The sequence below is a fragment of the Simplicispira piscis genome (assembly GCF_054783455.1).
In genome coordinates, this window is the sequence record NZ_BAAGQN010000010.1 from 120,653 (window position 1) to 173,685 (window position 53,033).

The following is a 53,033-nucleotide window of genomic DNA, read 5'->3' on the forward strand; positions in this document are numbered from 1 at the left end:
CTGCTGATTCTCGATGAGCCCACCACCGGCGTCGATCCGCTGGCCCGCGCGCAGTTCTGGGACCTGATCGAGGGCATCCGCCAGCAGCGCCCCGGCATGAGCGTGGTGGTGGCCACCGCCTACATGGACGAGGCGCAGCGCTTTGACTGGCTCGTCGCGATGGACGAGGGACGCATCCTGGCGCAGGGCACGCCCGGCGGCCTGCTGGAGCGCACGGGCGCCGCGGATCTGGAAGCCGCCTTCATTGGCCTGCTGCCCGAGGAGCGGCGGCGCGGGCACCGGGCGGTCGACATTCCGCCCTTGACCGACGCCCAGGCGCAGGAGGTGGCCATCGAGGCGCAGGGCCTGACCATGCGGTTTGGCGATTTCACCGCAGTCGATGCAGTCAGCCTGCGCATCCGCCGGGGCGAGATTTTTGGTTTTTTGGGGTCGAACGGCTGCGGCAAGACCACCACCATGAAGATGCTCACGGGCCTGCTGCCCGCCACCGAGGGCAGTGCGCTGCTGTTCGGCCATGCGGTGGACCCCAAGGACATCGCCACGCGCCAGCGCGTGGGCTACATGTCGCAGGGTTTCTCTCTCTATGGCGAACTGACGGTGGAGCAGAACCTGCTGCTGCACGCGCGCCTGTTCCATGTGCCCGAGGCGCAAGTCGCGGGCCGCGCCGCCGAGATGGCGCAGCGCTTTGGCCTGCAGGACTCTCTGGATCTGTTGCCCGAGAAACTGCCGCTCGGCCACCGCCAGCGCCTCTCGCTCGCCGTCGCCATGGTGCACAAGCCCGAGCTGCTGATCCTCGACGAACCGACCTCGGGCGTCGACCCGATCGCGCGCGACAACTTCTGGCGCCTCATGATCGAGCTCTCGCGCCGCGATGGGGTGACCATCTTCATCTCGACCCATTTCATGAACGAGGCGGCGCGCTGCGACCGTATTTCGCTCATGCACGCGGGCCGGGTGCTTGCCAGCGATACGCCGCAGGCCATTGTGGCGGCGCACGCAGCGCAGACGCTGGAACAGGCCTTTATCGATTGCCTGGTGCAGGCCGGCGGCGGCGCGGCGGACGCGCCCGAAGCCGCGCAGGACCCGCGCGCCACCACCGCTGCGCCGCCCCGCGAGCCCGCCTGGCGGCGCAGCCTGCGGCGCCTCTACAGCTATGCCTGGCGCGAGTCGCTGGAGTTGCAGCGCGACCCGGTGCGCGGCGCGCTGGCGCTGCTGGGCTCGTTGCTGCTGATGTTTGTGATGGGCTACGGCATCAGCATGGATGTCGAAGACCTGCGCTTTGCCGTACTCGACCGCGACCAGACCGCGCTGAGCCGCGACTATGCGCTGCAGCTTGCGGGCTCGCGCTACTTCAGCGAGCAGCCGCCTTTGCGGGACGATGCCGACATGGACCAGCGCCTGCGCAGCGGCAAAATTTCGCTGGCGCTGGAAATCCCCAGCGGCTTTGCCCGCCATGCGGAGCGCGGCGAGCAGGCCGAGATCGCCGCCTGGATCGATGGTGCCATGCCGCAGCGCGCGGAAACCGTGGCCGGCTATGTGCAGGGCATGCACCAGTACTGGCTGGTGCAGACGATTGCAGCGCGCACCGGCGCAGCGCCCGTGGGCAACGTGAACGTGGAAACTCGGTTTCGTTACAACCCCGACGTCAAGAGCCTGCCGGCCATGGTGCCAGCGGTCATCCCCATCCTGCTGCTCATGCTGCCGGCCATGTTGACCGCGCTGGCCGTGGTGCGCGAGAAGGAGCTGGGCTCGATCATCAATCTCTACGTCACACCGACCACGCGCACCGAGTTTCTGCTGGGCAAGCAGTTGCCCTATCTCGCGCTGTCCATGCTCAATTTCGCCATGATGCTGCTGCTGGCCGTGACCGTGTTTGGCGTGCCTGTCACCGGCAGCCTGGCCACGCTCACACTGGCGACGCTGCTGTTTGCCATCAGCGCCACCGGGCTGGGCTTGCTGGCGTCTGCCCTGGTGCGCAGCCAGTTGGCGGCCATGTTCTTCACCATGATCGGCACCATGCTGCCTGCCATCCAGTTCGGCGGCCTGATCAACCCGGTGTCGTCGCTGGAGGGTGCGGGGCGCTGGATCGGCGAGATTTATCCGGCCAGCCACATGTTCACCATCAGCCGGGGGGTGTTCAACAAGGCGCTGGGGTTTCACGACCTGGCCGCCTCGTTCTGGCCGCTGACCGTGGCGCCGGTGGTGATTTTGGGCGTGGCGGTGCTGCTGCTGCGCAAGCAGGAAAAGTGAGCATGCGCCGCCTGCTGCACCACCTGACCAACATCCGCCTGCTGGGCGTCAAGGAGCTATGGAGCCTGTGGCGCGACCCGATGATGTTGATCCTGATTGTCTACACCTTCACCGTGGCGATCTACACCGCGGGAACGGCCATGCCTGAAACGCTGCACCACACGCCGATGGCCATCGTGGACGAGGACGATTCGGCCCTGTCGGCGCGTATTTTCAGTGCGTTTTACCCGCCTGCGTTCAATGCGCCGGTGCGCATCACCAATGCCCAGGTCGATCCGGCGCTGGATGCAGGCCATTACACGCTGGTGCTGGTCATTCCGCCGAACCTGCAGCGCGATGTGCTGGCCGGGCGCTCGCCCACTGTGCAGCTCAATGTGGATGCCACGCGCATGAGCCAGGCGTTTGCAGGCAGTGGCCTGGCCCAGCAGATCGTGGCGGGCGAGGTGGGTGAGTTCGTGCAGCGCAACCGGGGCACGCAGGCTCCCCCGGTAGAGCTGGTGACGCGCATGCGCTTTAACCCCACGCTCTCGAATGTGTGGTTTGGTTCTCTGATGGAACTGGTCTCGCAGGTCACCATGCTCTCGATCATTCTGACCGGCGCGGCGCTGATTCGCGAGCGCGAGCATGGCACCGTCGAGCACCTCTTGGTCATGCCGGTGACGCCCACCGAAATCATGCTGGCCAAGGTGTGGGCCATGGGGTTGGTGGTGGTGGTGGCAACGCTGCTGTCCCTGCACGGCGTTGTGCTGGGGCTGCTGCGGGTGCCGGTGGAGGGCTCGCTGTGGCTGTTCTTTGCTGGCGTGGTGCTGCACCTGTTTGCCACCACGTCGCTGGGCATCTTCATGGCGACGCTGGCACGCAACATGCCGCAGTTCGGCCTGCTGGTCATGCTGGTGATGCTGCCGCTGCAAATGCTCTCGGGCGGCATGACGCCGCGCGAGAGCATGCCCGAGTGGGTGCAAGCGGTGATGTCGCTCGCACCCACCACGCATTTCACCGAACTGGGCCAGGCCATTTTGTTTCGCGGGGCGGGCCTGGCGGTGGTGTGGCCATCCTTCGTGGCGCTGCTGCTGATTGGCGCAGTGATGTTTGCCCTGTCGCTGCGCCGTTTCCGCCAGGCGATTGCACAGATGGGCTGAGGTTGGCCTGGCCGGTGGGCGTTGGAAAATTTAAGTAAAAATGGTCGCTAAGGCAATGGATACGGGCGCTGGCAGCTATCAATTCAGTAGTTGAGGCGGTCGGGGTGCAGTTCTTGCAGGATGGTGGTGGCGATCTCTTCGATGGATTTGGTGGTGGTGGACTGCCAGCGAATGCCCGAGCGGCGCATCATGGACTCCGCTTCCTGCACCTCCATGCGGCAGTTCTCCAGGCTGGCGTAGCGCGACCCGAGGCGGCGTTCGCTGCGAATCTCGGACAGTCGCTCGGCGCTGATCGTCAGGCCGAAGATTTTTTTGCGGTGTGGCACCAAAGCCGGGGGGAGTTGGCGGCGGTCGAAGTCTTCGGGGATGAGCGGGTAGTTGGCGGCCTTCAGCCCATGCTGCATGGCCAGGTACAGGCTGGTGGGGGTTTTGCCGCTGCGGCTGACGCCGACCAGGATCACGTCGGCATCTTCCAGGTTCTTGTGGCTCTGGCCGTCGTCGTGCGCCAGGCTGTAGTTGATGGCTTCGATGCGGTCGTGGTATTCCTTGCTGCGGCTGATGTCCGAGAAGCGCCCCACGCGGTGGTGCGACTTGACGCCCAGCTCCACCTCCAGCGGGTGCACAAAGGTGCCAAACATGTCCAGCAGCTTGCCCTTGCAGCCTTCCTGGATCACTTTGAGCACCTCCATGTTCACCAGGGTGGTGAAAACAATGCTCTTGCGCCCTTCGATCTCGGCCGTGTGATTGATCTGGCGCACGGCTTGGTGCGCCTTGTCCACGGTGTCGATAAAGGGCAGGCGCACCCGGCGCGGCACCAATTCGAACTGGGCCAGGATGGCGTTGCCAAAGGTTTCGGCGGTGATGCCGGTGCCGTCAGAGACAAAAAACACGGTGCGCGAATGCATGAGGGGCCTTTTTAGAAGCGTCAGCCCTTTGCCAGAAGCGCGGGCCTACAATTGTGAACATTATCCGAATTCTCACCATGCGCGCCGTCGGTCTACAACCACAACGACAAAGCCGAGCCCCGCGCCTGGACGCTCGCCCATTGCTCCTCCAGGGCGTGGGCGCAGACCCGGTTTCAACTTCTGGAGCTTTCCCATGTCTGCATTGTTCAACGCGACCGCCTTGGTCGTACCGTTTGAAAACCTGAGAATGACCGACGTCGAGTCGGTGGGCGGCAAAAACGCCTCCCTCGGCGAGATGATCTCGCAGCTGCCGCAGGGCGTGCGTGTGCCTACCGGTTTTGCCACCACGGCCCATGCGTTTCGCCAGTTTCTGGCGCATGACGGCCTGGCCGATCGCATCAGCCAGAAGCTCGCCAGCCTCGATACCGAGGATGTGCGCGCGCTGGCCCAGGTGGGCGCAGAGATCCGCGCCATGGTCGAGGCCCAGCCTTTTCCGGCCGATCTGGAGCAGGCCATTCGGGACGAGTTTGCCCGCTTCTCTGCCGACAACCCCCACGCCAGTTTCGCCGTGCGTTCGTCCGCCACGGCCGAAGATCTGCCCGACGCCTCGTTTGCGGGCCAGCAGGAAACCTTTTTGAATGTGCATGGCATCGAAGAGGTGCTGCACAAGATGAAAGAGGTGTTTGCCAGCCTCTACAACGACCGCGCCATCAGCTACCGCGTGCACAAGGGTTTTGCGCACGATGTGGTGGCGCTGTCGGCGGGCGTGCAGCGCATGGTGCGCTCCGACCTGGGCGCGGCAGGGGTCATGTTCACCATCGACACCGAATCGGGCTTTGAGGACGTGGTTTTCATCACCAGCAGCTACGGCCTGGGCGAGACAGTGGTGCAAGGCGCTGTGAACCCGGATGAGTTTTATGTGCACAAGCCCATGCTCAAAGCGGGCAAGCAGGCCGTGATCCGGCGCAACCTGGGCTCCAAGCTGATCCAGATGGTGTTCACCACGCCCGAAGAAAAAGCCGAAGGCGCGCTCAAAGGCAAGCTCATCAAAACCACCGACGTGCCGGCCGAGCAGCGCAACCGCTATTCGCTCACCGACGCCGACGTGCAGCAACTGGCGCACTACGCGCTGGTCATCGAGCAGCACTACGGCCGCCCGATGGACATCGAATGGGGCAAGGACGGCGAAGACGGCCTGCTCTACATCCTGCAGGCGCGCCCCGAAACCGTGAAGAGCCAGGTCCAGGGCCAGGCCGAACTGCGCTACAAGCTCAAGGGCACGGGCCCGGTGCTCGCCGAAGGCCGCGCCATTGGCCAGAAAATCGGCACCGGTCCGGTGCGCCTGGTGCACAACATTTCCGAGATGGACAAGGTGCAGCCCGGTGACGTGCTCGTGACCGACATGACCGACCCGAACTGGGAGCCGGTGATGAAGCGCGCCAGCGCCATCGTCACCAACCGGGGCGGGCGCACCTGCCACGCCGCCATCATTGCGCGCGAGCTGGGCATTCCGGCCGTGGTGGGCTGCGGCAACGCCACCGACAAGCTGGTGGACGGCACCCTGGTCACCGTGAGCTGCGCCGAGGGCGATACCGGCCACATCTACGACGGCCTGCTGGAGACCGAAGTCACCGAGGTACAGCGCGGCACCATGCCGTCCATTGCCACCAAGATCATGATGAACGTGGGCAACCCGCAGTTGGCGTTTGACTTTTGCCAGTTGCCCAACGAAGGCGTGGGCCTGGCGCGGCTCGAGTTCATCATCAACAACAACATTGGCGTGCACCCCAAGGCCATTCTTGATTATCCGAACATCGATTCGGACCTGAAGAAAGCCGTGGAATCCGTGGCGCGCGGCCACGCCAGCCCCCGTGCCTTCTATGTGGACAAAGTGGCCGAGGGCGTGGCCACCATTGCCGCGGCCTTCTGGCCCAAGCCGGTCATCGTGCGCCTGTCGGACTTCAAGAGCAACGAGTACCGCAAGCTTATCGGCGGCAGCCGCTACGAGCCAGAGGAAGAGAACCCCATGCTGGGCTTCCGCGGCGCGGCGCGTTATGTGAGCGTGGAGTTTGGCGAGGCCTTCGCCATGGAATGCGAGGCCTTGAAGCGCGTGCGCAACGACATGGGCCTGACCAACGTGCAGGTCATGGTGCCCTTTGTGCGCACGCTGGGCCAGGCCGAGCGGGTCACGCAACTGCTGGCGCAGCATGGCTTGAAACGCGGTGAGAACGAGCTCAAGCTCATCATGATGTGCGAGATCCCGAGCAACGCCATCCTGGCCGAGCAGTTCCTCGCCTTCTTCGACGGTTTCTCCATCGGCTCGAACGACCTGACCCAGCTTACCCTGGGCCTGGACCGTGATTCGGGCCTGGAGCTGCTGGCACGCGACTTCGATGAACGCGACCCCGCTGTCGAGGCCTTGATCCACATGGCCATCAAGGCTTGCCTTGCCCAGGGCAAATACATCGGCATTTGCGGCCAGGGCCCCAGCGACCACCCCGACTTTGCCCAGTGGCTGGCCAAGGAGGGCATCACGTCCATCTCGCTCAACCCCGACAGCGTGATTGCCACCTGGCAGCAGCTGGCGCGCTGAGCCAGGCCAGACCCCCTGCGCACGGTGCCCGCAGCAAACCCCATGATGCAGCCGCCACCACCTTCCCACGAGGCTGAGCTGGCGGGCCCGTTCCCGCCCGATCTGCACGATGTGCGGCATCTGCAGCTCAAAGGGGGGTTGCTGCTGCTGTGGGTGCTGGTGTCGTTTGTGGCCATGTACTTTGCGCGCGACCTGGAGACCATCGTGGTGGGCGGCTGGCCTTTGGGCTTCTGGATCGCGGCACAGGGCGCCGTGCTGGTGTTCATGGCCATTGTCGTGGTCTATTGCTGGGCCATGAACCGCTTTGAGCGACAGGACGCGGCCCAGGCCGATCTGCCGTCGGCATCTCCGCCACCACCACCCCGTCATGGCTGAAAACGGCGCGGCGGACGGCGACAAGGCCTATCTCTGGCGGCTGCACCGCATCCTCGGTGCTTACGTGCTCGGGGTTCTGGGATTTTTGGCGCTCATGACCTGGGCCGAAAGTCGGGGCCTGTCGCGCCACTGGATCGGGCCCATCTTCCTGTTCCTCTCCGTCATGGTGTACGCCGGTATAGGGGTTTATGGCCGCACCACCGACGCCGAGGAATACTACGTGGCCGGGCGGCGCATTCCGCCCATGTACAACGGCATGGCGGCCGCTGCCGACTGGATGAGCGCGGCTTCGTTCATCAGCCTCTCGGGGGCCTTGTACCTGCAGGGCTTTTCGGGCACGCCGGGCCACGCCGGGGGGCTGGCCTACCTGCTGGGCTGGACGGGCGGGTTTTGTCTGGTGGCGATTCTGGTGGCGCCCCACCTGCGGGCCATGGGGCTGTACACCGTGCCTGATTTTTTCCAGGTGCGCTTTGGCGGGCGCTGGCCCCGGGTGATTGCCGCGCTGGCCGCCGTGGTGTGTTCGTTCACTTATGTGGTGGCGCAAATCTACGGCGTGGGCCTGATTGCTTCGCGCCTGACCGGGGTGCAGTTCGAGATCGGCATCATGCTCGGCCTGGGCGGGGTGCTGCTCTGCTCCTTTCTGGGGGGCATGCGTGCCATTACCTGGACACAAGTGGCGCAGTATGTGGTGCTGCTGCTGGCTTTTCTGATTCCAGTGTCGTGGCTGGCCTACAAGCAGCTGGGCAACCCCGTGGCGCCCCTGGTCTATGGCACGCAGATCAGCAAGATCGCCGATATGGAGGCCCAACTGCTGGCATCGCCTGCCGAATACGAGGTGGTGGCTGCGTACCTGGCGCGGGCGCGTGATTACGAAGCACGCCTGGAGAACGTTGAGGCCGCACTGGAAGACGAACGCATCGCCATCCGCGAAAAAATCCGCGTACTGCGCGCCAAGAATGCTGATGTCGGCCTGATCGTTGCCGCCAGCCGCGAACTGGCGGCCCTGCCACGCGACGCCACGGCGGCGCGTGAGCGCTGGACAAAGCTGATGCAGGAGAACTACGAGCGTGCGCAGCCCCTGGGCGGTCTGCCGCGGCACAGCCATGCGTATGCGGGCTACCCCGACGGCACGCCGGAGGAGCAGATAGCATTCACCGATTCGCGGCGCAATTTTTTGGCGCTCATGTTCTGCCTGATGGTGGGCACTGCCGGGCTGCCGCATCTGCTCATGCGTTACTACACTTCGCCCACGGTGGCGGGGGCACGTGCCTCGGTGGCCTGGTCGCTGTTCTTCATTGCCTTGCTGTACCTCAGTGCCCCGGCCCTTGCCGTTCTGGTCAAGTTTGAAGTCATGAACAACCTGGTGGGCAGCCATTTCGACGCCTTGCCGAACTGGATAGCGCAGTGGGCGCGGGTCGATGCCTCGCTGCTGTCGATTGAAGACATGAATGGCGATGGCCTTGTGCAGTTTGGCGAAATCCACCTGGGCGCCGACCTCATCATGCTGGCCACGCCGGAGCTGGGCGGTTTGCCTTATGTGGTGTCGGGCCTGGTGGCAGCCGGGGGGCTGGCGGCTGCCTTGTCCACCGCCGATGGCCTGTTGCTCACCATCAGCAATGCGCTGGTGCGCGACCTGTACTTTCAGGCCAAGCCGCGCAACGCCTCGCCCGAGCAGCGCGTGATACTGACCAAGTTCACGCTGCTGGCCGTGGCGCTGGCGGCAGCGTTTGTGGCCGCACTCAAGCCGTCGGACATTTTGCCGCTGGTGTCGGCCTCGTTCTCGCTGGCGGCATCGGCGTTTGTGCCGGTGATGGTGCTGGGTATCTTCTGGCGCGGCACCACGCGCCAGGGCGCTGTGGCCGGGATGCTGTGTGGTCTTGGGTTGGCTGCGTACTACATGCTCTCGCACGTGCCCAGCCTGCGCGCCACCCTGCCGCACGGGTTGCTGGCCGATGGCCTGTGGTTTGGCATTCAGCCCATTTCAGCGGGGGTGTTTGGTGTGCCGGCAGGGCTGGTGTCGGCCGTGCTGGTGAGCTGGCTGACCCGGCCACCACCACTGCGGCCCCCGGTGCGCTTAGAGATGTAGGCGACAGGCCCAGGCGATGGGCCTGCCGTTGTGCGGTACCCGCAGCCCTTGAAGCCGGCGTGGCCGAAGTCAGTGACCGCCGCGCAAGGGCCGCCAGCAATCCTCGGTACGGGCGCTGGCGGTGTCCCCCTTCCCGCATCGCGCAGCGAGGCGAGAGAAGGGGAAGGCGCGAAGCGCCGCAGGGGGGTATTTAGTTCAGCGCCCGGTTTTGAGCAATTCCACGTCAAACTTCAGCGTCGCATTGGGGGGAATCACGCCGCCCGCGCCGCGTGCGCCGTAGCCCAGTGCTGCCGGGATGATCAGGGTGCGCTGGCCACCAATCTTCATACCCTGCACGCCTTCATCCCAGCCTTTGATGACCATGCCCGCGCCCAGGCCGAACACGAAGGGGTCGTTGCGGTCGCGGCTGGAGTCAAACTTGGCGCCTTGCACGCCGTCGTTGTACAGCCAGCCGGTGTAGTGCACTGTGACCTGTTGGCCCTTGGCCGCCTCGGCGCCTTCGCCCACGGTGGTGTCTTCGTATTGCAGGCCGGAGGCAGTGGTGGTGAATGCCATGGTGATTTCCTTTTATAAGCTATAAAAATAATAGCTTCCAGCGCTTGATGGTATTGCGTTGGAGGCCAATTTCTTTCAAATTCCCTGGTGAGCAGGGCAGGGGAGAGCGTTTGCCTTATTCCGTTTCCAAATCATTCGTCTCTAGGCGCGAAGCCGCAGGCAGTGCTGTCGCACGACAAGGCGCAGCAACAACGACACGGGTGATTTAGAAATGGAATTATTTTTTGGCGCGGTTGGCCGCCCAGCGGTTGGCAAATGCCTGCACGTCGCTCAGCCGCTTCAGCAGGTCGCTGCCCGAAGCGGTGACGGCATAGCCATCGCTGCCATGGTCGATCAGGCCGGCTTCGCGCAGCTCCTTGATGCGGGTGTTGAGCGTGTTGGGTGTGATGCCACCCACGCTGTCTTGCAGCAGCCGGAAGGTTTGCGGATGGCCATCGCGCAGCGCCCACAGCACGCGCAGGGCGTACCGGCACTCAAGCCGCTCGAACAATTGGAAAATGGCGACGTTTTCTTTGGAGCTCATGAGGCTTCTCCTAGCGCATGAAGGGATGGGTGGCGGTGCGGTGCCTTGTGGCGGGGCGCGTGGGGCACTATAGCGCCGAACCGTATTTGCTACAAGTTTAATAGCTCCAAACGCATGCCAGCGGCGCATGCATGGGAGAAAGCTGCACAAGCCATACAAGTGTTGCAACTCTGCCACGAATTGCTCTGGCATCATCCCGGTGCCCGCCACGGCGGGCTGTATCGGCCTGCGCTTGAGCGGCAGGTGCTTTTGAAGGAATTTTCATGACAGCTTCACACAGCGCCACTGCAGCAACGCCCAGCCCGGCGCTGCCGCTGAGCGGCCTGCGCGTGGTCGAGTTCTCGCACATGGTCATGGGCCCTACCTGCGGCATGGTGCTGGGTGACCTGGGGGCCGAGGTCATCAAGGTCGAGCCCATCGAGGGCGACCGCACGCGCCACCTGCTGGGGGCCGGGGCAGGGTTTTTTCCACTCTTCAACCGCAACAAGAAAAGCATTGCCATCGACCTGCGCCACCCGCAGGGCATGGCCGTGGCGCAAAAGCTGGCCGCGTCGGCCGATGTGGTGCTGCAGAACTTCAAGCCCGGGTCTCTCGCCAAGTATGGGCTGGACTACGTCGCACTCAGCGCAGTGAATCCGCGCCTTATCTATGTCAACCACACCGGTTTCTTGCCAGGCCCCTACGAGCACCGCACCGCGCTGGATGAGGTGGTGCAAATGATGGGCGGCCTGGCCTACATGACCGGCCGCCCGGGCGACCCGCTGCGCGCAGGCTCCAGCGTGAACGACATCATGGGCGGCATGTTTGGCGCCATCGGTGCCATGGCTGCACTCATGCAGCGCGGCATTACCGGGCGCGGGCAGGAGGTGGATTCGGCCCTGTTCGAGAACAATGTCTTCCTCGTTGGCCAGCACATGCTGCAGTACGCCGTCACCGGCCAGCCCGCCGCGCCCATGCCCGAGCGCATTTCGTCCTGGGGCCTGTACGATGTGTTCAGTGTGAAGGATGGCGAGCAGATCTTTCTGGCCGCGGTGAGCGATGCGCAGTGGAACACCTTCTGCGATGCGCTGGGCTTTGCCGACCTCAAGGCCGACCCGCAGCTGGCCACCAACAACGACCGCGTGCGCCAGCGTGCCACCCTGCTGCCGGAGCTGCGCCGCCGCCTGGCCGGGCGCACCGCGGCCGAGCTGTCTGACCTGTTCGAACGCAACGGCCTGCCGTATGCACCCATCGTGCGGCCCGAGCAGCTCTACGACGACCCGCACCTCAACGCCACGGGCGGCCTGGCCGACATCACCCTGCCCGACGGCGAGTGCGCCGGGCAGACGGCGCGCACCACGCTGTTCCCGCTGCGCATGGACGGCCAGCGCCTGGGCGTGCGGCTACAGCCGCCGGTGCTGGGGCAGCACACCGCGCAAATACTCGGGGTGCTGGGGTTGTCCGACGGCGAAATCCAGGGGTTGCGCAGCACGGGCGCAGTGCACTGAAGCGCTTTGACCAGGCGCATACGGAGCCCACGGGATGTGCACCTAAAATGGCCGGTTGGGCAAGGGGGCCAAAACGATTACTGGAAGTAGTCGTTTTTCAAACATAAATCTGGAAAGCATTTCACTTGATAGCAACACTTCAAATGACCACCACCCTGATGGGGTTTGGCTTGGCCATTGTCATTCTGGTGCTTGTCCGGCGTGACCACCTGTATTTGTCGCATGGACTTTTATGGGTGGCGATTGCGTTGTTTGCCGCCGTTTTGGGCGTTTGGCCTGGGCTGATCGATCGCCTGGCTGCCATTGCGGGAATCAGCTATTCCCCCGCTTTTTTGCTTTTAATGGCCGTGATCGTGCTGCTGGTTAAGGTGCTCCACACAGACATCGTGAACACCCGAATGGAGCGCGATATTCGCAGGCTAAACCAACGCTTGGCTCTGTATGAAGCTGAAATGCGCACTTTAGTGGTATCTGACAAACATGAGTAATCAACTTGTTCCCGTGATTTTGTGCGGTGGGTCTGGCACCCGCATGTGGCCGCTTTCGCGTGAAACCTATCCCAAGCAATTTTTGGCATTGGCGGGCCAGGACACCATGTTGCAAGATACCGCCCTGCGGCTGCAAGGGCTGTCTGGCAAGGTGCCCCAGGCCCCCAGCCCAATTTTGGTGTGCAACGCCGAACACCGCTTTCTGGCTGCCAGCCAGTTGAACGCGGTAGGCATCCATGACGCACGGATACTGCTGGAGCCCGTGGGCCGCAACACGGCGCCCGCTTTGACCCTGGCGACCTTGCAGGCCAGCGCGGACCAGGCAGACCCGGTGCTGTTGGTCATGCCTGCCGATCACGTCATCCCTGACCGGCCCGCATTGCATGCCGCAGTAGAAAAAGCCTACAACCTGGCCGCCAAGGGCGCCATGGTGACCTTCGGCATCGTGGCTGACCGGCCTGAAACAGGCTATGGGTACATCCAGCGCGGAGCCGCCACGGACGAAGGCGGCTATTCCATCGCCAGCTTTGCCGAAAAGCCCGACGCCGACACCGCCCAGGCGTACGTCGATGCGGGCAGCTACTACTGGAACAGTGGCCTGTTCATGGTGCGTGCCAGCACCTGGCTGAAAGCCCTTGAACAATGCCGCCCCGACATTCTGCAGGCCTGTTCTGCCGCCATGCAACAGGCCGAGCGCGATATGGATTTTGTGCGCCCCGAGGCCACCGCCTTTGCTGCATGCCCTTCGGATTCGATCGACTACGCTGTGATGGAACGACTGCCTGCGCGCCCCGAGATAGGCGTGCCCGCGTGCGTTATCCCCCTGCAGGCAGGCTGGTCTGATTTGGGTGCCTGGGACGCGTTGTGGCAGATTCTTGAACAAGACGCCCAGCAGAACGCAACCGTGGGCGACGCCATGGTTCACAACTCTACCGGCTCATTGCTGTTCTCCACCAGCCGCCTGGTCGCGGGGGTGGGGCTGGAGAATATCGTGGTCGTTGAAACGCCCGATGCCGTGCTGGTGGCCGACAAACGCCAGACCCAGGACGTCAAGCACGTGGTGGCTGCGCTAAAAAAGCAAGGCCATGTGCTGGCCAACAACCACCGCAAAGCCCACCGCCCCTGGGGCTGGTACGACAGCATCGACAGCGGCGAGCGCTTTCAGGTCAAGCGCATCGTGGTCAACCCCGGCGCCAGCCTGAGCCTGCAAATGCACCATCACCGCGCTGAGCACTGGGTTGTGGTGAAAGGAACGGCCGAGGTCACCAACGGTGAAAAAGTCTTTTTGCTGGGCGAGAACGAATCCACGTTTATCCCGCTGGGCCATGTGCACCGCTTGACCAACCCCGGCAAAGTGCCGCTGGAGATCATTGAAGTGCAATCGGGCAGCTACCTGGGCGAAGACGACATCGTGCGCTTTGAAGACACCTATGGCCGCGCTGCAAACGCCGCGATAGAAAAGGCTGCGTAACCCCATGCCTGGCTTACCCATGCTCAAGGCCTTATGGGCCTACCGCAGCTTTGTCTGGAGCAGCGTGCTGCGCGAATTTCAGGGCAAATACCGTGAATCGCTGTTGGGCGCGTTCTGGTCTGTGGCCAACCCCCTGGCCATGATCGTCATCTACACCGTGGTGTTTGGCCAGCTCATGCGCCCCCAGCTTGCCGGGCATGAGCAAACGCCGTTCGCCTTCAGCATTTACCTGTGCTCCGGTGTCATCACCTGGGGCCTGTTTGCAGAAATGCTGGGGCGCCTGAACAGCGTTTTCCTGGAACACGGCAACCTGATCAAAAAATCCAACTTTCCGCGCATTTGCCTGCCGGCCATTGTGTCGGTGTCAGCGCTGGTCAACTTTGGCATTGTGTTTGGCTTGTACTTGGCCTTTTTGGCGCTGATTGGCCACTGGCCGGGCTGGCTACTGCTGGCCGTGGTGCCGCTGCTGGCCCTGCAAGTGCTGTTTACCTTGGGGTTGGGCATTTTTTTGGGCACGCTCAACGTGTTTTTTAGGGATGTGGGCCAATTCACGGGCATCGTGGTGCAGTTTTGGTTTTGGCTCACGCCCATCGTGTATGTGTTTGACTCAATGCCAGCCGCCGCGCGCAACGTATTGCAATACAACCCCTTGCAGCCCCTGATGGTGGCCTACCAAGGCATTTTTTTGAACCAGCGCCTGCCCGACTTCGCCAGCCTGGCGCCGCTTGCCGTGCTCACGGCCTTTTTTCTGATTTTGGGCGCACGCTTCTTTCTGTCGCGCGTGGGCGAACTGGTGGATGAACTCTGATGGGCAAGCTTGTTGTTTCTAATGTCAGTAAGGCCTACAAGCGCTACCCCGGCAAATGGGCCCGTGTGCGCGAATGGTTGACTGGCAAGCCCTGCCACGACAAAACCTGGGTGCTGAGCGACATCAACTTCACCATCAACCCCGGTGAGGCCGTCGGCATCATCGGCGTCAACGGTGCGGGCAAAAGCACCCTGCTCAAAATCATCACCGGCACCACACAGCCTACCAGCGGCAGCGTGCACATCGAGGGCCGCGTGGCCGCGCTGCTGGAGCTGGGCATGGGTTTTCACCCTGACTTTACCGGGCGGCAAAACGTCTTTATCGCCGGGCAGTTGTTGGGGCTGCGCGGGGATGAAATTGCCGCCTGCATGCCCGCCATCGAGGCGTTTTCGGAAATTGGCGACTACATCGACCGCTCTGTGCGCACGTACTCCAGCGGCATGCAGATGCGGCTTGCCTTCGGCGTCGCCACGGCGGTGCGACCCGATGTGCTTATCGTGGACGAGGCCTTATCGGTAGGGGATACCTATTTCCAGCATAAATGCATGCAGCGGATCAGGAGCTTTCAGGTTGAAGGCACAACCCTGTTATTTGTTTCGCATTCGCCTGATACTGTGCGAATGCTTTGTCAGCGCGGAATCATGTTGGAGCATGGACGGGTCGTAAGGATTGGCGATGCGGCAAGCGTGATGGATTATTACCGGGCCAGCCAGGTTCAGCGCATGGATTCTACGGCTGAATTTCTTTCAGAGATATCAGAGGAAACGCCGGTAGCGGAAGGACGTGATTCCAAAATTGTTCTTGCGAACAAATCTCATGGAGCTGTTTTTGCAGAAATAACTGGCACAAATAATTATATTCGATCTGGTGATGAAATTCAAATATCTATATCAGTAGTATTTAATTCGAATTATAGCGATCCGCATATTGGATTTGGCATTAGAACAAAAATGGGTGTAACCGTCTATGAAACCAATACTTATACGTTGGGCTTTCAGACTAGGCCGGTTGTGCCAGATGAGAAATTGACTATTTGTTTTTCATTTGTATGTGTGATGGCTCCAGGAACGTATGAATTGGTTGTTGGTGTGGCTAATGGTGGCTATGCGGATGGAAATTTCGAGAATTCATTATTTTTCGATCAATCATTTATGATATTTGAAGTTGCGATGGGTGATGTTGCTGGATGGGGTGGGCTGTGTAATTTGCAACCAAAGATTGCTATTGTATGATAAACAAGATTTTAGATTATTATAGAAATGCAGATTACGATTTTCGCAATTTTGCTTTCGAAGCTGATCCGTTAAAAAGTCGTTTTAATGAATGGGTTGATTATTATCGCATGAAATGGGCGATATCGAAAGCAATTGAAGCCCGATCCATCTTGGAAATCGGAGTGCGGTACGGCTATTCGGCCCATGCATTTCTAAGTGGCTCGCCGCAAGCAGAATATATTGGTGTCGATGCCGATGAGCCATCTTTCGGTGGAGACATTGGCGCTGTAGATTGGGCAAGAGAAGCGCTTCAAAAAGAAGGCTTCTCCGTAGACGTTATTAAAAGTAATACCCAGAAGTGGTCGCGCCTCCCCGATGGTTGCTACGATCTTGTCCATGTGGATGGACAGCAGGATGGTGATGGCACCTATCATGATCTCGATATGGCCATCATGCAATCAAAATATATTTTGGTGGATGGATACCATTGGACTCGGCAGAATTTTTTGGCTGTCAACGAGTGGCTTTGGAATAACAGGGCTGCAGTAGAATTTTCAATAAATATTCCCGGCTACGCGGGCGATCTTTTAATTCGCTCAAAAATACAATCCGTGGCATCATCAAGCGATCGGCAAGGCAGCGAATATTTAATTGGAGCCTATACATCTGATTACTATTTGCAAGACTGTGGTGGATATGAACTCTGGCATGACAGCCGCGGGGCGCAACTAGATAGTCGTTTGCAGGCTGTTGCAGATGCTGCAAGCGCGATCGGCGTACCTCGCAAGGTTGTTGATCTGGGGGCGGGACGGGGTGAATTAGCGACATATTTTGCGAAAAATGGGTCGTATGTCACTGCTATTGATTATTCGGTTGATGCAGAGAAACTGATTGGAGAGACAATCGGCACGAATGAAGATGCTCGGAAGCGCGTTACTATTGTGCGAGGGAGTGTTACCGATATTGGTGTTTATTCTGATGAATATGATCTGGCAGTCGCCGCTGATATCGTTGAACATCTGGCGCCTGATGAACTCGATAAAATGTATGAGATCGTCAGCAAAAAATTAAAGCCCACCTTAGGTAGTCTCGTTGTTCATACTGCTCCGAACAAGTGGAATTATCAATACCAACACCCTAGAGAGCAAAAGGCAGCAATTGCTGCTGGATTTTGGTTGCCACGTATCAGGCGAAGTTGGTACGAGCGTTTAATGCATATCAATGAGCAGAATCCCCGACATCTGAGAAAACAGCTTTCTCGATTTTTCCCATACATACATCTTTGGCTCTCAGATGATCAGAATATGGGAGGTAGTTTGGTTCGCCCCTACACCATTGAGGATTGTCGACAGGCAAAGAGTATTTTTGCAATCGCATCTCATCGCCCAATAGATGTTGAAGCCATTGCATCCGTTTTTTGTATGAATATTTTTACTGATAATGAAAAAAATGCTGTAAGATTTGATATTGTAAATAGTCCAAGAGAAGCGCGAGTGGGCCAATTTTTTGATGTGACAGTAAAAGTGATTAACAAATCTCGAAGGCGCATTACAAGCCTGCCGCCACACCCTTATCATCTCAGCTATCATTGGAGAGATATGCACGAAGGCGTAGTGCAGTGGGAGGGGCATCGAACGCTCTTTGCTCCAGCTCTTTTGCCGGGTGCAGAAGGTCTGTATAAGGTGAAAGTGCAGGCGCCTGCTGAAGCAGGCATCTACCGATTAGAGGTGGCCGCGGTTCAAGAGGCTGTTCGATGGCATGAGCCAATTAGCCTAATTGGTGAGGATTTAATGATTTGTGTCACTGATGGCGAATCATTGGTGGAAGATAAATGAATCAGAACTTCTATAGCGCGTTTGAAGATCGCTATCGTGGATCGCGCGAATTGATACGTGGGCGCCTCACGGTGTATTTACCCTTTATAAAGCCACTGCTTGAACTGTATCAACCTACTACCGCTCTAGATCTTGGCTGTGGCAGGGGAGAATGGCTTGAACTCCTGCAAGACAATAATTTTCAGCCCCACGGTGTTGATCTCGATGACTGGATGTTCGCCGAATGCACTGAGCGTGGGTTGCCGATTATACATGGCGATGCCATTGCCTATTTAAATTCTCTGGGCGACGATTCACAATGCATTGTGTCTGGTTTTCACATTGCCGAGCATATTGCGTTTGACGATCTTGAAAAATTGATTATTCAATCCCTTCGGGTGCTCAAACCGGGCGGTTTGCTCATTCTAGAAACCCCCAATCCAGAAAACGTGGTGGTCGGTACCAATAGTTTTTATCTCGACCCTACGCATCAGCGGCCCATTCCGCCTCAACTTTTATCATTTTTGGCTGAATATCAGGGCTTCGTTCGTGTTCACACCGTCCGCTTGCAAGAGCAACGTGAACTCCATGAGCGCAGTGACATCGGCTTGATGGACGTACTTGGCGGGGTCAGCCCCGACTATTCGGTGGTAGCGCAGAAGGCAGCGGCCCCTGCAATTTTGGCCAAATTTGATGTGCCCTTTGCAACCCACTATGGCATAGAGCTTTACGAGCTTGCAGTACGCTACGACGGCATGCTGGACCGGCGAATGAGTGCTATAGATCAGAGGCTTGCCAATGTAGAAGCCCAGGCGGGTGGAATGACCGAGGCATTGGGGCGAACCACAGCCCTGCAGGACCGGCTTGTTAAGACGGCGACTCAGTTGGCACGCGCACAGGCTGAGGTTGAACAATTGCAAGGAGGGGCTGCGCGCACTGTGCAGCACGTCGAGGTGGCCGAAACCCGCGAACAGGAGCAGCGCGTTGGAACCCTTGAAGCGCAGTTGAAACAACACCAGGCCCGAATTGACGAACTCGGGGGTAGCTTGCACCGCTGGCGGCAACAAGCCTGTGTATTGGAAGCTGAGCGCAATGCCCTGCGTCAAAGCGCGTCATGGCGCATTACCGCGCCTCTGAGGCTCGCGGCTGGCTTGGTGCAGCGCCCGGCCCACACCGTGCGCAGCGGCGCTAATGCGGTCATCCGTCGAACTATCGTCATCTCTGAGCGTCCACTGTCAGGCCTGATGGCTGCTGTTTTGCGGAGGCCGCAGCTCAGTCACCGTATCAATCAATGGCTGCTGCGCTACCCCGCCTTGTACCAACAGTTGCTCGACGTTGCCCGTCGTGGGGGCGTCGTCATGGCTGCGCCAGCGCATTCGCCGCAAATAGTGCAGGCGCAGATTCGACGTTTCGAGCAACTCCGTTCGGTACGCATCATGCACACCCTCTCCCAACTTTCCAACCACGATAACGACGATAACGACGATTCCGTGATTTTCCTGAGAGTGAGTAATGATGTCAGCTAAAAGTATCGCTATCGTCATCCTGACCTGGAATGGCCTGGAGCTGACCCGCCGCTGCCTAACCAGCTTGCAACTAGCAACTCTGCCTGCGAATGTGCACGTGATCGTCGTCGATAACGGTAGCCATGATGGCACGCCAGATTACGTCCGAGGCCTGTCCGGTGTGACATTGATCGAGAACGGAAAGAATCTTGGCTATGCGAAGGCCGTTAACATAGGCATACGAGCAGCAGCATCGGATGCCGACATTGTTCTTCTGAACAACGACGTTGAGCTGATCGAGCCGGACTGGCTGGGCCGCTTGGCCACTACGGCCAACACCGATCCAAAGTTGGGGGTCGTGGGTGTGAAGATCGTGCGCGATGACGGCACACTGCAGCACTGCGGTGCTTATCTGCCCATAGACACCATGTGGGGCCAGCAACTGGCCGGCGGCGAGGTGGATATCGGTCAGTATCCAGGTCTACACGAATGTGAAAGCGTTGTTTTCGCCTGCGCATACATCAAGCGAGCGACGATTGAAGCAGTTGGCCTGCTCTCAGAAGATTTTTTCGCTTATTTCGAGGACACTGACTACTGCATGCGCACCTCGCTGGCGGGTTTGAAGATCGGGATGTGTGGCGATATCCGTGTGAAGCACTCGGAAAATTCCAGCACCAAGGTCAACAAGGTCAGTCACAACGACATCTTCCTCACCAGCCAAGAAACCTTTCGTAGCAAGTGGGGGAAGCACTTGGCCGAGACCCGCTACACGCAAACCCTTGACTGGCACTCCATCATCAACTTTCCCTCCGGGTACGCTGGCTCCTCGCGTGCCTTCGTCGAATCGTTCGACCGTATCGGCATATCGGTGCGCTACAAGTACGTGTACGGGCCCGGTACGGTGTTTCCGGTTGTGGAGCCCGAGCACTCTGACTCGTATCTGGTCAATATGGTCTGGGCTCGCCAGTTCGGCAAGTCTCCGGTGCAGGTGGTGTACGCGCAGGGCGACGTGTTCCAGAAAAATACCGGTAAATACAAGGTCGGCTTCACCATGCTGGAAGTGGATGGGTTGCCTGCAGAGTGGGTGCGCCAGGCCAACCTGATGGACGAGGTGTGGGTGCCGTCCTCATTCAATGAGCGAACTTTCCGCGATTCTGGCGTGACGGTGCCGATCCATGTGGTTCCGCTTGGCGTGGATCCTGCGTATTTCTCGCCCAGGATCCGCAGCCAGAAGGCGGGGGGCGAGTTCACCTTTTTATCTGTCTTCGAATGGGGCTCTCGAAAAGCCCCTGATATTCTCCTGCGCGCCTTCTCAGACGAATTCAGTATCAAAGAACCCGTGCGGTTGCTGTGTAAAGTAAACAATTTCGATCCCGGCGTGAGTATCCGAGCGGAGATTGCGCAAATGGGTTTGCGCAAAGATGGCGGCCGTATTGTGATTGCGGAAAACCAGATCCTTCAGCAATACGAGTTGGGAGTGTTGTACCGCTCGGCTGACTGTTTTGTACTCCCTACGCGCGGCGAAGGTTGGGGTATGCCGATTTTGGAGGCCATGGCCTGCGGTCTCCCGGTCATCGCTACGAACTGGAGTTCACAAACTGACTTTATGACTGAAGAGAATTCCTTACCTCTGCAAATAGATGGACTGATCCCGGCGATCGCGAAGTGCCCATATTACGAGGGTTTCCATTGGGCTCAGCCTTCGTACGAGCACCTTCGCACCCTCTTGCGCTGGGTCTACGAAAACCAGGATCAGGCGCGCGCGATTGGCGAGCGTGGAGCGCAGGACGCTGCACAACATTGGACTTGGGCCCATGCAGCACGTTGCATGTCCGAACTGATCAAAGTGGCATAAAGATGACAGATCATTTAGTTGCTGTGCGTCAATGTGGTTGGAACTATCGAGCCACGCAAAGGCTATTTACAAACCATCGATGCTTTCACTGCACTATGGGCCCAAGGGTTAGATGCAAATCTGGTCATTTTCGGAAAAGAGGGCTGGAAGGGCTTACCTGACGCCATGTGCAGCGATATCCCCCAAACTGTCGAAAAACTGCGCGCTCACCCCGAGTTGAATAATCACCCTTTCTGGCTTGAAGGCATCAGCGACGAATACGTCGAAAAGGTTATACCGCCAGCTATGGCTAAGGCTTTGGATTGCCGCTGATTGAAGCAGCTCAGCACAAATTGCCCAATCGTCGCGCGAGATATTCAAGTGTTTCGAGAAGTGGCTGGGCAACATGCCTACTACTTCAACGCAGCGCAACCCGATGAATTGGCTCAAGCTCTGCCCGATTGGCTGACTTTGTTTCGAGCAGAAAAGCATCCTCGTTCGGATGATATGCCGTGGCTTACCTGGCAAAAGAGTACGGCGCAGGTGATGCAGCTATACTTTACTTATAGTGAGACAATTAAGGTGCACCTGTAGCAAAGGCCCTTGCTCCGTTCAGATTATTATTGCGCCATTCATATTAAATGCTTGAGCAATCAAATAATAACTCTTTGCGCGAATATTTTCACAAATAGATTATGAATATAAATTCAAATAATAAGAAAAAAATCGTGACGCTCTTGTGGCAAAGTTTTCTTGTCGTGCTATTTTTGGAAGTGGTTGTATTAAAGCTATGGCAAGCAGATTTACGTGTTCCTTTTAATTACTGGGGCGATACATTGTGGTTTGTTGTTCCGATTAAAGGAATGATTGATAATGGTTGGGTTTACTATGTGCCGCAACTTTCTGCGCCTTTTGGTTTGAGTGCTGCAGCATTCCCATCTATGACTAATTTCGATTGGTTATTAATGAAGGGTATTTCATTATTTGTTTCTGATGCTGGCGCAGTGCTTAATATATTTTGGTTGCTTAGTGTCGTGTTAACTGCATGGTCTGCAATCATCGCTCTTCATCTGTTTGGTATAAAAAAATGGCTTGCACTGGCTGCATCGATAATTTATGCGTTCCTTCCTTTTGCGTTTTTGAGGAATGTTGCGCATATTTCGTTGGTCTATTACACGGTACCTCTGTTGGCTTTGTTGGCGATCAATATTGCGAAGGGAGGCGATCACCCGCAAGCCAGATTAATACGTATATTGGGTTATGGAGCGGCGGTCGCTCAAGGGTTTAATTACATTTATTTTAGTTTTTTTGCGATTGTACTGTTTTTCTTTTCAGGAACTCTTGGGGCCATTCGAAATAAATCAAAAAACTCAATAAAGGAGGCGGCTGTCGCTGTGGCATTAATTTCATTGGCTGCAGCAATCAATTTGGCGCCCTCTTTTATCAGCTGGTCTCAGTATGGGAAGCCACCCGACATGGGTTACAAATCTGCAGCCGAGGCAGAAGTATACGGCCTAAAGCTGCGAAAATTGCTTGTACCTAATGAGGCCAATCAAATGCCAATTATAAGTCACTGGGCGAGGAGTGACAGAAATTCAAATTTTCCTAATGAGAATGAGAATATTACAGCGCGTCTTGGACCTATGGCTGGGATTGGTTTTTTGTTTTTACTCGCGGTGTCAGTCGGTATGGGTGGAAAGTATGGCAATAGTAGGGGTGAAGATGTAAAAATTGTGGCGTCGCTGAGTTTATTTACTTTTCTTTTTACGACTGTTGGTGGATTCGGGGCGATTTTCAATCAAATCTTACCAGATATTAGAGGGTATAACAGATTTTCTGTATTTTTAGCATTTTTTTCTCTCGTGGGATTGGTGTTGATAATTCAAGAATTAATTCCAAAAATTCGAACTGAAATATCTAAAAATATTTGTATTGGAATTTTCGGTAGTTTAATTATTTTTAGTCTCTATGATCAAGTGCTTGATGCGCGCCATTTGATAGATAGACGTGAAGCAGATCTAAGTTCCGCAACGCAGGAAAGAGAGTTGGTCAGAAGTATTGAAGCTAAATATCAAAAGGGAACTTCTGTATTTCAGCTGCCGATTACTGGATTCCCCCCGGATCCTGGAATGAAGCGCATGTTGCCTTACGATCATGCTAAACCATTTTTATGGTCAAGCGGTCTGATGTGGAGTTGGCCTTCCTTTTCCCGGCAGCATCGGAGTTGGCTGGGCCAATTAAATGGATTGGAAGGTGAAGCTCTTGCTGAATCACTTGTCTTGTCGAAATTTGATTTAATTTGGATTGACCGTTTTGGATACGAAGATAATGGTGATAAGATTATTTCATCATTACTTCTGACTGGTGCCACCGAGGTCGCAGCCGGAGCTAGCCAACGGTATACAGTCTTGAGCTTGTTCCCCATCGAAAAAAAATTAAAGATGCAGTTAGGCGAGGTGGCGTTTGAGAAGCAGAGTGAAAAAATTCTTAATGCACCTAGATTTAATTGAAGTAAAAGTTTTCACGGTCCATAGCATAACTCTGAGGGAAGAATATTTCGATGGTATCGCTCAAATAGTGAAATTGTGATTGCCAACGCACATAATGCCCCTTGGATCGGTACCTTATCTTTTTATGTTGCTTCTGGAACCCAAGGTGAAGTTGTGTTTTCTTCTGGATCGCTCAGTAAAATTGCAAAGTTAGGGCCAGTGCCGGTGCTCATAGATTTCCCGGTGACAGTTGCACCATCAGGTAAAAAAATAGTAAATTTTTCGACTACAGCTGCAAAGATGTCGCTTCCACCCGGCGAAACTCGCGTTCTTTGTTTTTATATAATGGATTCGGGCTTGAAATCAATTTCAAATTAATAACGTAACCAAGGAGTGGAAAGTGAATTTGGCAGGTAAAAAAGTTTTGGTAACGGGTGCTGATGGTTTTATTGGTAGCCATTTGTGCGAGAAGTTGCTCAATCATGGATGCGATTTGAGAGCATTTGTGTATTACAACTCATCCAATAGTTGGGGTTGGCTCGATACGCTTCCGCAAGAGAAGATACGTGGGCTGGATGTATTTGCGGGTGACATCCGTGACCCGAATGGTGTCGCCACCGCTATGGAAGGGTGTGACGTAGTATTCCACCTTGCTGCACTAATAGCCATTCCGTTCTCTTACCATTCTCCGGATTCCTACGTTGATACAAATATCAAAGGCACCTTGAATGTCCTTCAAGCCGCCCGGCGGTTAGGTACTGAGCGGGTTCTAATTACATCTACCTCAGAGGTTTATGGCACCGCACAATACGCCCCTATTGACGAGCGGCATCCATTTCAGGGGCAATCTCCGTATAGTGCGACAAAAATCGGCGCAGACCGACTGGCAGAGTCGTTCTATCGATCTTTTGAAACGCCCGTTACTATTGTCAGACCTTTCAATACCTATGGACCGCGACAATCGGCACGTGCCGTGATACCGACGGTGATCACACAATTGTTGTCTGGTGAAACAAGTTTGCGTCTGGGTAGCCTCAGCCCAACGCGCGACTTTAACTACGTTAAGGACACTGTCGATGGTTTCATCGCATTGGCTGAATGTGATTCGGCTATTGGGGAAGAGGTGAACATTGCCACAGGCATAGAACATACCATCGGCGATGTAGCAGCCTTTCTGATCTCGGAGTTGAACCCAGCTGCTTCAGTGGTTACGGAGGAGCAGAGACTTCGGCCCGATGCTTCTGAAGTATTTCGCCTGATAGGTGATAATAAAAAGATCACAACATTGACCCCTTGGCGACCTGCCCATGATTTGAATACAGGTTTGAAAGAGACGATCGAATGGTTCAAAAAACCGGACAATTTATCTCGATACAAAGCATGGCTTTACAATTTGTGAATGGAGTATGTTATGAGAGCAATTATCCTCGCCGGAGGTAAAGGCACACGCCTGCGCCCATACACGACCTTAATTCCGAAGCCGTTGGTTCCGCTAGGCGGAAGGTACTCAATCCTGGAAGTGATAATTTTGCAGCTGCGTGTAGCAGGGTTCACTCATATCACACTTGCCGTAAATCATCTCTCACAGTTGATCATGGCTTACTTTGGTGATGGTTCACGTCTTGGTGTTCGAATCGACTATTCGCTCGAAGAGGGTGAGCTGAGTACGATTGGCCCCTTGACGTTGATTGAAGATCTTCCCGAATCGTTTCTCGTTATGAACGGGGATATCCTCTGTGATCTCGATTATCAGTCATTTTTTAATGCTCACGTTACAGCCGAAAGTCAGATTTCTGTTTCTGCATTTCGGCGGAATGTAAAAATTGACTTTGGCGTGCTCGGCTACGATTCTTCAGGTCGACTCGAGAGTTTCAAGGAAAAGCCAGAATACGATTTTGATGTAAGTATGGGCATCTATTGTATTAACCGTTCCGTTATCCAGAATTTACCACGCGGCCAGAAGTATGGGTTCGACAATCTGATGATTGATAGTTTAGCCCAGGGTCAACGCGTTGATATCAGACCATTTTCTGGCTATTGGTTGGATATAGGCCGTCCAGACGACTACGAGTATGCCGATGCGAACTTTGAACAATTGGCTTCTCGATTAGGTATCCAATGAAACGTACCGTGTTGGTGACAGGATCAACTGGGGCGTTGGGCCGGGCACTTATTGATCATCTGCGAGTAGATTCAGAGCAATTTGATGTTATTGCACCAGCGCGGACGTCTAGCGATTGGCCGCTAGACCTGCTTGTCCCTAATCGCATTGTAGAAACTATTGAATGCACAAAACCGGACCTGATCATCCATCTTGCAGCGACGTTTTTAGACAACTTCGACGAGGCATACGCAGTGAACGTATTGGCTGCGAGATCCATGCTGCAAGTCATTGAGCGTCTAAATCTACGCGCGCGTGTTGTTCTCATCGGTTCGGCCGCCGAGTATGGACTAGTGACGCCTGACGAGAACCCGATCCGTGAATCTCAACTACTGCGGCCAGTGTCGACCTATGGCCTAACCAAAGCTTGGCAAACTGAGCTTGGCTATCTTTATGCCAGTCGAGGCGTAGATGTTGTGGTGGCACGTGTGTTCAACCTTCTTGGCCCGAACTTGTCTGAGCGGCTATTTGTAGGTCGGTTGCATAAGCAGATCGCTGAAATTCATAGGGGCTCACGTACACGCATCGAAGTTGGGCCACTGTCTGCAGTGAGAGATTATATTTCTATTGATGATGCGATAACGCAATTGATGGCTATCGCGGAAATTGGTGAAGCTGGAAATGTTTATCATGTCGCAAGTGGAATTCCTATCACGATGCGTCAATTGCTCTTGCGAGAATTGGCATCCTATAGTCTGCAAGATGCGATAGTCGTCGAAGGTGCGGGGCTAACAAACCGGCGCGGATACGATGTGCCAGCAATATATGCAGATATTTCAAAAACAAAAGCGCTAGTGTTTAATTGGAATGCCGATGTCGAAAATTAAATTAACCGTCCTCGCGCCAGTTTACAACGAGGAGGAAGTCATTGGTGCTTTCCATGCACGCCTAAGCATGGTGCTTGATTCATTATTGAATGTAGATGCCAAAATTCTTTATGTAGTCGATCGTTGTTCTGATAATACTATTAATGTATTGCGTGCAATTGTCAGAAGCGATTTGCGGACAAAAGTCATAACGCTTTCCTCAAGATTTGGGCATCAAATGTCTCTTGTTGCGGGGATTGACAAATCTTTGGAATCCGACGTTGTGATAATGATGGATAGCGACCTGCAGCATCCACCGGAATTGATTCCTGAATTAATGGATAAATTTCGACTTGGATTTGAAGTGGTATATACTGTCCGACGTTCAACTGAAGAAATAAATCCTTTTCGAGAGTTTGCCGGGAATATTTTCTATAAATTTTTGGCGAGAATTACGAATGTATCCATAAATGCAAACGCAGCGGATTTTCGATTGATTTCTGGACGGGTTGCACGGATTATTTCTACAGACTTCCGTGAGCGCAACATGTTCCTTCGCGGACTTTTTACATGGATTGGATTCAGTCAAACCTCTGTCGACTATGACGCCCACAAGCGTGCCGGAGGTTATTCTAAGTACTCGCTCTCTAAGATGCTACAGCTTGCGATGTCTGGAATTCTTTCGTTCAGCACCAAGCCACTGCAGTTGGGGATTGTTGTTGGGACAGCCTTCTCTTTGTTATCTTTTTTGCTAATGGTATGGGCGGTTATTGAATACTTCATAGACAAATCAATACCTGACGGCTGGACGACTGTTGTGGTTCTCTTGTTGCTGTTTAGTGGAATTCAGTTAACAGTATTGGGTATTATTGGTGCTTACATTGGTGGGATTTATGAAGAGGTGAAAGGCCGTCCGCGTTATATCATTGACGAAGAAATTGTCTATCATGAGCAAACAAAAAGTTGATTTTGATGAGTATACAGATGAATATAATCAGTTGTTGCGAGAGGGGACGGGATTTTTTTCTGAGAGTGAAGCTTATTTCGCCAAATATAAAATTGACATACTGCGCCGTGAGATTCCTGGATCCCCTCGGCGAGTTTTAGAGTATGGTTGTGGTATCGGGCGAAATATTCCTTTTCTGAAGGACGCTTTTCCTGGGGCAGAAATCTCCGGATCTGATATTTCAGATGCAAGTTTAAAAATAGCGCGCGCGGACAATCCAGATATCAATTTTTATATTGATAAAGCTGATTTTTATGTTGATGAGCCATATGATGTTATTTTTATTGCGGGTGTATTCCATCATATACCTGTAGTGGAGCGTGCTGCAGTAATGTCGGCGCTTTACCAGCGCCTTCGTTCTGGTGGGGTAATAGTAATTTTTGAACATAATCCATTTAATCCAGTAACACGGAGGATTGTGAATAATTGCCCATACGACCGTGACGCTGTTTTGCTCCGACCCTCCGAGCTTAAATTGCGATTGGTTAATGCTCTTTTTTCTGTGCAAGGTGGAGCGTATTGCTTGTTTGTACCACCATCGCTTCCGCTGTTATTGCCGCTTGAAAATATGCTTGGATGGCTGCCGCTTGGTGGTCAATATTGGGTTAAAGCAATCCGTGCATAATGAAGCAATTTTTCAGATTTTTGCTTGTCGGGGTTGCTAACACTGCATTTGGATATGCAATAATATTTTTTGTAATGTATTTGATGGGTGCTTCGCCTGAAATTAGCAACTTTGTTGGATATTTGGCTGGACTGCTGCTATCATATGTTCTGAATAGAAATTTCACATTCAAAAGTATTCAAAAAAGAAGTGTTGAGTTTTTGCGTTTTCTTGTGGTTTTTTGTATTGCGTATGCGGCTAATTTTGTGGCATTGCTGTTTTTTATTCGAGTGATATTTGTTAATCCTGGTATTTCGCAAATTCTGGCTGGTGGCGTTTATATTTTTGCTTCCTATCTCTTGAATAAGTACTATGTTTTCGCCCGTCCAAGATGAAGTGTTAGTCTTTCAATAGTAAGCATTGTTTGAAGGCGGTTTGCTTCGTTTTTGGCAATTTTTTACCCTGCTTGGCAAATTTACGAAAAGAATATTTTATTATGAAATCTGCAATTATTACCGGAGTCACAGGCCAAGACGGCGCATATTTGGCGCAGCTTTTACTCGACAAAGGTTATACGGTGTACGGCACATTCCGCCGCACCAGCTCTGTGAATTTTTGGCGGATGGAAGAGCTGGGTATTCAAAATCACCCCAATCTGCATTTGGTTGAATACGATTTGACCGATTTGGGCTCCAGCATTTCACTGGTGCAAAAAGTGCAGCCCGACGAAATCTATAACCTGGCTGCACAAAGCTTTGTGGGCGTCAGCTTTGACCAGCCCAGCACCACGGCGCAGATCACCGGCATCGGCGCACTGCATTTGCTCGAAGCCATTCGTTTGGTTAATCCAAAAATCCGCTTCTACCAAGCCAGCACGTCAGAAATGTTTGGTAAGGTGCAGGCGATTCCGCAGGTGGAAGAAACGCCTTTTTATCCGCGCAGCCCCTATGGCGTGGCCAAGCTGTATGCGCACTGGATGACGGTGAACTACCGCGAGAGCTACGGTATTTTTGGCAGCAGCGGCATTTTGTTCAACCATGAGAGCCCCCTGCGCGGACGCGAGTTTGTCACCCGCAAGATCACCGACAGCGTTGCAAAGATCAAGCTGGGCAAGCTCGATGTGATGGAGCTGGGTAACCTTGATGCGAAACGTGATTGGGGTTTTGCCAAAGAATATGTGGATGCCATGTGGCGCATGTTGCAGGTGGGCGAGCCCGATACATTCGTGGTGGCCACCAACCGCACAGAGACCGTGCGCGACTTTGTGCGCATGGCCTTCAAGGGCGCTGGCATTGCGGTGGACTTCCGGGGTGCTGCGGAACAGGAGACGGCCGTGGACACCGCCACCGGCAAGACGGTGATGCGCATCAACCCCAAGTTTTACCGCCCAGCAGAGGTAGAGCTGCTGATTGGTAACCCCGCCAAGGCCAAGGCCAAGCTGGGCTGGGCACCCACCACTACGCTGGAGCAGCTGTGCCAGATGATGGTGGAGGCAGATTTGCGCCGCAATCAAAACGGTGCATCGTTTTGAACATTCTGCTGACGGGCGCCAACGGCTTTACCGGGCTGCGTTTTGCTGCGCTGGCACGGCAGGCGGGCCACGCCGTCACAGCGCTGCAGGTTGACCTGACGCAGCCCCAGGCGGTAACGGACGCGGTGGCCTTGGCGGTGGCGGCGCTGCCCCAGGCGCAGCCTTGGACGGTGGTGCATTTGGCGGCGCTCAGCTTTGTGGGCCATACGGACGAGCTGGAATTTTATGGCGTCAACGTGCTGGGCACGCTGAACTTGTTGGCAGCGGTGGCGGGGCAGGCCGTGCGCCCATCGTGCGTGCTGGTGGCCAGCAGCGCCAATGTGTATGGCAACTGCCCGCAATCGCCCATTGCCGAATCGCAGGCACCGGCGCCAGTCAACCATTACGCGGCCAGCAAATTGGCCATGGAGCACTTGGCCCGCACTTACGCCGACCGGTTGCCGCTGGTGCTGACCCGGCCCTTCAACTACACCGGGCCAGGCCAGGCGCCGCAGTTTTTGATACCCAAGCTGGTAGACCACTTTGTGCGCCGCGCCCCGGTGGTTGAACTGGGCAACCTGCATGTAGAGCGCGAGTACAACGATGTCGATTTTGTATGCCGCTCGTACCTGCACCTGCTGGCCCATGGTGAGCCGCTGGGGCTCTACAACATTTGCACTGGCATTACCTATACGCTGGATGACGTGATTGCACGGCTACGTCGCTTGGCCGGGTACGACATTGAGGTGCGCGTTAACCCGGCTTTTGTGCGCACCAATGAGATCCAGCGCCTGTGCGGCGACTCGGCCCGCCTGCAGGCAGTGTGGCGCGCAGCAGGCGATGCTTGGCCCACAGCGGCATCGCTGGATGCTACGCTGGCACGCATGTTGGCTGCCGCAGCGGCCTGAGGGGGATGGGAATGGGCTTGCGGCTGATTCTGGCGACTGATGCCATCTTTCCGCCACTGACCGGCATTGGCCGCTATGCCTATGAGTTGGCCACTCGATTGCCGCTGCGCGATGACGTGGAAGAATTGCGTTATCTGGGCATGTGGGCTTGGGGCCGTGTGCCCAGCAGCTTGGGTGCAGGTGGGCCGCCTGTGGCAGCGGCTATTCCTGTGTCTCCGCCATGGCTGGTGCCTGTACGCCGCTATATGGCGACCAAGCATTGGGCGGTGGAGGTGTATGACCGGGTGTCTGAGGTGTTGCGCAGCCAGCTATTGCGCCAGGGGAAGGGGGCGGTGTACCACTCGCCCAACTATTTTCTTCCCGCCTATGACGGGCCCATGGTCGCCACGGTGCACGATTTGTCTATCGTCCGTTTCCCGCAGACGCATCCGGCTGCACGCAGGCGGTATTTCGATTTGGCATTCAGGCGCTCGCTGGATCGCGCCGATGCCCTGATCACTGACTCTGAAACCGTGCGCCAGGAGTTGATTACCGATTATTCTGTGGCGCCGCAGCGGGTGACCGCCATTCATCTGGGGGTGGATGCATCCTTTCGCCCCCATACCCCGGCTGAACTGCTGCCGGTGCTGGCCCGCCATGGCTTGGTGTGCGGGCAATATGTGCTTAGCGTAGGGACGCTGGAGCCGCGCAAGCGGCTGGATCAGCTGATTACCGCTTATGTAGGCTTGCCCGCACCGCTGCGGGCACGTTTTCCGCTGGTTTTGACGGGCGCCAGTGGCTGGCTGAACGAGCGTGTGCGGCCACTGATCGAGCGTGGCCAAGCCGAGGGCTGGTTACGGTATCTGGGGTTTGTGCCCCAGGCAGACCTGCCCGCCATTTACGCCGGGGCGCACGCCTTTGCCATGATCTCGATTTATGAAGGTTTTGGCCTGCCCCTGCTGGAGGCCATGGCATCGGGCGTGCCGGTGCTGACCTCTGATCGCTCGTGCATGCCCGAGGTGACCGATGGTGCTGCTCTGCTGGTTGATCCTGATGATGTGGAGGCAATCCGGGCGAAACTGGCGCGTCTGATAGAAGACGCACCATGGCGGGCTGGTGCCACTGATCGCGGCTTGGCACGCGCGGGTGTGCTGACTTGGGAGCGCTGCCTTGCGCAGACCACAGAGGTGTATCGGTCTGTGGCCTGAGCAAGGAGATGCATTCAATCAAGAATCACAATGCAGGAGGGATTCATGATCTCTCTAAAAATAGCATTTATCTGTATAGTCATGAATATATGCGGCATTCTGCTTTTGAATATATAGAATATTGATTATTTTCATTTAAAAATCATTGAAAAATAAAAAACCCAGCAATGCTGGGTTTTTTATGAAAAAAGTAATGAAGTTTATTGAGATATTTTCCAGTCGGTTGAAGCCGTAACAAAGACAGAGCCGCTTCCTATGCTTGCTCCGTTCATAAACCAAATACCTTTTTCTCCTGTTAATGAATTTTCTACCAAAATATCAATCTTGCCATCGTAATTAAAATCTCCAGTTCCGGTAATTTTCCAATTTGCTGGAACTGTAGAAAAAACTTGTCCGCTGGTAATTATAGAGTTGTTCATATACCAGATGCCTCTTTCTCCGGTTGTTGAATTTTCCACCAAAATATCTATTTTTCCATCGTAATTAAAATCCCCAGTTCCGACAATTTTCCAGCTCGTTGAAACTGTAGCGAAAACTTGCCCGCTGACGATTGTAGATTCATTCATATACCAGATGCCTCTTTCTCCGGTTGTTGAGTTTTCCACCAAAATATCTATTTTGCCATCGTAATTAAAATCTCCAGTTCCGACAATTTTCCAGCTCGTTGAAACTGTAGCGAAAACTTGCCCGCTGACGATTGTTGAGCCATTCATGTACCAAATGCCTCTTTCTCCGGTTGTTGAGTTTTCTGCAACAATATCTGATTTTCCATCGGAATTAAAATCACCAACCCCAGTCATTTTCCAATCTGGAGGTGTCGTCACAAATTCCTGCCCGCTGATAATTGAAGGGCCATTCATGTACCAGATACCTTTTGAACCAGTAATAGAGTTTTCAACAAGAATATCTGACTTTCCATCAAAATTAAAATCACCCAGTTTGAATGTGGGCGAAGGGTCTCCTTCAAATATCGCAGACATTGATGCAGACGGAGTTGATATATTCGACAGTCCTCTTGAGGTCTGTGTTCCGTTATAAAGGTTGCTATTAGGTGATGTGGTTTTTCCGAATGCAGAGTTGTTCCCGCTGAAAAAAAGTACGCCGCGGCATCCGCGGGAGGAGTTCGATAATGCAACGAGTGAGCATTGGTTCGTTGCTTCTTCAGCCATGACGCCCTGATGTGCGCCTGGCACATATTTATTTATATCATTGCTACCGGCGGTGCCATTGTTAGAAGAATTACCAATGTTGATATCAATGTGTTGGATTAGTAATCCGCCAGCCCACAAATCACCCAACTGTGACTGCATCCCAAGATCCCACCGGGATGGGATTCTATTCTCTGCAAGAAAATATTCTGTCGTGCTAACGGATGAATTCACAAGCTTAACTGGCGCGGTTTCAGCGGTGAGTGGAGCTGGAAAACTGAGTGCTGTACCGTTGCTTGATGGTACTCTGGGCGATGCCCACCCCAGGTAGGTTCTCGACCAAGCATCCAGCCCTACAGGTGTGTCCCCACTGGATGTGTCGCTGTTGGATTTACCCCAGCTTCCGCCGGCCATGAGAGAGAATACACCAAGCCCCTCGTTGTAGCCCGCTGTGTCATATAAATCTGGAAGCCCGGCCATAGAATGTCCGAGTTCATGTGCGATAACTCCATTGGGGTGGCGCAGGTCTCCGTTGTTTAATTCACCATTAAGCGCCCATTTTGTAAAATTTTTGGAACCAGCCGTAACACCAGAGCCTCCCCATGCATGAGCCCACACATTTGGGGTCTTTGGCGATCCTGAGCGTTCATATCCAGCCAAAATAAAGTAAACGACCAGTTCTGAATTATCAATGGCCCCATTATTATTAGTATCGAAGGCATTGAAATTGACAGAAATTGATGCTTGGTTTAATGCGGCCTGAATCCAAGTTGTTTCCGTAATATATGTGCAGCTGCTCCCGCAATTAGGATGTGCTTGCGGCAACGTAACTTTGACAATCCCGGAGGGGGATCCCACTTGAGTGTGTTCTGCTGGGTAGATTGTTAGCTTGCCAAAAGAATTTTCTTTATAATAATTAACCACTGACTTTGCATTTGTAGTGGTGTCGAAAAGTGTGCTATACCAATCGTTTGGTGTAGTTGCGAGTGTACGATTAGAAAACTCTACCAGAATAACAAGTAGCTTGCGTGTGCCAGATGCAGGATAAGGTGTCCATGGCCCGCTGACGGGTCCTTGGGTGCTCGTACTTGGTCGCAGGCTATTTCGATCATCTGCGTTTTGCCGTTCAATATCGGTGCGACGTGGCGGACGGAGACTTTTTTCAAAAGGGATAGAATTAGGGGCGCCTTGGTTAAGCAGTTCTCGGGCAGGCGCGATGAGAATGCCTGAAGGAACGAGTGATCCATTTGCCGCTCTTTCTGCATATTCAAAATTTCCAGATGCATTTTGAATAACAGTGTAGCCATTGATGGTTTCTGTCCATCCTTGATATTCATCGCCTTTGTTGATTAGTTTTATTGCCCCATCAGGCTGCTCAATAGTTAGAATGTCCGGTGATGCAGGGCCAGCCCAAGTCGAGTTCGCAATTGTCCCTAAAATTAAGCATGTTGATATAATCAAGAGCTTGGTTATGTTGAGTTTCATGGATTCACCATAATTTAATATTGTTAACTGGGCCAGGCGAAGCGGTCTGCTTTTCGCGGAACGAATGCGTATGCATCAGCTGGTCAATATTTGAAAAATCAATAGCTGGTATGGGTGTGGCAACGGATTGCTGCCATGCCTGTCACCTCCATTTTGGCTTTGCTGGAAATGTGATTTTTAATGATTATGTTTTGATAGATAAAATGCAATTGCAAAAGAATTGATCTTATAAAGGAGGCAAGCAATATTAATCGTGGGTTTGAGTAAAATGTAGTGCCTGCATCGACTGGGACGACGGGCTGAAAAATACTTCCCGCAAATCTATACGAAATGTATCTGTGAGCAGCCGATGTGACAATAAGGGTAAGTCGTGATTGGCGCAATTGCTCATGCTGGCTATGCGGTGCTCTAACAGTGTGCCCGTATCAGCGGCGCTTCACTACCCGCCAGCGCGCCAGGCACAGCAATGTAGTAGCTGCCATGTACCGCGCTACGCTCAGCCAAGAATGAAAGATGCGCGATGTACCTGCGCTGCGCACATTCATGGAGACGGGTACCTCCTCGATTTGCAGGCCCGCGCGGCGCACCAGCAGCAATGCGCCCAGATCCTGGTAATCAAGCAGCGAGGCTTCGCGAGAGGCCAGCACAGCCATGGCTTTGCGGTTGTAGAGCCGAAAACCCGAAGTCAGGTCCCGCAAATCAAAGCCCGCCAGTTGGCGAAACAAGTGCCAGGCCATTCTGCGGAGTTTGCTGGCGCGTTCAGGGAAGGAGCCGATCACGACGTCTGATTGCGCGCGCGCTGCCAGCAGCGTGGGGATTTCATCCACTTCATGCTGCCCGTCAGCATCCATGGTGATGACGGCTTGGTAGCCATGGCTCAGCCCGTAGCGTATGCCTGCCTGCATGCCACCCCAGGCGCCCACAGGTAAAACGGGTTGCAACACATGGGCGCCGGCGTTGCGGGCAATGGCGCCGGTGCCATCGTCGCTCTGATCATCAATGACTACGATGTCGTTCCAGCCCGCTGATTGCAGGTTGGCGAGCATGGCGCCAATGGTGGCTGCTTCATTCTTGGCAGGAATCACAATCAGTATGCCCTTGTCAGAGGCGGGCGGGTTTGTGCCAGAGGTGGCAATGGCGTATTGATTGGCTACGCGGGTTGCGCAGACTTGAATGCAAAACTGTTCATGTAATGCTTTAAAACCAGACTCGCCAAGCCTTTGTCGCTGCGCGGGGTTTTGCTGTAGTTGGCTAATTGCCATTTTCCAGCTTGGTATGTCTTCGGGCTCGGCCAGCAGGCCGGCGTTTGCCTGCGTTACCACCCATGGCAAACCCGAGCCAGGCAGGTTGGAGCCAATGCATGGGCGAGAGTGGGTCATTGCTTCAAGCAACACCATGCCAAACGCTTCGGTGCGCTCTCTGGAAGCCAGGCAAAAAATGTCGCAACTGCTCAACAACGCATTTTTTTGTTGATCAGTCACATGGCCCAGCAAGCGAATATTTGGCGTGGTGTTGGGCGCGGTGATTGTTTGAATCAACCGCTCCAAGGTCTCCCTGGATTCGCCTTCGCCTGCAATGATCAGCTCTACCCCAGGCATTTCGGCCACCGCCTGAATCAAGGTTTCAAACCCTTTGTAGTAGGCCAATCGTCCAATGGAAAGCAGCCGAAGCGTGCCGCTGCGCCACGGGCTTGTGGTTGTTGAACCAAGGGTATGGGGGGGCAGAAGGTCTGTGTTCAGCCCCAGTGGTACCACGGCACATTTGCTGTGCCAGCGTGCAAGTGGGGCGCTGGCTTGCAGGTATGGCGGAGATGTAACGATGATTCTCTCTGCGCGGTCCAGCACGGCTTGCTCGAAAGGGCGGTACAGCTGGTAGGCTAACCTGACTGCAAACTTAATGCGGGATGCAACCACATCGGATTGCCAGTGAACCACCCACGGTATTTCGCGTGCATCAGCAAGCGTCAATGCCCAAAAAACAGAATTATTGGGCATGTGCAGATGAAGCACTTGGGGTTGGATTTTTTGGATGGCTTGTGCGAGCGCTTTTCTAAACCCTATCGCGATGGGGGCATAAATGAGGGTGGCTTGCACAGGGACACGGATGATCCATTCGGGATCATCGGGCAGTGGGTTGCCATGCACCAGGGCATGGGCATTCATGCCATTTTTTCGTTGCTCGTGAATCAGGTCGGCTAGAAAAACTTCCATCCCCCCCATGTGGGGTGGGAAGAACTTGCCAATGTGCAAAACGGTGAGAGCCATGCTTGGGGTCAGCGCACTTCCATTCCAGCGGAAATCTGGATGCGGATACGCTGATAGATTGAATTTTGAGGATCCAGGGCAATGGCTTGGTCAAGGTCTTTGAGCCCAGCGGTTTTGTTGCCCGCCTTGAAATAGGCCATTGCCCGACCATGGTGCATGGCAGCGCTAGGGTTTGTGGCAATCAGTTGATCGAAAATTGCCAGTGATTCTTTGGTTTTACCTTGGCCACTATAAGACTGTGCTAGGCCATACTGGTATTTTACGGAGCCTGGTTCGGTTTGAAGGAGCAGACGGTAGTCTTCAGCTGCAACGTCGTATTTTTGTATGGTGAGCGCAATATGGGCATGTTTACTGCGAATGTGCTTTTTGAAGTTATTGAGTTCTTCAGGAATTGAATTTTTGTCTGTGCTTTCTAGCGCAGCGGTATAGCTGTTCAGGGCTTCTACCGGTTGGCCCAGTGCCAATTGGGATTCGCCTTTTTGAAAGTGCAGCGAGGTCATTGCATCGAAGCCTTGGGACTCCGCCTCTTGAAGGACTGTCAATGCTTCCTTTGGTTTTTTTTGCTTTTGTAAAATACCACTCATGTTGAAAAGCGCGGTGCCACTCAACGCCCCCAATTTTTGGGCTGTGGCAAAATTATTATATGCCAGGTGGTAGGCACTGTTTCCCGCATGATAAACACCCAAATTGAGAAATGGGCGGTGGCGTCCCACTGCATTTGCCGGTGCATTGGGGTCGATTTTTTCTGCGGCATCGTTCCAGGCTGTGAATTCGCTCTGCAAACTCAGACTGCGTTCAAGGGCCAATCCCCCGAAGGCAAGGGCTAAAACTGTACCGATCGCGTAGATTGTTTTTGGTTTTAATCTGATCAGAGCGATGGCAACCAAACCTGGGAACGCTATGGCCCAGAGATAGCTACGGTATAAAACAAGAGGGTCTTGCACCCATACTGTAGAAAATTCTGTAAAAAACAAAATTAGCGGAAAAAACAGTAAGAGTGCAATCAATCCAAAAACATTTTTGTTTTTGAAGAAATAATAAATGGTCGCAATCAAAAGGGCGATATAAGCAATGGCCCCCAACAGTTGCGGCATATAGGTAAATGACGTGGGGAACGCTGGCCGCAGGTCAACGGACATCCACAAGACATTGGGTAAGAACCACAGCGTGCCATACACAAAGAAGAGCGCAGCTTCATTCAAGATGCTCAGGGGATACATGCGCTCAGTAATACCCGGGCTCATTTTCTCTAGTTGCAACGCATATTGAATAGACTGGTCATCAAACAAGCGGCCTAAAATGTTGCCATAGGTGGCTAGCATTGCGGCCGTAATGGTGCCCAGCAGCGCAAGGCTGATGCCTACCACGATGGCAGTGGTTTTCCAGCCGGGGCGCTTGATGTATATGTAGAGCGGTACCGCCATGGCTGCTGTCATGACGGCATGCTCTTTAGAGAGTACGGCACACAAGTAACTCAGCAATGCCAGTACGTACCAATAAGGTCGCTGGTTGAGCAGGCCACGTACAAAGAACCAGCACGCCAGCACCGCGAACAGTGTCGCCATGACAATGGAGCGCTGGACTAGGTAACCTACGGCGTACACGGCCATGGGGTTGACGGCAAAGAGTGCAATCCCCACCGCCACGGCGGCCTCGCGTGAGGCTACAAACTGCGGGGCTGACTCCAGTGGTTGCGGAAACTTTGCACTGCGTAAAAGGTCGCGCGTCAGCAGATACAGCGCTCCTGCGACGCCTCCGTGCAGCAACAGGTTGACTGCCCGCTGCTTCCACCAGCCTTCGCCGAACATTTGTTGTATCCAGACAAAACTGCCATACGAAAGCAGGCGTTGTTTGAATTCCAACAGGCCACCGTAATTGCCAAATATGGTGTCTTTGAGTCGGAGATCGTCAAAGAGTAATTCGTTGTGCAGGCCCGGTATGTAAATACCGAGCACCACTGCGGCAACGAAAAAAAAGAAAGCGGCCTTGAAAATGCGTGGCTGGATCATCTCTGATGGGCACCGCGCATTTGCCGCGCAGTGCATTAAAGCGAGTCGATGAAGCTGCGAAGTTTATCTGACCGGCTGGGGTGCTTGAGCTTGCGCAGCGCCTTGGCTTCGATTTGGCGGATGCGTTCGCGCGTCACGTCAAACTGCTTGCCCACTTCTTCCAGCGTGTGGTCGGTAGACATCTCGATGCCAAAGCGCATGCGCAGCACCTTGGCTTCACGCGGTGTCAGGCCGTCGAGGATGTCTTTGACCACGTCGCGCAGGCCCGCCTGCATGGCAGCGTCGATGGGAGCGGTGTTGGCGCCGTCCTCGATGAAGTCGCCCAGGTGGCTGTCGTCGTCGTCGCCGATGGGGGTTTCCATCGAGATCGGCTCCTTGGCGATCTTCATGATCTTGCGGATCTTGTCCTCGGGGATTTCCATCTTCTCGGCCAGCACGGAGGCGTCGGGCTCGAAGCCAAACTCTTGCAGGTGCTGGCGCGAGATGCGGTTCATCTTGTTGATGGTTTCGATCATGTGCACCGGGATGCGGATGGTGCGCGCCTGGTCGGCGATCGAGCGCGTGATGGCCTGGCGGATCCACCAGGTGGCGTAGGTCGAGAACTTGTAGCCACGGCGGTATTCGAACTTGTCCACCGCCTTCATCAGGCCGATGTTGCCTTCCTGGATCAGGTCGAGGAATTGCAGGCCACGGTTGGTGTACTTCTTGGCAATCGAGATCACCAGGCGCAGGTTGGCCTCGATCATCTCTTTCTTGGCGTCGCGCGAGGTGGCTTCACCTTCGTTCATGCGCTTGTTGATGCCCTTGAGCTCGGCCAGCGGCACCACCACGCGCGCTTGCAGGTCCATCAGCTTTTGCTGCAGGTCCTGAATGGGTGGAATGTTGCGGCCCATCACCGTGCTCCAGGGCTTGCCAGCGGTTGCCTGCTTTTCGACCCACTTGAGGTTGATCAGGTTGGCTGGGAAGTCCTTGATGAAGGTTTCCTGCGGCATGCCGCACTTGTCCACGATGATGCGGCGCAGTTCACGCTCTTTTTTGCGCACGTCGTCGACCTGGCCGCGCACCATGTCGCACAGCTTTTCGATGGTCTTGGCGGTGAAGCGGATGGTCATCAGCTCGGCGGACAGGGCGCTTTGCGCCTTGACATACGCTGGTGTGCCATAGCCTTCCTTGTCGTAGATCTTGTGGACCTTCTCGAACAGCTCGCGCATCCTGTCGAAACGGCGCAGCGCTTCATTTTTGAGTTCTTCGAGCTTTTTCGTCAGGGCTTTGCTGCCGCCCTTGCCGTCGTCGTCGTCTTCTTCGTCGAACTCGTCAAAGTCTTCCTCGGCCACGTAGTCGTCGGCCTCGTTGGGGTTGGAGAAACCGTCAACGATGGTTGTGATGACAACCTTGCCTTCGCGGATGTCCTCGCCCATGTTGAGGATTTCGGCAATCGTGGCCGGGGATGCGCTGATGGCTTCCATCATGGCCATCAGGCCGCCTTCGATGCGCTTGGCGATTTCGATTTCGCCTTCGCGGGTGAGCAGCTCGACCGTACCCATCTCGCGCATGTACATACGCACGGGGTCGGTCGTGCGGCCAAACTCGCTGTCCACGGTAGACAGGGCGGCTTCGGCGGCTTCTTCGGCTTCTTCTTCGGTGGACGCGGTCTGGGCGGTGTTGGTGACCAGAAGCTGCTCGGCGTCGGGCGTTTGCTCGTACACCGCCACGCCCAGGTCGTTGAGCATCGAAATCACGACTTCCAGCGTTTCCTGGTCCACCAGCTTGTCGGGAAGGTGGTCGGAAATTTCGCCGTGCGTGAGGTAGCCGCGCGTTTTGCCCAGCTTGATCAGGGTCTTGAGGCGCGAACGGCGCTTGGCCATGTCTTCTTCGGACAGCACGGTCTCGTCCAGGCCGAATTCCTTCATCAAGGCGCGTTCTTTCGCCTTGCTGATTTTCATGCGCAGGGGTTTGACCTTTTCGACCGTGGCCGTTGTCTCGGTGCTTTCCTCGACTTCGCCTTCCAGGTCGGATTCGATGTCGGACAGATCGGCGTCGTCGCTATCGACCGATTCAGCGCCGGCCTTGGGTTTGCGTCCGCGCTTGGCCGGGGCTTTGGTCGTGGCGTCACCTGCGGCTTTGGCAGGGCGCCCCGGGCGCTTTTTGGGCGTTTCAGTCGCGTCGGCTTCCACCGCGGTCTTGGCGCGGGTGGTCTTGGTTTCTTCGGTAGCGGTTATCTTGGCGGAAGGCTTGGTCACGGGCACAGTTTTGGCTTTCTTGACCACCGGGGCCACTGCGGCGCTCTTCTTGGCGGGCGTTGCAGTCTTGGTTGGTGGTTTCTTGGCAGTTGCGGAAGCGGCCTTGGCGGCGGTGCCGGGGGTGGACTTGGGCGACTTCGCGGGCTTTTGAGCGGGCATGGACAACCTCAGAATCAAAAAGGAAACAAAGAAAACGCAAGCGCCACGGATTCCGGCGCGGGAGATACGGCAAAGGCAGAGCCTTTGCGGTTCGAGGGGTAAACCCTTAAAGGCAAGATGTCTGGGCGAACATTTGGAGTGCAGTCCTTGCGGTATGTTGGGCGATTGTGCGTGTGTGTCACGGTGGCCCGGCCCGGAGGTGCTGCTGTCGCTCTTGCCGATCAACCCTAAATTATACCAAGAGCAGGAAATTTCAAGACGGGCTGCCCATTTTTGTTTGCAAGGCGTTACGTTTTTGTTCCAGTGTGCGGTAGCGCTCGAGCGCACTCGGGTCTTGGGTTGCCTGCGCGATCAACGTCTTTTGCTGTTCCTTGATGTCGTCGATCAGCATGCGGTCGAGCAGGTCGCGCAGCTCCAGGCGTAATTCCTGCAGGTCACCCTCGGTCTGGGCGTGTGACCCGGTCATCACCTTCTGTGCCAGGTCTTCGCAGGCATGGCCCCGCAGGCTCTCGCGCAGCACGGCCCAGGGCTGGGCGCCCTGGTTGTGGAACTGGTCTTCCAGCCAGGCGAAGAGCAGGCCATGGGGTGCGGGCTGGGCGCATAGCACAGCGTGGTCCTCATGGCCCAGGTGCTCGAGAAAATCCATGTGGGACAGCAGCAGCCGCGCGGCGTGATCGATGCGGCCTGTGGCGGGGCTGCGCGGCATGCGTGGCTGGGGCGGCCAGGGGCTGGCGTTTTTGCGGGGCCCGCGGCTGTTTTTCCAATCGCCGCTCTTGCGTCCGGTGGGCTTTCCATAGCCTGCATCGCTGGGTGCAAACCAGCCTGTATCGGGGGGAGGATGGTCCCAGTGAGGGGCGGCGTCGCTCGCTGGGGCGGCAGGGCGCCGGGTTGCTTCGCGTGCATGGGCTTGTTGCCACAGATCGGACAGGTCGCGCACGTCGAGTTGCGCCAGTTCTGCCAGTTCGCCCAGCAGTTGCCGCTTGAGTGCGCCGTCGGGCAGCAGGCTCCACAAGGGGCGTGCGTTGCTCGCCATGTGGGCTCGCCCTTCGGTGGTGCCCAGGTCGCAGCCCTCGCTGGCGGCATCGACCAGGAAACGGCTCAGGGGCACGGCATCGCCGATCAGGCGGGCGAAGGCGTCACTGCCATGGGCGCGCACAAAGCTGTCCGGGTCGTGCTCGGGGGGCAAGAAAAGAAACTTGATGCTGCGTGTGTCGCTGGCATGGGGCAGGGCGCCGTCGAGTGCCTTGCGGGCGGCGCGGCGGCCCGCATTGTCGCCATCGAAGCTGAACACCACTGCCTCCGTAAAGCGCAGGAGTTTTTGCACATGGTCGGGGGTGCAGGCGGTGCCCAGGGTGGCCACTGTGTTGGGAAAACCCAGCTGTGCCAGCGCCACCACGTCCATGTAGCCCTCGGTCACCAGCGCGTAGCCCTGTTCCCGGATGGCGGTACGCGCCTCGAACAGGCCATACAGTTCGCGCCCCTTGTGGAATACCGGGGTTTCGGGGGAGTTGAGGTATTTGGGCTTGTCGTCGCCCAGCACCCGCCCGCCAAAGCCGATGCATTCGCCTTTGACGTTGCGGATGGGAAACATCACCCGGTCGCGAAAACGGTCGTAGCGCTTGTCGCCGTCGTCCGCGTTGACGATGACGAGCCCGCTTTCTTCGAGCAGCGGGTCGTCGTATTGGGGAAACACGCTGGCCAGGTTGCGCCAGCCTTCGGGTGCATAGCCCAGCCCGTAGCTGCGGGCCACTGCGCCGGAGACTCCGCGCGCCTTGAAATAGGCAATGGCCCGCTGGGATACGCGCAATTGGCCACGGTAGGCCTGGGCGGCCTTCTCCAGCACATCGGTGAGCGTGGCCTGCTTTTGCCGCGCGGCGGCGGCGCGTTCTTTTTCCTGGGGCGATACGTCATCGTCCGGAACCTGTAAACCAACTTGCTGTGCCAAGTCCTGAACGGCCTCGACAAAGCCCATGCCGGCGTGTTCCATGAGAAAACCGATGGCATTCCCGTTCTTGCCGCAACCAAAACAATGGTAGAACTGCTTGGATGGGCTGACGCTGAAAGAAGGGGATTTTTCGCCATGGAAGGGACACAGTCCCATAAAGTTGGCGCCGCCTTTTTTCAGCGGAACGTAGCGGCCGACGATCTCTACCACGTCAACGCGCGCAAGCAGTTCCTGGATGAAAGACTGAGGGATCGTCACCCGGGTATTGTCCGCGTAAACTTGTCGTTGCTTATGGTTACACCCCAAGGACTGTGCATGTCGTTGAACGCGATCCGGATGCGGTGCTGGTGGGTTCTGCCCGTTTGGGTGGCGTTGGTGTGGGCCTTGCTGGCGGGCTCGGTGCAGGCGGCGCCCACCACCTTGCGGGTGCTGACCTGGTCCGGCTATGCCGACCCGGACCTGGTGGCGGTGTTTGAAAAACGCCATGGCGTGCGGGTAGAGGTCACCATTGTGGGGTCGGACGATGTTTTACGCGCCAAACTGGCAGACACCAAGGCGCCGGCCTTTGATGTGGTGGCCGCCAATACGGTCGAGATCGCCCGTTTTGTGGAACTGCAGCAACTGGCGCCCCTGCCCATGGCCGACATTCCCAATGCGGCGCGGCAACTGCCCCGTTTTCGCCAGCTTGATGCCATTGCCGGTATCACGCGGCAAGGGCTGGTGTATGCACTGCCCTATACCTACTCTGAAATGGGGCTGATCTATGACCGCCAGCAGTTGCCAGAGCCCCCCGATTCGGTGGCCGTACTGTGGGATCCGCGCTGGCAAGGGCGCGTGCTCGCCTTTGACGGCAGCAGCCATGCTTTTTCGCTGGCGGCCCTGCACCAGGGAATGTCCCCTTTTCGCGTGGACCCGGCGCAGTGGGGTGCCGTGTCACGGGACCTGGTCGCGCTGCGCCGCAACCTGCTGTCGTTCTACAACCTGCCCGAAGAGTCGCTGGACTTGTTCCGCCGACATGGGGTGGCGGTGATGCATGCCAACTATGGCCAGCAGCAACTCAAGCTGTTCCGGGACGCCGGGCTGGATGTCGGCTATGTGGTGCCCCGCGAGGGAGCGCTGGCATGGCTCGATTGCTGGGCTATTTCCAGCCGCTCCAGGCAGCAGACCCTGGCTGCGCAGTGGATCAACTACATGCTTGAACTGCAGGTGGGCCGTGAACTGACGCGCCGCCAGGGGCTGGCCAATACGCTGGAAGAACCAGAAGCGCTGGCGGGAGACGCTGTGAAGGGGCCCATCCTTTGGCTGGAGCCTGTGGGAGATGCCGAGCGGCGGCAAAGGCTGTGGCAGCGCATTGTCTCGGGCGACCGGCCCGAAAGGTTCTGACGCATGCGCTGGACCATCGGTTTTCGCCTGGGGCTGCTGCTGGCTGGTTTCAGCATCATTGCGGCGTTGTTGGTGGGTTATTTCACCTTTGTGGCAGGCCGCGACGTGCTCAACGACCGGGCTCGCAGCTCTCTGTTGGTGGCCACGCAGATTCTGACGCAACATATGCAGACCGGGTTTGGCAGCGTGGCGCGCGATACGGCCATGCTGGCATCCCTGGTGGCGCAAACCCAGGCCGTCGTTGCGCCGGGCGATGTGCATGCGCAGGTGCTGGAAAGGGACCGGCTTGCCAGCGCCTTCAAGGCCATGCTGGTGGCGCGGCCTTCGTACCTGCAGATCCGATGGATCAGCGCGCAAGACCACGGCCTGGAACTCGTGCGCGTGGAGCGTTCCGGTATGGGGCTGGTGCGCGTCGAGGGCGATGCGCTGCAGGAAAAAGCCCATTTCCCGTTCGTTTTCGAAACGCTGAAGCTCGATGCCAACTCCATTTATATGTCCGAGTTTGGTCTCAACCATGAAGGTGGTGCAGACCAGGGCACGGAGCAGCCCGTGTTCAACATGGCGGCCAATGTCGTGCAGGACGGGCGCGTGCTGGGCGTGGTCGTCATCCGGGTGGCTGCTGGCGGGTTTTTTGCCAACTTCAGCGCAGGCCTTCCGCCGCCCTATGCTTTTTACCTGACCAACCGCTGGGGCGATTTTTTGGCGCATTCCGATCGGCAGCAGACCTATGGGTTTGATCGCGGGCAACGCATTCTGGCGCAGGAAAGCATGCCCGGGATTGGGCAAATTCTTCAGGGAGAAAGCCGCCAGGTGGTGTTGGAGCATTTGGGCAATGATGGCAACCCCCAGGTGCTGGCTTTTGTGCGCATGCCGTTGGGGTTTCAGGAAGATGGCCGGTTTTTGGTCGTGGGTTTGTCGCAGCCCATGGCTGTGATCCAGAGCGACGTGGGTGGGTTGGGGCAGAGCATTCTCAAAGTGCTGCTGGCGCTGTGCCTGGCAGGGGTGCTGCTGGCGGCCTGGGTGTCCCGTGTGGTGACCGGGCCACTGCAGGCGGTGGTGCGGGCGACCCGGGCGTTTTCGCAGGGGCGCGCGCATGGGGAGCTGCCGGTGCGGCGGCACGATGAATTGGGCGACCTGGCCCGCAGTTTCAGCGATATGGAACAGCAGATCAGCCTGCAGATGGCCGAACTCAATGCCAGCCGCGACGCCATGGAGCACCTGGCTTACCACGACCCCTTGACCGGCCTGCCCAACCGCCGCATGTTTGAGCAGCGGCTGACACAGGCGCTGGAGATGTCGCGGCGCAGCACCCGGCCCTGCGTGTTGTTGTTTGTAGACCTGGACGATTTCAAGCCGATCAACGACAACCTGGGCCATGCTGTGGGCGACGCTGTGCTCAAGGCGACGGCGCGGGTGATTCTGGAGGCGGTGCGCCAGGTGGATACCGTGGCCCGACTGGCCGGCGATGAATTTACCGTGCTGTGCGAGAACGTCGATTCTGAAGCCGCCGCCGAGCAGATTGCCCTCAAGCTGCAGCAGGCCTTTGAGCAGCCACTGGATATCCAGGGCACACCCTATGCCGTGCGCGCCAGTGTGGGCCTCAGTTTGTTCCCGCGCGATGCGCAGGATGCCCATACCCTGCTGGCCAGCGCCGACGCTGCCATGTACCGGGTCAAAATGAACCGCCGCAATGGCCTGTCTTAAAGTCACATTTCCTCCTGAGCACTACCCATGACTTCCATCTTTGACCAGAACCTGCCCCGCAATGCGGCCAACTTTGCGCCCCTGTCGCCCCTGGGCTTCATCGAGCGTACGGCCGAGGTGTACCCGGAACGCCTGGCCATCGTGCACGGCAGCTTGCGCCAGACCTGGGCGCAAACCTATGCCCGCTGCCGCCAGCTGGCCAGCGCCCTGCAGCGCAGCGGCATTGGCAAGAACGATACCGTGGCCGTCATGCTGCCCAACACCCCGCCCATGGTGGAGGCGCACTTTGGGGTGCCCATGGCGGGCGCGGTACTCAACGCCATCAATACCCGGCTGGATCCGGAGACCGTCGCCTTCATGCTGGACCACGGCGAGGCCAAGGCCGTGATCGTGGACCCGGAGTTCACCCCCGTCATGGCCAAGGCCCTGGCCCTGCGCCAAAGCACGGCGCCGCTGCTGGTGATCGATGTGGAGGATGCCCTGTATGGCCCAGCCAGCCAAACACTGGGCAGCACCACCTACGAAGCTTTTCTGGCCACGGGGGATGCCCGGTTCGCCTGGGAGTTGCCGGGCGACGAGTGGGATGCCATTGCGCTCAACTACACCAGTGGCACCACGGGCAACCCCAAGGGCGTCGTCTACCACCACCGGGGCGCGGCGGCCAACGCCATCAGCAACGTGCTGGAGTGGGACATGCCCAAGCACGCGGTGTACCTGTGGACGCTGCCCATGTTCCATTGCAACGGCTGGTGCTTTCCGTGGACGGTGGCGGCGCGCGCGGGTGTCAACGTGTGCCTGCGCCGTGTGGATGCGCAGTCGATTTTTGACGCCATGCGCAACCACGGCGTCACGCATTACTGCAGTGCGCCCATCGTGCACGGCCTGCTCGTCAACGCACCCGAGGCCATGAAGACGGGTGTCCCCGCGGGTATCCAGGCCATGGTGGCGGGCGCTGCACCACCGGCTTCCATGATCGAAGGCATGGAGAAGATGGGGTTCGACCTGACCCATGTCTACGGCCTGACCGAGGTATATGGCCCCGCCACGGTGTGCGCCAAGCATGCCGCCTGGGATGCACTGGACATTGGTGAACGCGCCCGGCTCAATGCCCGCCAGGGTGTGCGCTACCACCTGGAGCGCGATGTGCGCGTGCTCAACCCCGAAACCATGCAGCCCGTGCCACAGGACGGCGAAACCATGGGTGAGATCATGTTCAAGGGCAACATCGCCATGAAGGGTTACCTGAAGAACCCGCAGGCGACCGAAGAAGCGTTTGCCGGTGGCTGGTTCCACAGCGGCGACCTGGCCGTGCAATACCCCGATGGCTACATCAAGATCAAGGACCGCAGCAAGGACATCATCATCTCGGGCGGCGAGAACATCTCGTCCATCGAAGTGGAAGACGTGCTTTACCGCCACCCCGACGTGCTCGCCGCTGCCGTGGTGGCGCGGCCCGATGCCAAGTGGGGTGAAACGCCGTGCGCCTTCGTTGAACTGAAATTGGGCGCGCAAACCACGCCGGAAGACATCGTGGCGCACTGCAAGAAACACCTGGCTGGCTTCAAGGTGCCGCGTGCGGTGGTAATGGGCGAGTTGCCCAAGACCAGCACCGGCAAGATCCAGAAGTTTGAATTGCGCAAGCGCGCCGGGTCGGCTGACGCCATTGATGTCTGACCCGCCCTGCACGGCCGTGCTGGGCGTGTAGGGATTTTTTGCTATTTTATTTGTAGCTGCCGGCGCTTAACCATAAAGTGCTGGAGCCTGTTTTTATCAAAATTAATCCCCCATGACCACACCCTCGCGCCGGGGGTCTGCACCGCCCAGCCACAGGGTTTTGCCATGGGCCTGGCCGCGGGTAATGGCCTGCAGGCCGCTGGTCATGTTCATCTCGCGCACCTCGGCGCCGCGCTCGCGCAGCGCCTGCACGGTGGCCGCAGGAAAGCGGTTTTCCTCCAGCAGCGATGGGCCGTTGAGTGACCCAAAGTTGGGCAGGTCGATGGCCTTTTGTGGGGTCAGCCCCCAGTTGAGCACGCCGTACAGGGTCTTGGCCGTGTAGTGGATGATGAGCGCGCCACCCGGGCTGCCCCCGCTCATCAGCACCTGGCCCGTGGCCTTGTCGAGCACCAGCGTGGGCGCCATGGACGAGCGGGGGCGCTTGCCAGGCTGCACGCGGTTGGCAATGGGCTGGCCTTGCGCGTCGGTGGGGGCAAAGCTGAAGTCGGTCAGCTCGTTGTTCAGCAAAAAGCCCCCGCTGCGGGCCGTGTTGGTGGTCACCATCTGCCGGGAGCCAAAGGCGTCTTCGATGGTGGTCGTCATGGCCAGCGCGTTGCCCTGGCTGTCCACAATGCTGATGTGGCTGGTGCCGTATTCGGGCTGCTCGGGCATGGGGGCCTGGCTGGTTTTGAGGGCGCCGGGGGTGCCGGGCTGCGCCACTTTCATGCTTTGCGCGCCTATCAGCGCGGCGCGTTCGGCCAGGTAGGCAGGGTCGAGCAGGCTCATCCAGCTGCCGCCCGGGGGCTGCACAAAGTCGGGGTCGGCCACGTACAGGGCGCGGTCAGCAAAAGCCAGGCGCGAGGCCTCGGTGTACAGGTGCAGCCACTGGTGTGATGGCAGGCCCTGGTCCAGCGGCAGGGTGGCGGCCTGGGTCTGGTTCAGGATGCCCAGGATTTGCCCGATGGCAAGGGCGCCTGAGCTGGGCGGTGGAAAGCCGCAAAGCAGATAGTCGTGGGCGCGGGCGCGGTAGTCGTGGCACAGCGCCTCGCGCTTTTTGGGCTGGTAGCCCGCCAGGTCGGCCAAAGAGAGCTGGCCGGGGTTGCTGGGGTGTTTACGCACTTTATCGACGATGGCCTGGGCCAGCGGCCCTTCGTGCAGCGCGCGGCTGCCTTCGGTGGCAATGTTGTGCAGAACGGCGGCCAGTTCGGGGTTCTTCAGCACATGGCCCACGGGCCAGGGCTTTCCGCTAGCGTCATAGAAATACGCTGCCGCCACGGGGTCCTTCGACAGATATTTTTCATTCGCCAATAGGGTGTGCAGCCGTGGGCTGACCTTGAAACCGCTTTTGGCCAGCACGATGGCGGGCTGGAACAGGGCGGCCCAGGGCATCTTGCCGTGCGCGCGGTGGGCCATTTCCAGCATGCGCAGGGTGCCGGGCACACCGACCGAGCGGCCGCCTACCACGCCATCATGGAAAGCCATGGGCTTGCCGTTGGCATCGAGGAAAAGTTTTTCGTCCGCGCTGGCGGGCGCAGTTTCGCGGCCATCGTAGGCTTCGATCGACTTGCCATCAGAGTGCAGCAGGAAGGCGCCACCGCCAATACCGCTCGATTGGGGTTCCACCAGGGTGAGCACCATCTGCACGGCGATGGCGGCGTCAATGGCCGAGCCACCAGCCTTGAGGACCTGGTAGCCCGCATCGGTCGCCAGCGGGTTGGCGGCCGCAACGGCAAATTGGGCTGTGGCCCAGCCGGGTTTCTCGGTGTAGCCCGAGGCGCCCTCAGGCTGTGCGGGAACGGTGTAGTGCAAAGCGGGGGTGCTGGCGCAGCCCGCCAGCCAGGCAGCGGCGGCCAGCAGGCCGATACGAAACGCGGGGATGCAGTGGGGCATGGCAATCTCCAGAGATCAAGGCGAGGCAGCCATGGTAAACGCCACTGTGGCGCTGTGCCCAACGGGGGATGGCGTTATCCAAAAAGTTCAGTGTTTTTGGCCTCTGAGGCTTTGAGGGTAAGCGCTAAAAGCTATAAAAATAATAGCAATTTTTACGGTTTCATCCGTCTTGTCGAGGCCCGGGCTTGCCGTCTTGCACCACAAAGCGCGCCAGGGTGTGGACGCCGCTGTCCTCGCGCAGTGGGTCGTCCACGCAGCGCAGGGTGGTGGTCCAGCGTGCTGGGGTCAGGTCGGCCAGGCCATAGCCGCGCTGGTCGCAGCGTGCCAGCAGAACATGGGGGTTGTGGCGGGCCACGGCATCGACTTTCTGTTGCGTGGTGCCCGAGCGTGAAGAAATGGAGGTGCCGCAGAACTCGCTGGCCAGTGTGGGCCCGTCTGGCCGGTCGGGGTGGGCGGGAACGCGGCAGACGTAGTTCTGGTGGATGTCGCCCCCCAGCAGCACGGTATTGCGCGGTGCATGGCGCTCTATGGCGTGCAGCAGGCGCTGGCGTGCGGCGGGGTAGCCGTCCCAGGTGTCGGTTGAGTGCAGTCCCGACGGGTAGTGGCGCGGGGAGAAGAGGGTAGTTTGCGCCAGCACGCTCCAGCGCGCCTGGGTGTGTGCGTCGTACGCCAGGCCCTGGTCCAGCCACTTCTCTTGGGTGGCGCCCAGCATGCTGCGGGACGGGTCTTGCAGGGCGGCGCAGTCGTCCGGGCGCACGGCACCCGCGCCGCTCGACCGGGGGCGTCGGCAGGCTTGCAGGTCGCGGTACTGGCGGGTGTCGAGCAAGTGGATGTGGGCCAGCTGGCCCCAGTCCAGGCGGCGGTGCAGCGCAAAACCGCGGGCAGTCAGGCTGGATGCGCGCAGCGGCATGTGCTCGTAAAAAGCCTGCCAGGCCGCACTGCGCAAGGCCAGGAAGGCGGCGGGATCCCCTTTGCCTGCGCTGCCCGCGTAGTCGTTTTGTATTTCGTGGTCGTCCCAGGTCACGGCCCAGGGGCAGCTGGCATGGGCGGCCTGCAGGTGCGGGTCGCTTTTGTGCAGGGCATGGCGGTCGCGAAAGTCGGCCAGCGTGGTGGCGTGGCGCAGGCTGTGTACGCGCGCCAGGCCTGTGGTGTCGCGGGGCGATGCGTATTCGTAGATGTAGTCGCCCAGGAAGAGCACCAGGTCGGGTGTGTCGGTGCACAGGTGCCGCCAGGCGGCATAGTGGCCGTCTTCCCAGCGCTGGCAAGACGCAAAGGCCAGGCGCAGGTGCCTGGGCATGGCTCCAGGCAAGGGGGCGGTGCGTGTGCGGCCGGTGCGGCTGATGGCATCGCCCAGCATGAAGCGGTAGTAATACCAGCGGTCGGGTTCCAGGCCGGTCAGCTCGACATGCACGCTGTGTCCCAGCGCAGCCAATGCGGGGGCTGTGCCGTGGCGCACGATGCGGCGGAACGCTTCGTCATTGGCCACTTCCCAGCGCACGGTGAGGGTATCGGCCAGGCTGGCGGGGGTGTTGGAGATGCTGGGCAGCAGGCGCGTCCAGAGCACTACGCCCTGGGGCGCAGGCTCGCCACTGGCCACGCCCAGGCCAAAGGGGTTGTGCCGCAGTGTGCTGCCAGCCCATGCCCAGCGGGGCAGGGCGGCCATGGCAGCGGCGTTGCGGGCCAGGTGCAGGAACTGGCGGCGCTGGTGCATGTTGGGGAAGCTGTGCAAGCGTGCCCGCAGCGGTGTCAGGCAGGCATCACGCGGTTTTTGCCGGAGCGCTTGGCAAGGTACATGCCCTGGTCAGCACGGTGGATGGCTTCGGCCGCGGTTTCGGTGCTGGTCAGCTGGGCCACGCCGGCGCTGAAGGTGATGAGAATTTTTTCGTTGTTGCGCAAAAAAAAGCGCGTGGTCAGCTCGCGCTGCAGGCGCTGCATGGCTTCGACGCCCTGGGTCAGTGCGGTATCGGGCAGCACCACCACAAATTCTTCGCCACCGTAGCGCGCCAGCATGTCTTGCGGGCGCATGACTTCGCGCACCACATCGGCCAGGTGCACCAGGGCAGCGTCGCCGGACTCATGGCCGAGCCGATCGTTGATCAGCTTGAAGTTGTCCACGTCGAGCAGGGATACGCACAGCGGGGTATTGGTGCGGTGGGCGCGCGCAATTTCGCGTTCTATGACTTCGTCGAGCCCTTTGCGGTTGAGCGAACCGGTGAGGGGGTCGTGGCGGGCTTGGGTGCTCACGCGGTCAAGTTCCTGTTGCAGCCGCACCATTTCGGTCTGCTTCTCTTGGGCGCGTCCGCGCAGGTCGGTGAGTTCGTCGCGCACCACGCGGCTGTCCAGCGCCAAGGAGCGCGTGGCACCCACCAGTTCCTTGAGGACCGGGGTGATCTCTGCCAGCGAACTGGCCCGCGAGATCTGCTCGGAGTAGCGCTCCATCCTGTTTTGGTAGCCGCTGCTGGCCTGGGTCATGTCGGACAGGCGTTCGATAAAGGTAGAAAGCATCTCCTTCATCTGCTCCTGGGCCTCGACCATGCGGCCCTTGGCCTCGGTCTGCTTGAAGATGACATCCTTCAGACGGCGTTGCACATCGTCGAGGCGGCGCAGGGTGAGTGGCTGGACGGTGGCGGCCACCAGAGCCTCGGCCTGGCCCTGAAGCCAGCGGTCGTCGATGCTCAGCGCGGCGATGTTGCCAAACACCATGTGCAGCAATTCCAGCAGCATGGCGCGCACGGAGGCCTGGTCTTCGGTGGCGAACGACAGACGGAAGCTGAAATTGGCCAGCATGATCTGCAGCGTGCTGATCGGCGGCGCAGGCTGGCGCAGAAACTTCACCAACTGACCGCCAAGCAGATGAACGCGCGCGTCATCGCTGCTCAGGCCATGCAGGGTGTGCTCTACCATGCGCGCCAGCTGTTCGGCCAGTTCGTCCGGGATCGTGGTCGGGGTCCTTGTGAGGAGGGTGGTGGGTGCGGCAGCGGATGCATCCGGGGTTCCGGGCATGTCAGTACCGGGCTCACCCACTTCGATGGGTGCACTGGCACCTAATTTGGCGTAGCCTACAAACACGCTTTGCATGGCTTGCCAGTCTTTCTGGGCCACAGCGGCTTCAAATTGCCCGAGCAGGCGCTTTTGCGCGGGTGTCTGGCCGGGAACCACCCGCAAAATCTGCCGCAGTTGCCCTTCAGGAAATGGCGGTGGGGTGATGTTCCCGGAGATTTCGTCGTACAACGTTCTGAAGTTGTCCGGCGTGGGCGTCAGCCTGCGCAAGGCCAGTTGCTTGAGGGTTTCGCGCGCGATATCCGAAGGAAGTCTCTCGGCCATGAACAGCCACCAGGGCAGGAAATGCAGGAAGCCGCAAGTGTGACAGAGGCC

At 57.2% G+C, this 53,033-nt stretch carries 40 protein-coding genes; 29 read left to right on the forward strand and 11 right to left on the reverse strand.

All coding sequences use genetic code 11. The annotated features are described in order from the left end of the window. Both rbbA and ACYVOC_RS06700 read left to right on the forward strand, forming a co-directional pair. On the forward strand, nt 1-2,250 hold a 2,250-nt coding region (gene rbbA, locus ACYVOC_RS06695), incomplete at its 5' end, for a ribosome-associated ATPase/putative transporter RbbA (protein ID WP_461161264.1). A 2-nt stretch (nt 2,251-2,252) separates the two neighbouring features. Further along, nucleotides 2,253-3,389 carry an ABC transporter permease gene (locus ACYVOC_RS06700; protein WP_461161265.1) on the forward strand — a complete coding sequence of 379 codons (1,137 nt, stop codon included), beginning with the start codon at nt 2,253-2,255 and terminating at the stop codon, nt 3,387-3,389. An 83-nt stretch (nt 3,390-3,472) separates the two neighbouring features. Here the strand turns inward: ACYVOC_RS06700 and ppsR are convergent, their stop codons facing one another. Next, the gene (ppsR, locus tag ACYVOC_RS06705) at nt 3,473-4,294 is read right to left on the reverse strand and encodes a posphoenolpyruvate synthetase regulatory kinase/phosphorylase PpsR (RefSeq protein ID WP_461161266.1); all 822 of its coding nucleotides are present in this window, start codon (nt 4,292-4,294) and stop codon (nt 3,473-3,475) included. Between the two features lie 193 nt (nt 4,295-4,487). Between ppsR and ppsA the strand changes: the two genes are divergently transcribed. Genes ppsA through ACYVOC_RS06720 form a run of 3 tightly spaced genes read left to right on the forward strand, consistent with a single transcriptional unit; the run spans nt 4,488 to nt 9,348 of the window. Then, entirely contained in the window at nt 4,488-6,887 is a 2,400-nt protein-coding gene (gene ppsA / locus ACYVOC_RS06710; RefSeq protein ID WP_461161267.1) for a phosphoenolpyruvate synthase, read from the forward strand. A gap of 42 nt (nt 6,888-6,929) precedes the next feature. Next, complete coding sequence (locus tag ACYVOC_RS06715; protein WP_461161268.1) at nt 6,930-7,262, forward strand: DUF4212 domain-containing protein; 333 nt, start codon at nt 6,930-6,932, stop codon at nt 7,260-7,262. Next, nucleotides 7,255-9,348, forward strand: a complete 2,094-nt coding sequence (locus tag ACYVOC_RS06720; protein WP_461161269.1) for a VC_2705 family sodium/solute symporter — start codon at nt 7,255-7,257, stop codon at nt 9,346-9,348. Before ACYVOC_RS06715 ends, ACYVOC_RS06720 begins: the two co-directional genes overlap by 8 nt. A 195-nt stretch (nt 9,349-9,543) precedes the next feature. Here the strand turns inward: ACYVOC_RS06720 and ACYVOC_RS06725 are convergent, their stop codons facing one another. After that, nucleotides 9,544-9,903, reverse strand: a complete 360-nt coding sequence (locus ACYVOC_RS06725; RefSeq protein WP_461161270.1) for an FKBP-type peptidyl-prolyl cis-trans isomerase — start codon at nt 9,901-9,903, stop codon at nt 9,544-9,546. A gap of 217 nt (nt 9,904-10,120) precedes the next feature. Next, nucleotides 10,121-10,426, reverse strand: coding sequence for a winged helix-turn-helix transcriptional regulator (locus tag ACYVOC_RS06730; RefSeq protein ID WP_116003524.1), 306 nt, complete (start codon nt 10,424-10,426; stop codon nt 10,121-10,123). A 263-nt stretch (nt 10,427-10,689) separates the two neighbouring features. Here ACYVOC_RS06730 and ACYVOC_RS06735 point away from each other — a divergent pair, with 263 nt between their 5' ends. The 21 genes from ACYVOC_RS06735 (at nt 10,690) to ACYVOC_RS06835 (ending at nt 31,718) form a co-directional block, all read left to right on the forward strand. Further along, entirely contained in the window at nt 10,690-11,913 is a 1,224-nt protein-coding gene (locus tag ACYVOC_RS06735) for a CaiB/BaiF CoA transferase family protein (protein ID WP_461161271.1), read from the forward strand. Between the two features lie 143 nt (nt 11,914-12,056). After that, nucleotides 12,057-12,401 carry a DUF2304 domain-containing protein gene (locus ACYVOC_RS06740; RefSeq protein ID WP_461161272.1) on the forward strand — a complete coding sequence of 115 codons (345 nt, stop codon included), beginning with the start codon at nt 12,057-12,059 and terminating at the stop codon, nt 12,399-12,401. Further along, on the forward strand, nt 12,394-13,872 hold the full coding sequence (locus ACYVOC_RS06745) for a mannose-1-phosphate guanylyltransferase/mannose-6-phosphate isomerase (RefSeq protein WP_461161273.1): 1,479 nt from the start codon (nt 12,394-12,396) through the stop codon (nt 13,870-13,872). Before ACYVOC_RS06740 ends, ACYVOC_RS06745 begins: the two co-directional genes overlap by 8 nt. Before the next feature lie 4 nt (nt 13,873-13,876). Then, nucleotides 13,877-14,680 carry an ABC transporter permease gene (locus ACYVOC_RS06750; protein ID WP_461161274.1) on the forward strand — a complete coding sequence of 268 codons (804 nt, stop codon included), beginning with the start codon at nt 13,877-13,879 and terminating at the stop codon, nt 14,678-14,680. Beyond that, nucleotides 14,680-15,912 carry an ABC transporter ATP-binding protein gene (locus tag ACYVOC_RS06755; RefSeq protein ID WP_461161275.1) on the forward strand — a complete coding sequence of 411 codons (1,233 nt, stop codon included), beginning with the start codon at nt 14,680-14,682 and terminating at the stop codon, nt 15,910-15,912. Before ACYVOC_RS06750 ends, ACYVOC_RS06755 begins: the two co-directional genes overlap by 1 nt. Further along, nucleotides 15,909-17,729: a methyltransferase domain-containing protein gene (locus tag ACYVOC_RS06760; protein WP_461161276.1), complete on the forward strand. Its 1,821-nt coding sequence runs from the start codon at nt 15,909-15,911 to the stop codon at nt 17,727-17,729. Before ACYVOC_RS06755 ends, ACYVOC_RS06760 begins: the two co-directional genes overlap by 4 nt. Next, nucleotides 17,726-19,234, forward strand: coding sequence for a methyltransferase domain-containing protein (locus ACYVOC_RS06765; RefSeq protein ID WP_461161277.1), 1,509 nt, complete (start codon nt 17,726-17,728; stop codon nt 19,232-19,234). Before ACYVOC_RS06760 ends, ACYVOC_RS06765 begins: the two co-directional genes overlap by 4 nt. Continuing rightward, nucleotides 19,221-21,068 carry a glycosyltransferase gene (locus ACYVOC_RS06770; protein WP_461161278.1) on the forward strand — a complete coding sequence of 616 codons (1,848 nt, stop codon included), beginning with the start codon at nt 19,221-19,223 and terminating at the stop codon, nt 21,066-21,068. The genes ACYVOC_RS06765 and ACYVOC_RS06770 overlap by 14 nt, the downstream gene beginning before the upstream one ends. A 33-nt stretch (nt 21,069-21,101) precedes the next feature. Next, nucleotides 21,102-21,380, forward strand: a complete 279-nt coding sequence (locus tag ACYVOC_RS06775; RefSeq protein ID WP_461161279.1) for a hypothetical protein — start codon at nt 21,102-21,104, stop codon at nt 21,378-21,380. After that, the gene (locus ACYVOC_RS06780) at nt 21,381-21,641 is read left to right on the forward strand and encodes a hypothetical protein (protein ID WP_461161280.1); all 261 of its coding nucleotides are present in this window, start codon (nt 21,381-21,383) and stop codon (nt 21,639-21,641) included. A gap of 134 nt (nt 21,642-21,775) precedes the next feature. Beyond that, nucleotides 21,776-23,557: a hypothetical protein gene (locus ACYVOC_RS06785; RefSeq protein WP_461161281.1), complete on the forward strand. Its 1,782-nt coding sequence runs from the start codon at nt 21,776-21,778 to the stop codon at nt 23,555-23,557. Nucleotides 23,558-23,632: 75 nt separating this feature from the next. Further along, nucleotides 23,633-23,914, forward strand: coding sequence for a hypothetical protein (locus ACYVOC_RS06790; protein ID WP_461161282.1), 282 nt, complete (start codon nt 23,633-23,635; stop codon nt 23,912-23,914). A 22-nt stretch (nt 23,915-23,936) separates the two neighbouring features. Beyond that, nucleotides 23,937-24,935 carry an NAD-dependent 4,6-dehydratase LegB gene (locus tag ACYVOC_RS06795; RefSeq protein ID WP_461161283.1) on the forward strand — a complete coding sequence of 333 codons (999 nt, stop codon included), beginning with the start codon at nt 23,937-23,939 and terminating at the stop codon, nt 24,933-24,935. A gap of 12 nt (nt 24,936-24,947) precedes the next feature. Further along, on the forward strand, nt 24,948-25,658 hold the full coding sequence (locus ACYVOC_RS06800) for a sugar phosphate nucleotidyltransferase (RefSeq protein ID WP_461161284.1): 711 nt from the start codon (nt 24,948-24,950) through the stop codon (nt 25,656-25,658). After that, nucleotides 25,655-26,524, forward strand: coding sequence for an NAD-dependent epimerase/dehydratase family protein (locus ACYVOC_RS06805; protein ID WP_461161285.1), 870 nt, complete (start codon nt 25,655-25,657; stop codon nt 26,522-26,524). The genes ACYVOC_RS06800 and ACYVOC_RS06805 overlap by 4 nt, the downstream gene beginning before the upstream one ends. After that, on the forward strand, nt 26,511-27,470 hold the full coding sequence (locus tag ACYVOC_RS06810; protein ID WP_461161286.1) for a glycosyltransferase family 2 protein: 960 nt from the start codon (nt 26,511-26,513) through the stop codon (nt 27,468-27,470). Before ACYVOC_RS06805 ends, ACYVOC_RS06810 begins: the two co-directional genes overlap by 14 nt. Beyond that, entirely contained in the window at nt 27,451-28,134 is a 684-nt protein-coding gene (locus tag ACYVOC_RS06815) for a class I SAM-dependent methyltransferase (protein ID WP_461161287.1), read from the forward strand. The genes ACYVOC_RS06810 and ACYVOC_RS06815 overlap by 20 nt, the downstream gene beginning before the upstream one ends. Beyond that, entirely contained in the window at nt 28,134-28,508 is a 375-nt protein-coding gene (locus tag ACYVOC_RS06820; protein WP_461161288.1) for a GtrA family protein, read from the forward strand. The genes ACYVOC_RS06815 and ACYVOC_RS06820 overlap by 1 nt, the downstream gene beginning before the upstream one ends. A 101-nt stretch (nt 28,509-28,609) precedes the next feature. Then, the gene (gene gmd / locus ACYVOC_RS06825; RefSeq protein WP_461161289.1) at nt 28,610-29,644 is read left to right on the forward strand and encodes a GDP-mannose 4,6-dehydratase; all 1,035 of its coding nucleotides are present in this window, start codon (nt 28,610-28,612) and stop codon (nt 29,642-29,644) included. Next, nucleotides 29,641-30,531, forward strand: a complete 891-nt coding sequence (locus ACYVOC_RS06830; RefSeq protein ID WP_461161290.1) for an NAD-dependent epimerase/dehydratase family protein — start codon at nt 29,641-29,643, stop codon at nt 30,529-30,531. The genes gmd and ACYVOC_RS06830 overlap by 4 nt, the downstream gene beginning before the upstream one ends. A gap of 11 nt (nt 30,532-30,542) precedes the next feature. Beyond that, complete coding sequence (locus tag ACYVOC_RS06835) at nt 30,543-31,718, forward strand: glycosyltransferase family 4 protein (protein WP_461161310.1); 1,176 nt, start codon at nt 30,543-30,545, stop codon at nt 31,716-31,718. Nucleotides 31,719-31,918: 200 nt separating this feature from the next. On the opposite strand, the gene ACYVOC_RS06840 is transcribed toward ACYVOC_RS06835, so the two are convergent. From ACYVOC_RS06840 to dnaG, 5 genes are all read right to left on the reverse strand, one after another. Further along, complete coding sequence (locus ACYVOC_RS06840; RefSeq protein WP_461161291.1) at nt 31,919-34,351, reverse strand: M6 family metalloprotease domain-containing protein; 2,433 nt, start codon at nt 34,349-34,351, stop codon at nt 31,919-31,921. A 425-nt stretch (nt 34,352-34,776) separates the two neighbouring features. Continuing rightward, nucleotides 34,777-36,600 carry a glycosyltransferase gene (locus ACYVOC_RS06845; protein WP_461161292.1) on the reverse strand — a complete coding sequence of 608 codons (1,824 nt, stop codon included), beginning with the start codon at nt 36,598-36,600 and terminating at the stop codon, nt 34,777-34,779. Nucleotides 36,601-36,623: 23 nt separating this feature from the next. Further along, a complete protein-coding gene (locus tag ACYVOC_RS06850; protein ID WP_461161293.1) occupies nt 36,624-38,624 on the reverse strand; it encodes a tetratricopeptide repeat protein in 2,001 nt (666 codons plus the stop codon). Between the two features lie 35 nt (nt 38,625-38,659). Continuing rightward, nucleotides 38,660-41,023 (reverse strand): RNA polymerase sigma factor RpoD, encoded by a 2,364-nt coding sequence (gene rpoD / locus ACYVOC_RS06855; protein ID WP_461161294.1) that lies wholly within the window; start codon nt 41,021-41,023, stop codon nt 38,660-38,662. A gap of 253 nt (nt 41,024-41,276) precedes the next feature. Further along, nucleotides 41,277-43,226 (reverse strand): DNA primase, encoded by a 1,950-nt coding sequence (dnaG, locus tag ACYVOC_RS06860; RefSeq protein WP_461161295.1) that lies wholly within the window; start codon nt 43,224-43,226, stop codon nt 41,277-41,279. Between the two features lie 57 nt (nt 43,227-43,283). Between dnaG and ACYVOC_RS06865 the strand changes: the two genes are divergently transcribed. From ACYVOC_RS06865 to ACYVOC_RS06875, 3 genes are read left to right on the forward strand one after another with little or no spacing between them, the layout of a single operon-like run. Then, complete coding sequence (locus tag ACYVOC_RS06865) at nt 43,284-44,351, forward strand: ABC transporter substrate-binding protein (RefSeq protein WP_461161296.1); 1,068 nt, start codon at nt 43,284-43,286, stop codon at nt 44,349-44,351. Between the two features lie 3 nt (nt 44,352-44,354). Further along, the gene (locus ACYVOC_RS06870; protein ID WP_461161297.1) at nt 44,355-46,055 is read left to right on the forward strand and encodes a diguanylate cyclase domain-containing protein; all 1,701 of its coding nucleotides are present in this window, start codon (nt 44,355-44,357) and stop codon (nt 46,053-46,055) included. 27 nt (nt 46,056-46,082) lie between these two features. After that, nucleotides 46,083-47,729 carry an acyl-CoA synthetase gene (locus ACYVOC_RS06875; RefSeq protein ID WP_116003530.1) on the forward strand — a complete coding sequence of 549 codons (1,647 nt, stop codon included), beginning with the start codon at nt 46,083-46,085 and terminating at the stop codon, nt 47,727-47,729. Between the two features lie 102 nt (nt 47,730-47,831). Here ACYVOC_RS06875 and ACYVOC_RS06880 read toward each other — a convergent pair whose 3' ends face one another. From ACYVOC_RS06880 to ACYVOC_RS06890, 3 genes are all read right to left on the reverse strand, one after another. Further along, a complete protein-coding gene (locus ACYVOC_RS06880) occupies nt 47,832-49,658 on the reverse strand; it encodes a gamma-glutamyltransferase family protein (protein WP_461161298.1) in 1,827 nt (608 codons plus the stop codon). Nucleotides 49,659-49,818: 160 nt separating this feature from the next. Next, a complete protein-coding gene (locus ACYVOC_RS06885; protein WP_461161299.1) occupies nt 49,819-51,369 on the reverse strand; it encodes an alkaline phosphatase D family protein in 1,551 nt (516 codons plus the stop codon). 35 nt (nt 51,370-51,404) lie between these two features. Next, a complete protein-coding gene (locus ACYVOC_RS06890; protein ID WP_461161311.1) occupies nt 51,405-52,982 on the reverse strand; it encodes a GGDEF domain-containing protein in 1,578 nt (525 codons plus the stop codon). Nucleotides 52,983-53,033: the final 51 nt, after the last annotated feature.

Excerpts from the sequence above, each read along its gene's own strand:
- ACYVOC_RS06815 (WP_461161287.1), top strand. The coding sequence starts at position 27,451 with ATGAGCAAACAAAAAGTTGATTTTGATGAGTATACAGATGAATATAAT.
- ppsR (WP_461161266.1), bottom strand. The coding sequence starts at position 4,294 with ATGCATTCGCGCACCGTGTTTTTTGTCTCTGACGGCACCGGCATCACC.
- gmd (WP_461161289.1), top strand. The coding sequence starts at position 28,610 with ATGAAATCTGCAATTATTACCGGAGTCACAGGCCAAGACGGCGCATAT.
- ACYVOC_RS06730 (WP_116003524.1), bottom strand. The coding sequence starts at position 10,426 with ATGAGCTCCAAAGAAAACGTCGCCATTTTCCAATTGTTCGAGCGGCTT.
- ACYVOC_RS06760 (WP_461161276.1), top strand. The coding sequence starts at position 15,909 with ATGATAAACAAGATTTTAGATTATTATAGAAATGCAGATTACGATTTT.
- ACYVOC_RS06715 (WP_461161268.1), top strand. The coding sequence starts at position 6,930 with ATGATGCAGCCGCCACCACCTTCCCACGAGGCTGAGCTGGCGGGCCCG.
- ACYVOC_RS06805 (WP_461161285.1), top strand. The coding sequence starts at position 25,655 with ATGAAACGTACCGTGTTGGTGACAGGATCAACTGGGGCGTTGGGCCGG.
- ACYVOC_RS06700 (WP_461161265.1), top strand. The coding sequence starts at position 2,253 with ATGCGCCGCCTGCTGCACCACCTGACCAACATCCGCCTGCTGGGCGTC.
- ACYVOC_RS06770 (WP_461161278.1), top strand. The coding sequence starts at position 19,221 with ATGATGTCAGCTAAAAGTATCGCTATCGTCATCCTGACCTGGAATGGC.
- ACYVOC_RS06880 (WP_461161298.1), bottom strand. The coding sequence starts at position 49,658 with ATGCCCCACTGCATCCCCGCGTTTCGTATCGGCCTGCTGGCCGCCGCT.
- ppsA (WP_461161267.1), top strand. The coding sequence starts at position 4,488 with ATGTCTGCATTGTTCAACGCGACCGCCTTGGTCGTACCGTTTGAAAAC.
- rpoD (WP_461161294.1), bottom strand. The coding sequence starts at position 41,023 with ATGCCCGCTCAAAAGCCCGCGAAGTCGCCCAAGTCCACCCCCGGCACC.
- ACYVOC_RS06800 (WP_461161284.1), top strand. The coding sequence starts at position 24,948 with ATGAGAGCAATTATCCTCGCCGGAGGTAAAGGCACACGCCTGCGCCCA.
- ACYVOC_RS06875 (WP_116003530.1), top strand. The coding sequence starts at position 46,083 with ATGACTTCCATCTTTGACCAGAACCTGCCCCGCAATGCGGCCAACTTT.
- ACYVOC_RS06850 (WP_461161293.1), bottom strand. The coding sequence starts at position 38,624 with ATGATCCAGCCACGCATTTTCAAGGCCGCTTTCTTTTTTTTCGTTGCC.
- ACYVOC_RS06750 (WP_461161274.1), top strand. The coding sequence starts at position 13,877 with ATGCCTGGCTTACCCATGCTCAAGGCCTTATGGGCCTACCGCAGCTTT.
- ACYVOC_RS06765 (WP_461161277.1), top strand. The coding sequence starts at position 17,726 with ATGAATCAGAACTTCTATAGCGCGTTTGAAGATCGCTATCGTGGATCG.
- ACYVOC_RS06810 (WP_461161286.1), top strand. The coding sequence starts at position 26,511 with ATGTCGAAAATTAAATTAACCGTCCTCGCGCCAGTTTACAACGAGGAG.
- ACYVOC_RS06725 (WP_461161270.1), bottom strand. The coding sequence starts at position 9,903 with ATGGCATTCACCACCACTGCCTCCGGCCTGCAATACGAAGACACCACC.
- ACYVOC_RS06745 (WP_461161273.1), top strand. The coding sequence starts at position 12,394 with ATGAGTAATCAACTTGTTCCCGTGATTTTGTGCGGTGGGTCTGGCACC.
- ACYVOC_RS06735 (WP_461161271.1), top strand. The coding sequence starts at position 10,690 with ATGACAGCTTCACACAGCGCCACTGCAGCAACGCCCAGCCCGGCGCTG.
- ACYVOC_RS06740 (WP_461161272.1), top strand. The coding sequence starts at position 12,057 with ATGACCACCACCCTGATGGGGTTTGGCTTGGCCATTGTCATTCTGGTG.
- ACYVOC_RS06890 (WP_461161311.1), bottom strand. The coding sequence starts at position 52,982 with ATGGCCGAGAGACTTCCTTCGGATATCGCGCGCGAAACCCTCAAGCAA.
- ACYVOC_RS06865 (WP_461161296.1), top strand. The coding sequence starts at position 43,284 with ATGTCGTTGAACGCGATCCGGATGCGGTGCTGGTGGGTTCTGCCCGTT.
- ACYVOC_RS06835 (WP_461161310.1), top strand. The coding sequence starts at position 30,543 with ATGGGCTTGCGGCTGATTCTGGCGACTGATGCCATCTTTCCGCCACTG.
- ACYVOC_RS06820 (WP_461161288.1), top strand. The coding sequence starts at position 28,134 with ATGAAGCAATTTTTCAGATTTTTGCTTGTCGGGGTTGCTAACACTGCA.
- ACYVOC_RS06720 (WP_461161269.1), top strand. The coding sequence starts at position 7,255 with ATGGCTGAAAACGGCGCGGCGGACGGCGACAAGGCCTATCTCTGGCGG.
- ACYVOC_RS06870 (WP_461161297.1), top strand. The coding sequence starts at position 44,355 with ATGCGCTGGACCATCGGTTTTCGCCTGGGGCTGCTGCTGGCTGGTTTC.
- ACYVOC_RS06885 (WP_461161299.1), bottom strand. The coding sequence starts at position 51,369 with ATGCACCAGCGCCGCCAGTTCCTGCACCTGGCCCGCAACGCCGCTGCC.
- ACYVOC_RS06840 (WP_461161291.1), bottom strand. The coding sequence starts at position 34,351 with ATGAAACTCAACATAACCAAGCTCTTGATTATATCAACATGCTTAATT.
- ACYVOC_RS06755 (WP_461161275.1), top strand. The coding sequence starts at position 14,680 with ATGGGCAAGCTTGTTGTTTCTAATGTCAGTAAGGCCTACAAGCGCTAC.